The 51,115-nt window shown below is 68.1% G+C and carries 33 protein-coding genes and 1 pseudogene; 9 read left to right on the forward strand and 25 right to left on the reverse strand.

The genetic code is table 11. The annotated features are described in order from the left end of the window. From DM816_RS09600 to DM816_RS42355, 6 genes are all read right to left on the reverse strand, one after another. Positions 1-1,265 (reverse strand): AfsR/SARP family transcriptional regulator (locus DM816_RS09600; RefSeq protein ID WP_162907281.1); only part of this gene is annotated, 1,265 nt, incomplete at its 3' end. A 65-nt stretch (positions 1,266-1,330) separates the two neighbouring features. Beyond that, entirely contained in the window at positions 1,331-1,798 is a 468-nt protein-coding gene (locus DM816_RS09605; protein ID WP_162907282.1) for a hypothetical protein, read from the reverse strand. A gap of 8 nt (positions 1,799-1,806) precedes the next feature. Beyond that, positions 1,807-7,353: an RHS repeat-associated core domain-containing protein gene (locus DM816_RS09610; protein ID WP_117209807.1), complete on the reverse strand. Its 5,547-nt coding sequence runs from the start codon at positions 7,351-7,353 to the stop codon at positions 1,807-1,809. Further along, entirely contained in the window at positions 7,353-13,994 is a 6,642-nt protein-coding gene (locus DM816_RS09615; protein WP_162907283.1) for a LamG domain-containing protein, read from the reverse strand. The genes DM816_RS09610 and DM816_RS09615 overlap by 1 nt, the downstream gene beginning before the upstream one ends. Positions 13,995-14,505: 511 nt before the next feature. After that, positions 14,506-16,053, reverse strand: coding sequence for an RICIN domain-containing protein (locus DM816_RS09620; protein ID WP_211588614.1), 1,548 nt, complete (start codon positions 16,051-16,053; stop codon positions 14,506-14,508). Between the two features lie 85 nt (positions 16,054-16,138). Beyond that, on the reverse strand, positions 16,139-16,303 hold the full coding sequence (locus DM816_RS42355; protein WP_162907284.1) for a hypothetical protein: 165 nt from the start codon (positions 16,301-16,303) through the stop codon (positions 16,139-16,141). Positions 16,304-16,884: 581 nt separating this feature from the next. Between DM816_RS42355 and DM816_RS09625 the strand changes: the two genes are divergently transcribed. Then, positions 16,885-18,750, forward strand: coding sequence for a sialidase family protein (locus tag DM816_RS09625; RefSeq protein ID WP_117209809.1), 1,866 nt, complete (start codon positions 16,885-16,887; stop codon positions 18,748-18,750). A 350-nt stretch (positions 18,751-19,100) separates the two neighbouring features. Here DM816_RS09625 and DM816_RS09630 read toward each other — a convergent pair whose 3' ends face one another. Then, positions 19,101-19,424: a TcmI family type II polyketide cyclase gene (locus DM816_RS09630; RefSeq protein ID WP_117209810.1), complete on the reverse strand. Its 324-nt coding sequence runs from the start codon at positions 19,422-19,424 to the stop codon at positions 19,101-19,103. A gap of 124 nt (positions 19,425-19,548) precedes the next feature. Here DM816_RS09630 and DM816_RS09635 point away from each other — a divergent pair, with 124 nt between their 5' ends. Next, the gene (locus DM816_RS09635) at positions 19,549-20,970 is read left to right on the forward strand and encodes an NAD(P)/FAD-dependent oxidoreductase (protein WP_211588615.1); all 1,422 of its coding nucleotides are present in this window, start codon (positions 19,549-19,551) and stop codon (positions 20,968-20,970) included. Here the strand turns inward: DM816_RS09635 and DM816_RS09640 are convergent. Genes DM816_RS09640 through accA form a run of 9 tightly spaced genes read right to left on the reverse strand, consistent with a single transcriptional unit; the run spans position 20,963 to position 30,580 of the window. After that, positions 20,963-23,308 carry an FAD-dependent oxidoreductase gene (locus DM816_RS09640; protein ID WP_246001775.1) on the reverse strand — a complete coding sequence of 782 codons (2,346 nt, stop codon included), beginning with the start codon at positions 23,306-23,308 and terminating at the stop codon, positions 20,963-20,965. The two genes, DM816_RS09635 and DM816_RS09640, sit on opposite strands and share 8 nt — an antisense overlap. 1 nt (position 23,309) lies before the next feature. After that, on the reverse strand, positions 23,310-24,542 hold the full coding sequence (locus DM816_RS09645) for a beta-ketoacyl synthase N-terminal-like domain-containing protein (protein ID WP_117209812.1): 1,233 nt from the start codon (positions 24,540-24,542) through the stop codon (positions 23,310-23,312). Further along, the gene (locus DM816_RS09650) at positions 24,539-25,822 is read right to left on the reverse strand and encodes a beta-ketoacyl-[acyl-carrier-protein] synthase family protein (RefSeq protein WP_117209813.1); all 1,284 of its coding nucleotides are present in this window, start codon (positions 25,820-25,822) and stop codon (positions 24,539-24,541) included. The genes DM816_RS09645 and DM816_RS09650 overlap by 4 nt, the downstream gene beginning before the upstream one ends. Next, complete coding sequence (locus tag DM816_RS09655) at positions 25,819-26,232, reverse strand: cupin domain-containing protein (RefSeq protein ID WP_117209814.1); 414 nt, start codon at positions 26,230-26,232, stop codon at positions 25,819-25,821. The genes DM816_RS09650 and DM816_RS09655 overlap by 4 nt, the downstream gene beginning before the upstream one ends. Then, positions 26,229-26,699, reverse strand: coding sequence for an SRPBCC family protein (locus DM816_RS09660; protein WP_117209815.1), 471 nt, complete (start codon positions 26,697-26,699; stop codon positions 26,229-26,231). Before DM816_RS09660 ends, DM816_RS09655 begins: the two co-directional genes overlap by 4 nt. Next, positions 26,696-26,959 (reverse strand): acyl carrier protein, encoded by a 264-nt coding sequence (locus tag DM816_RS09665; RefSeq protein WP_117209816.1) that lies wholly within the window; start codon positions 26,957-26,959, stop codon positions 26,696-26,698. The genes DM816_RS09660 and DM816_RS09665 overlap by 4 nt, the downstream gene beginning before the upstream one ends. Before the next feature lie 12 nt (positions 26,960-26,971). Further along, positions 26,972-28,327, reverse strand: coding sequence for an acetyl-CoA carboxylase biotin carboxylase subunit (locus DM816_RS09670; protein WP_117209817.1), 1,356 nt, complete (start codon positions 28,325-28,327; stop codon positions 26,972-26,974). Positions 28,328-28,337: 10 nt separating this feature from the next. Beyond that, complete coding sequence (locus DM816_RS09675) at positions 28,338-28,847, reverse strand: acetyl-CoA carboxylase biotin carboxyl carrier protein (protein WP_117209818.1); 510 nt, start codon at positions 28,845-28,847, stop codon at positions 28,338-28,340. Then, the gene (gene accA, locus DM816_RS09680; RefSeq protein WP_246001777.1) at positions 28,844-30,580 is read right to left on the reverse strand and encodes an acetyl-CoA carboxylase carboxyltransferase subunit alpha/beta; all 1,737 of its coding nucleotides are present in this window, start codon (positions 30,578-30,580) and stop codon (positions 28,844-28,846) included. Before accA ends, DM816_RS09675 begins: the two co-directional genes overlap by 4 nt. A gap of 221 nt (positions 30,581-30,801) precedes the next feature. Here accA and DM816_RS09685 point away from each other — a divergent pair, with 221 nt between their 5' ends. Next, positions 30,802-31,617, forward strand: a complete 816-nt coding sequence (locus DM816_RS09685) for an AfsR/SARP family transcriptional regulator (protein ID WP_117209819.1) — start codon at positions 30,802-30,804, stop codon at positions 31,615-31,617. A gap of 117 nt (positions 31,618-31,734) precedes the next feature. Here the strand turns inward: DM816_RS09685 and DM816_RS09690 are convergent, their stop codons facing one another. From DM816_RS09690 to DM816_RS09720, 7 genes are all read right to left on the reverse strand, one after another. Next, positions 31,735-32,859 carry an HTTM domain-containing protein gene (locus tag DM816_RS09690; RefSeq protein WP_117209820.1) on the reverse strand — a complete coding sequence of 375 codons (1,125 nt, stop codon included), beginning with the start codon at positions 32,857-32,859 and terminating at the stop codon, positions 31,735-31,737. 7 nt (positions 32,860-32,866) lie between these two features. Beyond that, positions 32,867-33,547: a DUF5819 family protein gene (locus tag DM816_RS09695; RefSeq protein WP_211588617.1), complete on the reverse strand. Its 681-nt coding sequence runs from the start codon at positions 33,545-33,547 to the stop codon at positions 32,867-32,869. A gap of 234 nt (positions 33,548-33,781) precedes the next feature. Continuing rightward, positions 33,782-35,122 carry an ice-binding family protein gene (locus tag DM816_RS09700; protein ID WP_117209821.1) on the reverse strand — a complete coding sequence of 447 codons (1,341 nt, stop codon included), beginning with the start codon at positions 35,120-35,122 and terminating at the stop codon, positions 33,782-33,784. A gap of 808 nt (positions 35,123-35,930) precedes the next feature. Further along, the gene (locus DM816_RS09705) at positions 35,931-37,397 is read right to left on the reverse strand and encodes a glutamate synthase subunit beta (RefSeq protein WP_117209822.1); all 1,467 of its coding nucleotides are present in this window, start codon (positions 37,395-37,397) and stop codon (positions 35,931-35,933) included. Beyond that, on the reverse strand, positions 37,390-41,934 hold the full coding sequence (gltB, locus tag DM816_RS09710; protein WP_246001779.1) for a glutamate synthase large subunit: 4,545 nt from the start codon (positions 41,932-41,934) through the stop codon (positions 37,390-37,392). The genes DM816_RS09705 and gltB overlap by 8 nt, the downstream gene beginning before the upstream one ends. 180 nt (positions 41,935-42,114) lie before the next feature. Further along, positions 42,115-43,005 carry a TIGR03619 family F420-dependent LLM class oxidoreductase gene (locus DM816_RS09715; protein ID WP_117209823.1) on the reverse strand — a complete coding sequence of 297 codons (891 nt, stop codon included), beginning with the start codon at positions 43,003-43,005 and terminating at the stop codon, positions 42,115-42,117. Beyond that, positions 43,002-43,478, reverse strand: coding sequence for a nucleoside deaminase (locus tag DM816_RS09720; RefSeq protein WP_117209824.1), 477 nt, complete (start codon positions 43,476-43,478; stop codon positions 43,002-43,004). Before DM816_RS09720 ends, DM816_RS09715 begins: the two co-directional genes overlap by 4 nt. 230 nt (positions 43,479-43,708) lie before the next feature. Here DM816_RS09720 and DM816_RS09725 point away from each other — a divergent pair, with 230 nt between their 5' ends. The 4 genes from DM816_RS09725 (at position 43,709) to DM816_RS09740 (ending at position 48,428) form a co-directional block, all read left to right on the forward strand. Then, positions 43,709-44,896, forward strand: a complete 1,188-nt coding sequence (locus tag DM816_RS09725) for an RtcB family protein (RefSeq protein WP_117209825.1) — start codon at positions 43,709-43,711, stop codon at positions 44,894-44,896. 86 nt (positions 44,897-44,982) lie between these two features. Further along, positions 44,983-46,083 (forward strand): phosphotransferase, encoded by a 1,101-nt coding sequence (locus DM816_RS09730; RefSeq protein WP_117209826.1) that lies wholly within the window; start codon positions 44,983-44,985, stop codon positions 46,081-46,083. An 89-nt stretch (positions 46,084-46,172) separates the two neighbouring features. Then, entirely contained in the window at positions 46,173-47,111 is a 939-nt protein-coding gene (locus DM816_RS09735) for a trypsin-like serine peptidase (RefSeq protein ID WP_117209827.1), read from the forward strand. 489 nt (positions 47,112-47,600) lie between these two features. Continuing rightward, positions 47,601-48,428 carry an oxidoreductase gene (locus tag DM816_RS09740; RefSeq protein ID WP_117209828.1) on the forward strand — a complete coding sequence of 276 codons (828 nt, stop codon included), beginning with the start codon at positions 47,601-47,603 and terminating at the stop codon, positions 48,426-48,428. Between the two features lie 136 nt (positions 48,429-48,564). On the opposite strand, the gene DM816_RS09745 is transcribed toward DM816_RS09740, so the two are convergent. Further along, on the reverse strand, positions 48,565-49,377 hold the full coding sequence (locus DM816_RS09745; RefSeq protein WP_117209829.1) for an alpha/beta fold hydrolase: 813 nt from the start codon (positions 49,375-49,377) through the stop codon (positions 48,565-48,567). Positions 49,378-49,490: 113 nt separating this feature from the next. Here DM816_RS09745 and DM816_RS09750 point away from each other — a divergent pair, with 113 nt between their 5' ends. Next, entirely contained in the window at positions 49,491-50,126 is a 636-nt protein-coding gene (locus tag DM816_RS09750) for a TetR/AcrR family transcriptional regulator (protein WP_117209830.1), read from the forward strand. A 222-nt stretch (positions 50,127-50,348) separates the two neighbouring features. On the opposite strand, the gene DM816_RS09755 is transcribed toward DM816_RS09750, so the two are convergent. Beyond that, on the reverse strand, positions 50,349-50,549 hold the full coding sequence (locus DM816_RS09755) for a hypothetical protein (protein ID WP_117209831.1): 201 nt from the start codon (positions 50,547-50,549) through the stop codon (positions 50,349-50,351). Between the two features lie 136 nt (positions 50,550-50,685). Here DM816_RS09755 and DM816_RS09760 point away from each other — a divergent pair. Beyond that, positions 50,686-51,115, forward strand: a pseudogene (locus DM816_RS09760) (tetratricopeptide repeat protein); the annotation flags it as partial.

Raw genomic sequence — 51,115 nt, forward strand, 5'->3', positions numbered from 1 at the left:
AGCGCCGCGAGCCCGCTGAGCGTCGCCCGGCTGGTGATCAGCACGGCGCAGCCGGGCGTGCCGGGCAGCAGCGGCAGCACCTGCGCGGCGCCCGCGGCGTCGTCGAGCACCAGCAGCAGCCGGCGATCGGCCAGGCGGGCGCGCAGCGCACCCTCGCGTTCGGACGGTTCGGCCGGGATGGTGCCCGGTTCGACTCCCGCCGTCCGGAGCAGCTCGTCGAGGACGTGCGCGGGTTCCCGTGGGCTCGGCCCCGCCCCGCCGAGCCGCACGTACCACTGCCCGTCTGGATAGTCGTCGCGCAGCGCGTGCGCCACGTGCAGCGCGAGCGCGGTCTTTCCCGAGCCGGGCAGGCCCGAGATGGCCACGACGTGCTCGGGCGGCACGCCACCGCGCGGCCGGAGCTGGTCGAGCAGCGCCGAGATGGCCTCGTCACGGCCGACGAAGCCGCGCACCGCGGGCGGAAGGCGGCACTGCCCGAGCCATGACTCCCGCGCGACCGACTCCGGCGATGCCGATTCTCCTTGCAGCACAGCCATGTGCAGTTCGCGCAGCTCCGCGCCGGGGTCCACGCCCAGCTCCTCGGCGAGGTGTGCGCTCACGTCCCGGTAGGCCGCGAGCGCCTCGGCCCGCCGCCCGTCGCGATGCAGGGCCGAAATCAGCAGCCACCACAAGCGTTCCCGCAGGGGGTATCGCTCCACGAGCTCGCGCAGCTCGGTGACCACCTGCGCGTGCCGGCCCAGCCGCAGGTCCAGCTCCAGCCGCCGCTGCAGGATTTCGAGCCGCCATCCGGCCAGGCGCGACACCGCGTCACGCAGGAGCGCCTCGGAGTCGATGCCCGCCAACGGTTCGCCGCGCCACAGTGACAGCGCCTCACGCAAGGCGTCCGCCTCGCCTGCCGTGTCACCGCGCTCGGCGGCGGTCTCGGCGGCGCGCACCAGGATGCCGAACAGGCCCAGGTCGACATCAGTCGGGTCAAGGATTATCCGGTACCCGGTGTCGCTGCCCACGATGCGGGCCTTCGATCCCGCGTCGTGCAGCAGCTGCCGCAGCCGCGTGGCACAGGTCTGCAACGCAGCGCGGGGATTGCGCGGCCTGGCGCCGGCCCAGATGAATTCGATCAGCTCGCCGGTCGGCACGAGCTCGTTGGCCTGCACCAGCAAGGCAGCCAACAGGATCCGCGGCTTGCGGGCGGCAACCGGCGACCAGTGGCGTGCGTCAACGCCACCGGTCGCCATCTCAAGCTGACCGAGTACGCGAAACTCCACCCATCCCCCCAGGCGCACATGCGTCGGGGAGATCGTAACCGTCCGATACGGGTTGAGCCAGGTCTTCAGGCGGCTCCGAAGTCGCGACCGACATCGCGGATGCCGTGATCCTTGGAGTGGTTGGCCTTTTCCACGAGCTCCGACAGCAGCTCCGTCTGCCCGAGCAGGTCCAGCAGCTCGGCGGCGCGCCGGTACTGCCAGGAGTCACGCTGCTCATCGGCGAGGAACCGTCGCACCACCGGCGGTAGGACCCGCGACAGCCGGGCCGGCTCGACCCGCGAGATCACCTGCCGGGCCAGCGCCAGGTCGCGTTCGCTGCTCACCGCGACCTCGAAGACCTCCGGGCACAGGTTCACCGTGTGGTCCGGGAGGAGGTCGGCGAGCACACGCAGGGCCGTTGCCCGGCCCCGCGCGCCGCCCAGCTGCTCCCGCAACACCGCTTCGGGACCGGCGGCCACGAAGGCCATCCGCGCCCGGTAGTAGGCGTCTTCGGCCGACTTCATGGCCTGCCAGGCTTCCTCTGCGGATGTCACGGCTGGATTCACCTCGGTATCACTGTGACGAGCTCCCACTCGACGCCCTTCCTGAACTTCTTATCAAACGCGCTCTTACTCATCCCGTCACTCAGCGGAAGGATGGAGACGTGGTAGTACGGCTGTGGGCCACCGAACTCCTTGCCGTCCGGGTTGAAGTTGAACACTCCCAGCGCCTTGAGGTCCTTCTGTTTGGCTCGCCAGACGTGGCCGGTGAGCGCCCAATGGTCGCCTGCCGGACCCTTGACGGGCTGGAACCGGTAGAACACCGACTTGCCCTTGTCGCTGTGCCCCACCGGGACGATCTTGTTGTTCTCGTCCCAGTCGAAGTCGTCTCTGCGGCTGCCCATCGGCCCGTGCTCGTCGCCGGCGGCGTAGAAGTACTCGTCGTCGTACCTCGGATCGGGCATCTGCCCGGGTTGCGGATCGCCGATCTGCCCGTGCTTGCCATGCTCGATCGCCAGCATCAGCGCGTGCAGGGCCAGCCCGATCCAGCCCCCGCCCTTGCCGCTGGGCTTCGGAGCTTTCGGAGAATGCGGCGAGTGGTGGTGCCCGTGCGGCGCCGGTGGCTTGGCGACCGGCTGCTGCAGGTAGGTGCGGGCGTACTTCTGCGCGGCCTTCTCGTTCTGGAAGGACCGGTAGTGCGGACCCCACGCCTTGCGAGTCGCCGTCTGCCTCTGCTGCGCGGCGACGACCGACGTCTGGCGGTTGGACGCGCAGGCCGAGCAGGTGTTCCGGTTGCAGACGCCGTCGGGGCAGCTGCCCGCCAGCCCGGTCGGGTCGCTCATCACGACCGGTGTGTTCGCGGCGTAGGCGTACCCGTTGAGCTGCTGCGGATCCGCGGCGAGCAGCAACGGGTCGACCGACACGAACCGGCCGAGCTCGGGCGAGTAGTCGCGCGCGCCGAGGTGGGTCAGCCCGGTGGAGCCGTCCCTGGTACCCCCGACAAATCCTTGCTCGCCGGGGAAGGCCGCCTGTGGGCCCCGCGGACCGCCGAACGGGTCGAAGAACCGCTTGCTCGCCTGAAGCGTCTCCGCGTCGATGGCGATCTGCGCGGTGCCCTGGTGGTCGGCGGCGAGCCAGGTGAGCCTGCCGTCGGCGCGAACCGCGACCGTCTGCCCGCCGTGGGTGTAGTAGCGCGTCGCCTTGCGTGCCCCCGATTGCTTCTCCAGCCGAAGCTCTTGTCCCGCAAGGTAAAGCGTCACGCCGTCGGGGTCGTTGCGCACCAGCCGCTCCCCGTCTGCGGCGTAGACGAACGTCGTGACCCTGCCGTCCTTGACCGCCTTGGCCAGGTGCCCCTCGGCGTCCCACTCCAGCGTCATCCCCGCCAGCGCCTTGGTGTTGCCCATGGCGTCGTAGTCGAACGCGGCGGTCTGCACGCCTGCCGTGGACGGCGTGGTCAAAGACGCCAGCCGGTGCCCCGTGCCGGTGTAGTTGTACTGGGTCAGCGTGCCGTTCTTGGTGCCCGTGGTCCGGTTGCCGGCCGCGTCGTAGGTGAACGAGTGCCGGTACGCCGCCGGGCCACCGAGCGCGTCGGACGGCGACGCGCACTGCCCGGCCGGTGTCCACGCCTCGGTCAGCCGGCGCTGCGCGTCGTAGCGGAAGCATTGCCGGTCAACGGACCCGTCCGCCAGCGCGGTCGCGATCGAGGTGATGTTGCCGGCCGGGTCGTAGGCGAACGTCGCGTCGGACTGCTTCGGCGATGGCGCCTCGGCGTCCACGATGATCCGCTCCACCCGCCGCGTGCCGAGCTCCCGATAGGTGGTCAGCCACGAGCGCTTCCCGTTCTCGCCCTCCCTTGGGGGCTCGCCCAGATGCAGGCGGGTGCTTTCGCCGTACCGTGTGAATTCATTGTCAAGCACATAATTGACCGGCTTCCCGGGGAATCCGCCGTATGTCTTGAGTGGACGGCCGAAGTCGTCGTACGTGTGGGTGACGATTTCCTGCTTGATCCCCCACGGCTGGGTCTGGTCGCCGATCGCCGGGTAGCTCTCGGAGGCGAGGCTTCCGTCCGGGTTGAAGGTGAACGTGTTGAGGTAGGTCCCGGCGAGGGTCTGCTCGTTTTCCGGGATGGTGGTCTGCGCCCGGGTGACCTGCTTGAGCAGCGAGTAGCCGAGGATTTCGGTGACGTACGCCTGCCCGCCGTGATAGCGGATGCTCTTGGCCGGCAGGCCGGCGCCGTTGACGGCCGTGTCAAAGGTGAACTCCGCCAGCGTTTCGCTGCCTCGCTTGATGCTGGTCTGCCGGCCCAGGTCGTCGTAGTGGTAGGTGAGCGTGATCCCGCGGGCGTCGGTGGTGCTTGTCAGCTGCCCGGCGGCGTCGAAGGTGGCCGTGGAGTCGCCCTTGTCCAGGTCGTCGCTCTCGACGCGGTTGCCGAGCAGGTCGTAGCCGAACGTCCAGGAGTTGCCGGCCGGGTCGGTGACGGACGCGAGCAACCCGGCCCTGGAGTAGCCGTATTTTGTGCTCTCCCCGGCCTGGATCAGCTCGACGGTCTGGCCCCGCGCGTTGTTGACGGTGGTGGTCGGCGGCGCACCGGCCGGAGGCGTGACGGTGACCCGGTCACCGCCGTAGCTTCGGGTGGTGCGCTGGTTCACCGTGTCGTGGACCCGCAGTTCCGTGGAGGTGATGCGGTTGGCACCGTCGTAGGTGTTGAGCGTCACGCCGGGGACGGCGGTGTCCAACGCCCGCCACAGTTCCCTGTCGACGGGGGCGTCGTTGTAGTACGGGTTGGTGGTCTTGTAGGCGCGCCCGTGCGTGTCGTAGTGGGTGTCGACGATCAGCCTGCCCCCGCCCACCGCGGGCGTCTGGGTCTGCCGCTCCCGCAACAGCCCGTCATAGAGCGTGTGCGACGTGACGTGGTTGCCCCGCGGCCCCACCCTGCTCGTGGTGACGACCGTGGTCTTGTCGTGGTGAATCTCGTAGGTGAACCTGTAGCTGCCCTCCGGGTTGTTAGCCCGCGGCCGGTTGGGCAGCCAGACCTGTGCCGTCCTGCCCAGCGGGTCGTACTGCGTCTCGGTGACCGCCCCGGTCGGTTCGACGCTTCGGATCGGCTGTCCCCAGGCGGGTTCGAGGGTGACGATGGTGTTGTGCCCCAAGGCGTTGGTGGTGGTGGTCCGGGTGACCGGGCCGCCGGTGGCGGGCTCGTAGGCCGTCGTGGTCTCCCGCCCGAGTGCGTCGCCCGACCTGGTGACCCGGCCGTAGGTGTCGTAGGTGGTGGTGGACATGGTCTGGTACACCGGGCCGGATGCCGGCCGCTGCCTGGCCGACTTCACGTGCGTCGCGTCGCCCTTGGACGGTGGCTGGCCGAAGTCCTTGCCGTCGTAGGCCGTTTGCGTGTCTGACAGCGCGTCGCGCGGGAAGACCGGGGTGGTGTCGCAGTTGACCGCGACGGTCACGTTGCGGACCGGGCGGTCGAGGATCCAGTCGCCGGAGTTGCGCACGTAGCCGACCGTGGTGCACCTGTCGTCAGCGGGGGTGCTCACGTCGCCGAAATCGTCGGTCTCGGTCAGGATCCCCCTGTCGTCATAGGACGACACCACCTTGGTCTCGCGCCACCGGTCCGCGCCGAGGTGGGTCTGGGTGCGCACCTCGCCGTCGCGCAGGATGTAGGCGCTTATCCTGCCGCGGCTCGCGGTCGGGCCCTGCCAGTCGGGTTTGGTGAGCGTCTTGCTGACGATGGTGTCGCTCACGCCGAGGTGTGTCGCCTCGTAGTACTCGAAGCCGGACAGCCAGTCGTGGTCGGGCCGGCCGTCGACGGTCACGGTGCGGGTCTGTCCATTCGGGAGGGTGTCGCCGTGCATGCCCCGGTGGTAGCGGTGCTCCTTCATCGTGACCGGACCACTGGCGTCGCCGTCGCGGCCGGTGAGCACCTGCACCCGCCCGAAGCCGCGGTACTCGCTCCAGGTGCGCTTGCTCTCCTCGGTGAACTCGCTGGTGTCGTAGTGCCACGCCGCGCCGTCGTGGTACACGTAGCGGGTGCTGGTCGGCACGGTGTTGCCCAGGCGGTCGAGCTCTTCCACGGAGTCGACCACGTACTTGTGGAACCAGTCCGTGCGCTCGTTGCTGTACTGCGGCTTCCACTTCACCGCATAGCACAGCTTCGTGTTCTCGTGCCTGACAATCGAGCCAACGTTTTCGGGTGTGCAGTCGGGCGCGCGGTATTTGATGTCGACCACGCCACCCGTTTCCGTGACGATTCCTGATATCCGGTACCGATTCAGCGGCGCGAAGGCGTCCGGCGCGTGCACCCGGTTGGCCATCTTGGTGCCCTCGAAGACGACCGGCGGCAACGTGGTCTCGCCGCCCACGTGCCCCGCCCTGGTGATCGAGCGCAGCCACAGCGCGGCCTTCTGGCCGTCGCCCGGGTTGGGGAACTGGTGCTCCAGCGTCCACGAGTCGACCGGCCGGTACTGGCCGTCCTTGAGCACGCTCGTGGTCACCTTCGCCAGCCGCTTGGTGATCCAGAACGTGGGCGCGATGCTCTCCGGGTCCGCCTCGGCGCGGCTGTCCGGCCAGTTCTCCTTGCGCTCCACGGTGCACACGCTGTCGCGCACGCACCGGTCGGCGGTGTCGAAGTCGACCCGCGCGGTCGTGCGCCCGCCCGCGTCGGCCGGACCGTATTCGGCCGTGCGCAGCGTGCCGCCACGGGTGTAGCCCGCACGCGTCTCGCCCTCGTTGCGGCGGTAGGTGTCCGTCTCCGTGAGGTATCCGTACAGGATCTGGTTGCCGTGCGTGTCTACGACCCGGTCCAGGTTCCACCGCCACGGCTGGACGCAGTGCGACGTGGCGAAGGTGCCCGTGTGGCACGGCTCGCCGGGGTCGTCACCGAACACCGGGACCGTCCACTTCGACCCGGCGTCGGCGCGTGAGCCGAAGAAGTATTGCGTCCCGTCGACTGTCGTTATCTTCCAGTGGTCACCGGGCAGATGCTCGATCCGGGCGCCGTTGTCCGACTCAAGCCGCCAGAAGCCGTTGGCGTCCTTGGCCATCTGGCCGCTGCCGCCCGGGAAAGCGGCATACGCGTTCTCGGAGCGCCAGCACAGATCGCCCTTGGTGGAGTGCCCGTCGGTGGAGCAACCGCCGTAGGTCCGCTCGATGAACCCGACGGACAGATCCCAGCCGTCGCCCGCCCATGACGCCTGGTTGTTGGTGGCGCTCGTGCGGCCGTCCACCGCCGACGACGAATAGTTCAGGGCCAGTTCGGGCTCCAGGCCACCCGGCACGGGCGGCACCCGCAACGGGTAGGACCACGTGAAGTTGCCCGTCTGCGGTGACACCTTCCATGACGCGCTTGGCGAAAGCGGGCTGGCCGTCGGCGTCCCGGAGCCCTCCTTGGTCTGGCCTCCCGTCGGCTGGTTGCCGGTCAGGGCCTGCAGGCTGGCCTGATCGGGCGCGCGGCTGCCCATGGTCTGCTTGGTCACCGGTACCGGATCGGTCTTTTCCAGTTCGGTCGACGGTCCGGCGGCGGCCGAGACCGCCGGCCGCAGTATGTCGACCAGGGTCACGGTCATCAGGAAGGCGAGGGCGGCCGCGAGGCGGCGGCGGTGATTGCTCATCAGCTGAACTCCGCTGTCGTCGTGGGCGGGTTGGCGAGGATGTATCCGAGATCGGCGTCGACGGGGTAGCCCTCGCAGCCGACAATCGACGTGAATCGTTGTCCGGCGAAGACGCATCGCTTGAGGAGCCTGCTTGCCACTCCGGCGGGCGGCTGGGCGTGAAGCGCGCCGAGCCGGCCGAGCACGGTCTTTCCTTCGCAGGCGGGGTTGGTGGAGACGAACTGGTCGACCCCGTCCATGCAGCTGTAGAGGACCAGCGCGTCCGCGGGCTGGATCAGGCCCAAGTAGCCTTGGGGCCCCTCGGCCCGATAGGAAACCGGCGCACCGTCGACCGTCGTGTAGTGATCCGGCCCAGACGGCAGGTAGTGGCGCACGAGCGCGGCGTAGGCCACGGTGAAGCCCAAGGTGGTCTGCCGGGTGCCGCCCTCGCAGTCCGCCTGCGCCGTCTCGAACCTGTCGGTCCCGGACAGGCACCGGTAGAGCGGAACCGTTGCCAGGTTCGTCGGCTGCACCGTGTAGACCCGCCCGACCTCACCGACGTTGGTGCCGCCCTCGCAGCCGGGATCGGCCGACGTGTAACCGTCCGATCCGGACACGCATTCGTAGAGCATCGCGGTGTTCGGGCCGGGCGCGGCGGGCAGGCCGAGCGCGGTCTGGAAGTGATAACCCTCGCGTGGCTTGCCGCCGGTGTTCCCGGCGTACCGATCGCCCGCGAGGTTGACGTACCGGCCCAGCTGACCGGCCTGCGGCAGGGGCCAGCCGGTCCGCTCGGCCAGCTTGGCGTCGCTGATCTCCCACTGGTCGATATGGACCTCGTCGATCGCGCCGTGGAAGAACCCGTGCGCATCGCCGCTCTCCTTGGCGCGGCCCAGGGCCAGCCGGCCGCGGGCGCGCCAGGCGTTGACGTTGTCGGTCACCCCGGACAGCTGCCCGTCGATGTAGATGCGCAATTGCCGGGCGGGATAGTCATACACGCCCTGCACGTGCGTCCACCGGTCGAGCACCGGCGGCAGCAGCGAGTGCGCGTACACCATGGGCGCGCCGTCGGAGTCGGACACCGCCTGGCCGAAGACCCAGCGGTTGAGTCCGGGGCGGTACTGCAGCACGAATCCGCTCTGCCGTTCGCCGTCCTGGCTGGCGATGGTGGAAACCTTGTCGTTGCGGGACAGTTTGGCCCAGGCCGAGACGCCGAAGCTGTCCATCTCGGCGTCGACCAGCGTGCCGTTGCCGGTGACGGCCGAGCCGGTGCCATCCAGATGCATGGCGCGGCCGGAGATGCCCGGACCGTAGGTCACGCCGCCGGAGACGGTGGCGTTCTGCTTGCGCCAGTTGTAATCGCGGGCGTCGTTCTCGTCGAACCGGTAGAAGCCGAACTCGGCCATCGGCGAGTCGTCGTGCACCAGGCGCACCTCGCCGCCCGACAACGCCCGCCGGTACACCCGGACGTCGTCGATGGCGCGCGGGAAGTAGCCCGCGTTCGCCCCGTTCCAGCGGCCCCGGCCGATCGACAGCGGTCCGCCCGACGGCTGGATCGTCACCCCCACCTTGGCCGCCGACAGCACCCCGTTGACGTAGAGGCGCAGCTGCCTGAGGCCGAAGTCGTAGGTGACCGCCAGGTGGATCCAGTCGTGCGGGAGCGCGCTTTCGGTGGATACCACGACTGTCCTGATTGGATTGTCCGTATCGGACTGTGGCACGACCACGGCCCACTTCTTCGCGGCGCCGTCGAAACGCACCTCGAACCCGCTGACCCGGTTGCCGTCCTGGCCGAGCACGGTGCGATCGCCCGCGCTGTCGTCGGTCAGGTAGACCCACGCCGACGCCGAGAAGCTGCGCGCGGTGTCCAGCACCGGGCCGGCCGTCTCGGCAAAGCCCGAGGTGCCGTCGAACAGGGGTGCGCCACCGGAGCGGCCGCCGGTCCAGGTCATGCCGCCCTTGATGGTCGCGGTCAGGTTGCGGCCGCTGGAATCCGCGGCGGTCGTGCCGGTACCCTCATCGAATTTCCAATGGCCCGCATCGGCCACCGGAAGCTCGGCCGGGCCGTTCTCGGCCGGATAGGAGTTGTACAGGTCGGCGAGCCGCGCGTTGTCCAGGGCGCCGGTGTAGAGGCGCACGTCGTCGACGTCGCCCGACCACGTGCGGCCCATGACCACACCCGCGGCCGAGTGCCACGCCGTGTTGAGCGTGCCCTCGTCGTGGCGCACCGCGTCGACGTAAAGCACGACCGCCTTCGTGGCCGGGTCGTACACGCCGGACAGGTGGACCCAGGCGCCGACCTCCTCCAACCGGGTGGCAAGCGAGGCCTTGGTCACCCTGCCATCCGGCTCCGGCATCTCGAAATACCAGGCGCCCCACTGGAATTGGTCGTTGTCCTTGACATGGCCCAGGCTCAGCTTGCCCGGGATGCCGACCGCCTCCGTCCTGCACACGCACCGGTCCGAGGCGAGCTTGACCCATGCCGTGAGCGTGAACGCCTTGTCGGTGCGCACGTCCACGCCGGGTGTGGTGACCGCGTCGCCCGATCCGTCGAACCGCACCGCGTTGCCCACCCGGCCCACGGCGAACGTGGCGTCGCCCGACAGCGCGCCGCCGCGGGCGCCGACCGCGTCGGCGGCGTTGCGCCCGCTCGGCTCGTCCAGCTTCCATTGGTGCGCAAGGGAAAGGTCGCGCCCGGCCATCACCTTCACCTCCTCGGCGAACAGCGGCCGCGACCACACCGACGCGTCGTCGATCGCACCGTGGAAGAAGTCGCCGCGCGTCCGTGCCCACATCGCCGACCCGATCTGCAGTTCGCCGGGCGCGTGGTTGAAGATGCTCACGTCGTCCATCGAGCCCGCCAGCACACCGTTGACGTAGAGTTCGGTGCGGCGGCTCACCGCGTTGTAGCTGCCCACCAGATGGGTCCACGCCCCTTCCTGGACCTTGGGGCCGACCAGCCGTTTGGTGCCGGAGCTGGACTCCGAGTCGCTGCCGTAGACGCTGAACGCCCAGTTGCCCTCGGGCAGGGCGTGCAGCTGAAACGAGCTGATGTTCTGACCGTCCTGGGACATCACGGCCGGGTAGTTGCCGATCCTGTCCAGGCGGGCCCAGGCCGCCACGGAGAAGCTGCGGCTGCTGTCGACGGCGTGGTCGGCCGAGACGTAGCCGTTCGGTCCGTATCCGTTGAGCTGCAACGCCAGATCGTTGGTCGCCGGCAGCGTGGACTGCCCGCCGGTGTAGTCCACCGGGTGACCGGCGTCGCGCCCGTTGAGCCGGCTCGGCACGGCGCTCAGATTGCCGTCGAAGGCCCACCGTCCCACCGCGACGGCGTCGCGGCTCACCAGGCCCTGCAGCTCCTCGGCCGACAGCACCCGGCCGTAGGCGCGAAGCTCGTCGACCGTGCCGCTCCACGGGTTGGCCGGGCCCGCGTTCCAGCGGCCGCCGCCGACGCGCAGCGGGCCTGTGGCGTGGAACCCGTTGGTGCGCTGCGCCGTGCCCATCAGCCTTCCGTCGACGTAGAGGCGGATCTGTTGTGCCGCTGCGTCGTAGACCGCGGCCACGTGTGCCGTCTGGCCCACCCGGGCCGAGCTCGCTCCGCTGTGGACCAGCGTGTCCGGCGGCCGGGTGATCGCGTCCGCCGAGGGGACGTAGAGCTCCCATCGGCCCCCGTCCTGGTTGCGATAGCCGAGGAAGAATCCACTGTGGACGGTGCCGTCCTGCGACACCGCGGTCCGCGCCTGATTGGCCGGGGCATCGGCGTCCACCGTGAGCCACGCGGCCACCGTGAAGCTCTGATCCGTGCGGATCACGGGCGCGCCCATGGACACGTGGCCCGCCTCGCCCAGCTTCACCGCCCCGTTGACCTGGCCGGTGACGAACCTGGCGTCGCCGCCCAGGACACCGGCGGCCCCGCCGGGCACGGCGTTGACCGCCGTCGTGCTTCCCGGATCGTCATCGAAGTTCCAGTAGCCGAGCTGGACGTTGTCGTGGCTGACCTGGGCACGCACCTCGGCCGGCGAGATGGGCCGATCGTAGATCTTGACTTCGTCGATGGTGCCCGGGAAGTAGGCGTGGCTGACGCCGGCCGTCCGGGCGTGGCCGATGCGTACCGGCCCCACCCCGTGCCAGCGCGGGACACGATTCGCCTCGCCCATGAGCACACCGTTGACGTACAGGCGCATCTTGCCCTCGTACCTGTCGTAGACGCCTGCGAGGTGGGTCCACTCGCCCGGCACGGGTGGTGCCGTCGAGCGCACGAAGTCGTAGCCGGACGACGGGTGCGCGTCGTTGTGCGGTGCCACGAAAACCCAGCGCTGGTTCGACTTCTCGTACTGCAGGCAGAAGCTGCAGTTCCCCTCGCCGCCCTGGCTCACGACCGTGCCCCCGTCCGAGTTCAGATGGTCGATCCTCGCCCAGGCGGTGACCGAGAAACTCGCGTCCGCGCGCACGGCGGCGTCAGCGGTCAGGTGGCCGTTCTCGCCGTTGAGGTTCATGCCCTGGCCGACCGCGCCCGGCGCGTAGGTGGCCCCGCCGTGCAGCGTGGCGTCGCGCCACCCCAGGAACGCGGTGTCCTTGGTGCCGCCCTCGAACGACCACTGCGCCAGCGGGCCGTTGCCGCCGCGCACGTAGATTCGGTGCCGGGTGATCGGGCCGTGGTGGCCGGCCTTGTCCACGCTCTGCACATACAAATCGCGCGGCCCGTCGCCGGGCGGCGTCAGCTTCACGGTCGTCTCGCCGCCGAGCCGGTTGGCAACAGCCTTGGTGCTGGGCGGATAGGTCCAGCCCCACAGGAAGTGGTTGACGTCGTCGACGCCGTTCGAGGTGAACGTGAAGTCGCCCGGCACCGCGGCGCCGCCGTGCCAACGGTTGTCGTCCGGATAGGTGGGGCTGGAGACCAGCGGCGCGTTCGCCACGCCGACCCGGTCGACAAACCACTGGCCGGGGCCGCGCACCCATGGTCCGTCGCCACCGGTGTGGCCGTCGCGGGCCCGCACCCACCAGCTCATCTCCTGACCGTGCCGCTCCGTCTGGTCGAGCGTCTGGCTGTGCCAGTTGCCGGACCCCAGCGCGATGTTCGGGCGCAGCTCGGTCTTCCGGGAGGGGCCGCCGTCGGCGGGCGTGCCATACACATCCCAATCGGCGTAGAGCTGATCCCCGTCGGGGTCGTCCAGATACGCCTGCATGGTCAGGGAGTTCGCGCTCGAATACGCCTTGCCGGCGCAGTTGTCGCACGGCTGGGGCACTCCCTCAAGGATGCGGGGATGGTGCGGTTCGTTCGGGGTGGCGTTCCACCTCACCCACAGCGAGGCCGAATCGGCGCTGTACCGGCGCCACGCGTACTTGTCGGTCTCGTTGTTGGCGATCAGGAAGTAGGTCGTGACGCTGTCCAGGTTGACGTGGTTGTAGGGCAGGAACGTCACCTCGTGCGACCCGCAGCCGGGCACCGAGGCCCCGCCGAGCCGCAGGCCGTTCGGACTGCCCACCGTGCCGCCGGCGGGCTGGTTGTGCCAGTCCGTGTCCGACGCGATGTGCCAGGTGTTGGATTTGTAGAGGACGTGGTCGCGGGGCTGGTTGCAGTCCGGCCCGGCGTTGGTGCGCGCCTTGAACCGCGTGTCGAGGACCGTGCGGTGCAACAGGAAGCTGGTGTCGAACATCCAGTAGTTGCGCACGGTCCCGATACCGTTGCAACCGCTCCAGCCGCAATAGCCGACCTTGGCCTCGCCACCGTCAAGCCCTGTGCCGTCCCAGTTCTTGGCGGTCGGCTTGCCCGAGAATACCTTCGTCCAGTGGTGCCGGCCCGCCGTGTGCTCGCTGGGATCGATGACCAGCGGGAAGCGGGTTTCAGAACCTTTCAAGAGCTTCTCATCCGGTACCAGGATGAGGCTCGCTTCTTCGACAAGCACCTTGACCGGCGCCACGGTCGTTTCCTCGCCGGGAGAGTCCACGTTGGACGCCGCGTTGTCCCACATCACCGCGGCGGGACCGGTCATGACGACGGTGCCCACCGGGTCGCGGATCTCTGTGCCGCCCGACTCGGTCACCGCGACGGTGAGCCCGCGTGTCGCCAGCCCCAGCCGGATCCTTTGCAGCGCGGGGTTTTCCGCCGCCTCGGCGGAGCGGACGACGAGATGCTTCACATAGCCGGTGCCGTCGGCGCGCAGCCTCAGGTCGACGCCGGGCAGCACGTCACGATAGGTCGCCACCGATCCGGCAAGCTCGGGCGCGGGCAGCTCGCCCGGCCACGTCAGAGCCACCGAGCCGCCCGCGACGCCCAGCCGCACCAGCGGCTGCCTGCCCCCGCCGGAGAACGCCAGGTCGATCGTTGCCACGCGCGGCCCAACCGAACCGTCGCCGCGGCGCACCAGCGCCGGGTCGATATCCACCCACCGGCCGCCCCGCGCCACGCGCACCGGCTTGACCGCCAGCTCGGCGCTCATCGTGCCGTCCGGGTGCGCCTTCACCAAACGCATCTCGTCGGTCAGCCCGGTGACGACGACGTCGGTCCGCTGCCGCCGCGCCGCGGCCAGCGCCTCGCCCCCGCCGCGCGCCTCGGTGATCACGGGCCGCGGCCCGCCCTCCACTGTGGACGGTGCGATTCCCGGCAGGGCCGGTGTCACCAGAAGCGACACCACCAACCCTGCTGTCCGCCATAACCTGCTCACCGAGGGGTCCTCCCGCCTGTCGCCTATGCCGCCCCACACGGCACGGCGACAGCGTCCAGCACCCCCCTTACCGATCGCTTTCAGCCGGCAGACAAACCCACTCCCACCAGGTGTTCCATAGGGGACGAGCGAACGCCGCGGCGGCGCCGGCTGCCGCGCTCGTTGGCGGGTCGCCGAACACGTTGAAGCCGTGCTCATGGTGGGTTGGAAGTTGGGCGCAAATGTCGTGGAAAAGGGAAAACCCTAGCCGCCGAGCAGGGCGCCTGGTTGTGCTTCGAAGACTAAGCGGGCCACACCCTGCGCCCGGGGTCGGGCACGCACCTGGTCACGCAAGGGGGTCATACCGGTGGCCACGGTGTCCGGCGAAGGATCGGGCCGCATCTCCGTAGCCGGACTGGTCTGCGTCACGCCGCACCATCCTCACCGTCCTCGAAATGCCTGGTGACGCATACCTGCCCGAGCTGTCAGCGCTGCCGGCACCTCGCAGCCAGACCCGCCTTAACCCCACCGGCTACCAGTTCAGTGACAGGGTGCCGATGAATGTGCTGAGCCGGTCAGAGATGAGTTGGTGGTCGCGGCTGGAGTAATGCCAATGGCACCCGAGGAGGTCCAGGCCGTTGCCGTCGAGGAACCAGTAGCGGACGCGGCTGTCCCCGGCACTGGTGCGCTCCTGTACCACCTGCTGGACGTGGCCGGCGAACGGGTTGGCGCCAACGGCCACGATCGTTGTGCCGGCGCCGTAGCGGGTCCGCAGTTTCTGCAGGAAGTCGCCATAGGCGGTGCGATAGGCGGCGGCGAGGCTGTCCGGTGTCCACGGCTCGCCGGGGTTGATGGCGGTCGAGAAGTCGTTGGTGCCGAGGTAGACCACGACGAGGTGGGGCCGCCAGGTGCCCGGGTTCCAGACATCGCCGGCCACGTTCAGCAGCGCCCGGTCGTAGTAGGCACGGTAGTGGTTGCCCGGATCGCCGCCGTTGTAGTTGCGCACCATGCCTTTGCCGGAGAAGGCGTTGACCTGATAGTCGGCCGACAGCCGCCGGGCGGTGAGCGCGCCGTAGCCGATGTCGGTGTTGGTGGTGCGGTTCACCTGATCGCCGGTGCAGTCCCGGCTGGTGGACGTGTTGCCGTAGCCGGCCGTGAGTGAGTCGCCGATGAACTCGATCTGCCGACTGCGTGCGGTCGGCTTGGTGAGGATGGCACCGCCGGCGGCAGCGACGAATCCGCCGAATTCGCTGGTGCTCCACGCGCTCTCGTTGCGCTTCACCAGGCGTACGGTGTGGTCGGCGTTGCTCAGGCCGTTGACCCAATGGGTGGTCTGGCCGGGGGTGACGAGGGTGGATACGGTCACGCCGTCGACCTGGACCAGGTAGTCGGCGGCCGGGTCGTTGAGCACGATTCCCACCCCGGTGCCCCGGATCCGGCCTTCGAAGTAGATTCCGGGCCAGCTGTATTGCACGGTACTGCCATTGGCCTTGACGCGGCCGGCGGTGTGCACCTGGGACAGGACGTCGCTGGGGCCTCCGCCGAGCTTGATGAGTTGCCATTGCTGGTTGTCGCCGCCGGTGTCGGTGTATTGGGAGATACGAGCACCGTCTGCAGTGGACCATCCCCACACGTCTAAAGCCTTGCCGCTGTTACGGTTGATGAGCTTCACGTAGCCGCTGGTGGTGTCCATGACGCGGAATTGCTGGCTGGTGGCACCGGTGTCGGTCCGCTGGATCACGTTGGCGCCGTTGGCCACGGACGCGCCGTTGATGTCGATGACTTTGCCGCTGTGCCGGGCGCGCAGGCGATAGTAGCCGCTGCCGGAGTCGACGAACTGCCATTGCTGGTTGTTGCCGTCGGTGCGGGTCCATTGCAGGATGCCTGCGCCGTCCGATGTGGACGCGCCGTTGACATCGATCGCTTTGCCGCTGTGCCGGGAGACGAGCACGTAGTAAGCGGCCTTATCGATGGTCGCGGCTTGAGCCTGGTTGGCGACGAGGATCGTGGCAGCAGCGGCGGCGACGGTGACCATCATCGCGCCGAAGACGCGCCACCTGTGCACGGGTCGTGCTCTCATTCTTCGGCTCCTGCGCCTCGGGGAATGGTTGGGGAGTATCGACATCACCGGTATCGCGAACAATAAGTTTAAACTCTAAACTTTGTCAACCCTTGAGGGACCGCCTCACGCGCACCACCACCAGAACTGCTGCCTCGTGGATCACCAGACGCTGCAACGGAAACGAGTACAACCTGTCTGGCAAGGACAGCCGGGCGTCGGCCGGGTGCAGATTCGGCGCGCCGGGCGCGTGGTAGGCGATCCAGGTCACCTCGACCCGCCCGGCCGTGGCGACGTTGCACCTGAGCCCGTGACGGCAACAGGCTGACTATCTTGCGGCGCTTGGTGTCGCGATTGCAGCATCTCCAGATATAGGACATGGGATCTCCTCTTGCGGAAGCGAGGAGGTTCGTCCTCGATCCAGGCTGCCGTCAATAGTTGCCCAAATCCTGTCCGATGCGACACGGCCCGCACCTTGATCATCCTAGGAGTGGCGGCAATCTCGGTGAGCAGGCCGAAGTCGACCTCCACGGCGGCCTGATGTGGCAGCCCAGCAGTGCTCGGTATCAGCGACATTCGATCTCAAACGAGAGGCTTGTGATGGCTCGGACGTGGGACGTAGGATGTCCACGTTTCGTTCATGTTTCGAAGGTCCGCCCTGGCGCCGGACCGCCAGAGCCGCGAAGAGGCCGCCGGACGACAGCCGGATGGCGGACGGTCCGAGCGCAACAGCGACGACAGCCTGAAGCTCCAGCCCCACCCGGCGCCCGACACGACCGGCACCAGCGATGACCAGTGGAGGTATCGCACTTCATGACAAGACAGAGCCACAGCCAACGACATCGTCGCCTGTTGTCCGCAGTCGCTGTCGCCGCGATGGCTGCTGCCGCCTTGCTCTCAGGCGGCACGGCGTACGCCGCCGAGCCGTACCACGAGGAACGCGCGGTTTACACGGCGAAAGCTGACGGCTATTTCTGCTACCGGATTCCGGCGATCGTCAAAGCCACCAACGGGGACCTGCTGGCGTTCGCCGAAGGCCGGATCAACAACTGCGACGACAGGGGCGACATCGACCTGGTCCTGAAGCGGTCCCACGACGGCGGTCGCACGTGGGGGGCCCTGCAGGTCGTGTCACGTGGCAACGGTGACACGCACGGTAACCCGATGCCCATAGTGGACGAACGGACCGGTCGGGTCGTGCTGTTCACCACGCATAACCCGGGCGCCGGAAGCGGTGGCCGCGTTCCGTTCCTGCAGGTCAGCGATGACCACGGAGCGACCTGGAGCGCACCGCGGGAGATGACCGAGCTGATGTTGCCTGAGTGGACCGCTTGGTACGCCACCGGTCCGGTGCACGCCATCCAGCTCACACGCGGGCCGCACGCCGGGCGGCTGGTGATGAGCGCCAACCATGAGTCGATCGGACCCGACGGGCGGCGTATCGCCGGCATCCACCTCGGGTACAGCGATGACGGCGGCGACACATGGCACCTTGGCGCCAGCGCGGGTGGCGCCGCCGACGACATCTTCGTCAACGAGTCGACCCTCGTGGAGCTGACCGACGGACGCATCTACGTCAACGTGCGCGAAGCCGGGACGTCTGACGGCACGCGGGCATACGCGATCTCCAGCGACGGCGGCGACACCTACGACGCGCCGTTCCAGATGGTCCCCGAGCTGACGATGCCGGTTGTGCAGGGAGCATTGCTGCGCCTCACCGCCACCGACGAAGGCGACGCGCGGAACCGCATCCTGTTCTCCGGACCCGCCAATCCCGGTAAGCGCCAGGCCCTGACGATCCGGTCCTCGTACGACGAGGCCCGGACCTGGGAGACCTGGGAGGAAGGCAAGGTCATCAGCTGGGGTCCGGGCGGATACTCCGATCTGGTCAAGATCGAGACCGATCCTGTCCTGGGACCCGTGGCAGGCGTGCTGTACGAAGGCGGCGTGGCCGCGCTGTACGAGGTGATCCAGTTCGTCCGGTTCAACGAGGCCTACCTCGACACCCCGAACGGTTCGCCGCCGAGCCTGCCGCCGCCACCGGCACCGGGTCCGACCACCCCGGACGCGGCACCGCGCTACGACAACACCGCATACGTGCGCGGCGATGCGACGTTGGGCGAGGGTCGTTACGGAGAAGGACTCGCGCTCGACGGCATGAACGACTACGTGGAGATGCCATACAACCCAGGCGTCGACCTCGAAGACGACCAGTTCACGATCATGACATGGTTCCGGTACAGCGAAACCTCCGGCAGCATCGTGATCTGGTGGTTCTACCAGGTGGGTACGGGAGCCGCGCAGATCTGGCTGCGGGCCGAACCGGCGAGCAATCGCATCCGTGGTGTCGTCGGCACCGGCCAGGGCGATGCGAATATCACCATCGCGGGCGCATACAACGACGGGCTGTGGCACCACGTCGCCATGCAGCGAACGGCGACCCGGGTCACGGTCGTCATCGACGGCATTACCGTCGCCGACGTGGCCGCTCCCCGCGGCTCGGTGACGACCGGCAGAGAATTCGGCATCCACAGCGTCTACCTCGGTCGGCGTGTCGACGGCCTCAACAACACGTTCCGCGGCGCCCTCGACGAATTCCGTATCTACGGCCGTGCCCTCACCGCCGAGGAGCTGCGGGAAATCCGGGAACACAATGTACCCATCGCCGGGCAGCTCCGGCTCCGACTCCCCTTCACGACTATCAATCCGCAGAAATAGCCCTAGCGTCGGGTGCCCCGCCGGCGGTCTGCTGGCGGGGCACCCGCAACCTGTGCTGCCGGGCCATGTGGGCTGGGCTGACCGCAATCCCTAAGCCGGCCTCGCCACCCTCGTCCCTGTCGCTTTGGCAGCGCCGAATTGAGGCGCTTTAGGCCAGGTCGCCGCGGCGGTTCGTCGTTGGGTTCGAGGCGCAGGACGGGACCGCCGATCGGGGCACTGCGCGCGATGTCGTCGGAATGTGGTGCCGTAGCTTTGCGTCCTTCAGCGGGCTCGAGACGAGGTGTGTGTGCCCGTGACCGGTATCTCCTGGCGGCGGGCAGTAGGCGGCCATTCCTCGGAGCCGTTCACCGCTACGTCGCGCTCCACCGGTAGAACTGCTTGGCCACCGCGTCCTGTGGCGTGCGCCAGCGTTGCTCGTCGTATGGCCGGATGTAGGGCTTCAGGTCCGCGCTGATCTGCCGGAAGCCGGGCAGGTCTTGCGCCCGCCGCAGCGCCTCGGCCGGGTCGCTCTGGAAGTCGATCACGTGCAGGTAGATGTCCTGAAGCGAGTAGAGCGCCCGTTGCCGCACACCCAGGTCGTGCGGCAGCGAGGTCGCATCCGAGGCGGCGAAGACATCGGCCACCGCGCTCTCGGCGTCGGGCTGGATGCGGGCGACGATGATGGTTCGGTTCATTGTTGTCCTTCCCCCATGGTGATTCAGGCCTCTCCTCAACCTAACGGGCGACTCCCCGGCGTGTCTGTTGACCTCGCAAATCACGATCACCATGCTGGGGTGACATTCTCAAACCATGGGGGCGATGGGGTTGGCGAAACTCGTAATCATCGGTGGCGGCATCGGCGGGCTGGCCACCGCGCTCTTCCTCGGCCGTCGAGGCCATTCGGTGACGGTGTTCGAGGCCGAGAACCGTTGGCCCACGGGCAATCTGGACGGTGATTTCTTCGACTGGCAGCGTCCGCGTGTCCCGCAGGCGACCCAGCCGCACGCCTTCATGGCCCCGGTGCGAACCATCCTTCGCACCGAAGCCCCCGACGTCTACGCCTCGATGCTTCGCCTGGGCGCCCGCGAGTACCACGAATTCGACTGGTTCGACGGGCATCCCCCGGCTCGGCCCGGCGACGAGGATCTGGTCACCACCCGCACCCGGCGCATCCTGCTGGAGACCACGCTCTATGAGGCTGTCTCGCGAGAGTCCTCGGTCGAGCTTCGCAGCGGCGCGACCGTCGACGGACTCGTATTCGGCACGCCGGGCGACGTGCCACTGGTGACCGGGGTGCGCTGCGGCGCCGAAGTGCACCACGCCGACCTGGTGCTCGACATCGCCGGGCGCCGCTCCCCCGTGAGCGGCTGGCTAGCCCAGGCCGGCTGCCGCCCCGCGGTGGTGGAGAACCACAGGATCGGCATCGCCTACTTCTCCCGCTGGTATCGCCTGAGCCCCGGCGCCGAGCCCGAGCCGAAGCGGATCAGCGAGGTGTCGGTCACCCCGTTCGCCATCGGCCTGGTGTTCCCGTCCGACAACGACATCTTCGGTGTCACGCTGGCGATCTCCGCCTCGGACCCCACCCGGGCCGCGCTGCGCGACCCGGAGGTCTTCGACTCGCTCGCCGCCATCTTCCCCGGGCCCGGCGCGTGGCTCGCCCGCAGCGCCAAGGGCATCGGCGACATGCAGATCATGGCTGGGCTCGACAATCGATGGACGGCGCTGGTGGACGACGCCGGACCCGTGGTGACCGGGCTGCTGGGCGTGGGCGACTCGATCACGCACACCAACCCGACGCTCGGGCAGGGGGTGGCGCTGACCCTGCTTGCCGCGCAGCGGGTGGCGTCCACTGTGGACGGACTGGACGACCATGTGCGGTTCGCTTCCGAGTATCACGAGTGGGCGGTGCGTACCCTCAAACCCTGGTTCGACCACCAGGTGACCGTCGACCGCGGCGACGAGGCCTTCCTTTCCGGCACCGCCGGCATGCCCGCCCTCGATGCCGCCGCACGAGCGCAGTTCGCGTTGAACCCCTGCGCGCTCGAGGACCCGATCGTCATGCGCGCCAAGGCACAGGTGCGGCATCTGGTGCTGGCCCCGCAAATCGCTTTCGGTTCCGATGAGGTACGCGAGCACGTCGCCCGCTGGCTCGACGAGCACCCGGAGTTTCCCTCGATGCCACCCGGCCCGTCGCGCGACGACTGGCTCGCCATCACGGGACAGCCCGCGCAGCTCATATAGCGAAAACCTTGAACAGGTGTTCATCGATCGCCGTGGCGGACACCGGCGCGCACCTGAAGCCCACGTGCCCGTCCGGGCGGATGAGATATGCGCCGCTGCCCCGCACGCCGTAGGCGGAACGGAACCCGTCGGCGGCGTCGCGCAGCACCGGCAGTTCGAGCAGCGCGGGCACGGTGGCGCCCGGATGCGCGATGACGTACACGTTGACCAGACCCGGACCCTGCGCGCGCACCTTGGCGGCCAGCTTCTCGTATTCGACGATCTCGGGCTCGGGCATCCCGACGTCCGCGTAGACGAGCAGGGTGTGCGCGGTGCCCCGGGTGAGGTCGAAGAGCCGGAGCGGGTGGCTCACGCCGAAGCGGCGCAGCTGCTCGACATCGGGTGCGCGGTCGCCCGGCGCGGGCCCTCCTTCGAACGTTCCCCCGTTCTCCACCAGTTCACCCACCAAATGGCTGCCCGCATACGTCAGTGTCATCTGCATGTCGGTGAGGAACTGGAGTTTCTCGTCCTCCATGTCCATCTCGTCGGTGAAGGCCACGCGCACCGCACGGTCCACGATGGACTTCCCGGCCGGGCGTCGCTCGGCCTCATAACTGTCAAGCAGCCCGGCGGAGGCCTGCCCTCGTACCGCATAAGCAAGTTTCCAGCCCAGATTCCAGGAGTCCTGTATGCCGGTGTTCATCCCCTGGCCGCCGGCCGGCGGGTGCAGGTGCGCCGCGTCCCCGGCGAGGAACACCCGCCCCTCGCGGTAACGGTCGACGATGCCGTGCTTGATCCGGAAGATGGACGACCAACGCAGGTTGCTCGCGGTCGCCCCCGCCGGTGCCAGCTCGTCGAGCACGGCCTGGATGTCGGACAGAGCCGGCGGGGCGTACTCCTGCGAGAAGCCGGGCGGGATAGGCCCCGAGCCCACCTCCGCCGCGATGCGCGGCGGCGCCAGCGTCGCTACCCGGTAACGCCCCGGCCCGCGCAGCGGCACACACACCAACATGCCCTTCATCTCGTCGTCTTCGACGTGGATGAAGCGCAGCAGGTGGCCCTCGGGCATCGTCCAATTCAGCTCGACGTCACCGATCATGAACAGCTGCGGGAACATACCCATCCCGCCTTCGAAGGTCGCGCCCACGCACTGCCGCACGGTGCTGTGGGCGCCATCGCAGCCGACGACGTAGCGCGCCCGTATCTGCGACCTCCCCCCATCGGCGGCTTTGATGTGCGCGGTCACGCCCGATGCGTCCTGGGTAAGGCCGACAAGCTCCATGCCCCGCTCGACCCGCCCGCCGTGGCGCGACAGGCAGCCGGCGAGGATGCGCTCGGTCTCGTACTGCGGCAGGGCCAAGTGCGCGTAGGGAACCTCGGGCAGGTCCCAGTCGACCTGATGGGTCTGGCGGCCGTTGACGAACACGGTCTGGCCGTGCAGCCAGGCACCGACATCCATCGCTTCCTGGACCACGCCGATGTCCTCCCAGATCTCCATGGTGCGGCACTGGATGCCGATGGCCTTGTCGGCCTGGCTTGACGGCTCGGTGCGCTTCTCGATGAGCCTGCAGTCGACGCCGCGCCGCGCGAGTTCGATGGCGAGCGTGAGCCCGGCCGGGCCCGCGCCGACGACGAGCACGTCGGTGTCGACCCGCTCCCCCGGCGCTTCACGCTCGACGGCGACGACCGGCGTCGGCGGTAGTTCAGGCACTTTGACCTCCGAAGCGATGTCGGGCAGCTGTTCCTCAGGGCGGGCAACGATCTCGAAGGTGGTCCGTTCAAAGCTTTCCAGCAGGTACGGAAGCAGCGGCGCGGTCTGGTCCATGTGCGCGGGGTCATCGGCCCAGGCATTGAAGGCGGTCTCGTTTTCCCATTCTGCGAACAACACATAGTTATTGGTGCCCACCTCGCGAAGGAGTTCCTCGCGGGTATGCCCGGGCGTGCCGCGCATCCGCTCGGCCACCTTGAGGTAGGCCCGCTCGTACGCCTCCTCCTTGCCCTCCGGGACGGTTACCTTGACCGCGACCCGGATCCTGAGCGGCTGCCCCTCGACCACGTGCACCACCTCGAGCGTGCTGCGGTCGGCGGACTCTCGCATCTCGCGCAGCGCGGCGGTGAGACGGTCGCGGGCGGCGCTGCGGCCGAAAAGTTCGAGCGTCTCCTGGTCGGTCCACTCGCTCGTGATGACGTAGGTCTGCGTGTCGGTGGTGTCGCGGCTCAGTTCCTGGCGCAGGTTGCCCCGCACGCGGCTGATCTCCGCCGCCGCTTCGCGCCAGACCCTCTCGAACTCGGCCTCGCGGCCCTGCCGCACCCGCATCCGCAGGATCATCCGCACAGGCTTGCCGCCGTCGCCGGTCACGTCACCGCTCCTGATGGCGCTTGAGGACCATGCAGCTGTTGAACCCGCCGTGGCCGCGGGCATTGACCAGCACCACGTCCACGGGCAGCTCGCGTGGGCGGTCGACGAGGTCCAGCCCGTAGGACGGCACCGGCTCGCACAGGTTGCCCACCGCCGGTGCGACGCCGTCACGCATCGCCAGCAGCGCGGTCGCGACGTTGACCGCCGCGCCGCCGGAACACAACCGGCCGATGAACCCTTGCGGCGCGCTGACCGGCACCCCACCGGCGCCGAAGACGGTGCGGATCGCGTCGGCTTCGAGCGCGTCGAGGGCGGCGGTTCCGGCGCCGTCGGCGACGACCAGACTGACCTGTTCCTGCCGCACTTGCGCCTCGGCCAGGGCACGCCGCATGGCCCGTACAAGCTGACGGCAGTCCGGCGCCGGATCCTCATGGTGGTACGCGTCGTGGGTGGCCGCGTAGCCGGCGATCTCACCGTAGATCTGCTGCGCCCCCCGCTCGAGCGCAGCCGATTCGTCCTCTAGCACCAGCACCGCTCCGCCCTCGCCCGGCGCGTATCCATTGGCGTTGACGTCGAACGGCCGGTAGCCCTCGCGCGGGTCCCGGCTGCGGGTGGTGCGCCCATTGGCTATCTGGCACACGAGTGCATATGGCGACAGTGGCGCCTCGGTGCCACCGGCGAGCACGGTCGGTGTGCCACGGCGGATGACCCGCCGCGCCCCCTGCAGGCAGTCCAGCCCGCCGGCCGCCTCGGAGACGAGCACCGAGGCGGGACCCTTGGTGCCGTGCAAAATCGAGGTCTGCCCGGCGCTGGCCGCGTAGAACCACGCGATCGACTGATACGCGCTCACCGCGCCGGGACCCTTGCTCCACAACGCTTGGATCTCACGCTGCCCGAACTCGTTGCCGCCCGAACCGCTGGCGAGCACGACCGAGGTCTGGTATGGATCGTGCGCGGCGGGGTCGTATTTGGCGTCGTCGAGCGCGAGCTGCGCCGCGGCCAGCGACATCCACGTCCACCGGTCGGTCTGGACCGCCAGCCGGGCGTCGACGTGCTCCTCGACGGTGAAGCCTTCCACCTGTCCGGCGAGCGTTGTGGCGTACCCGCTGGTGTCGAAACGGTTGATAGGGCGCACCTTGAGCTCACCGGCGAGCGTGGAACGCCAATGCTCCTCGGCACCGATGCCACTCGGTGCGACGACTCCGATACCGGTGACCACGGTTCTAGCGGTCATGATGTCCCTCCCGGTTTGGTAAGCACGACGGCGGACTGGAACCCGCCGAACCCGCTGCCGACCGAGAGCGCGACGTCGACGCGGTGCTCACGCGCCTGACGCGGCACGTAGTCCAGGTCGCACTCGGGATCGGGGTTTTCGTAGTTGGCCGTTGGCGGCACCACGCCGTGCCGTATCGCCAGTACGCAGGCCGCCAGCTCGATGGCGCCGATGGCGCCCAGCGAGTGGCCGACCATCGACTTGATTGAGCTGACCGGAACGCGGTAGGCGTGCTCGCCCAGGCTGCGCTTGAACGCGGCGGTCTCGTGCCGGTCGTTTTGGATCGTGCCCGAGCCGTGCGCGTTGACGTAGCCGACCGCCGTGGGATCGAGGCGTGCCTCGGCCAGCGCGGCGTCGATCGCCTCGGCCATCTCCACGCCGTCGGGCCGCAACCCGGTCATGTGATAGGCGTTGCAGCGGTTGGCGAAGCCGCGGATCTCGCACAGCACCTCGGCACCGCGCCGCCGGGCGTGCTCGGCCTCCTCCAGCACGAGCACCGCGGCGCCCTCGCCCATGACGAACCCGTCTCGGGTGGCGTCGAAGGGCCGTGACGCGCCGCCGGGGTCGTCGTTGCGTGCCGACGTGGCCCGGATCGCGTCGAAACAGGCCATGGAGATGGGCGAGATGGGCGCGTCGGTGGCGCCGGCGATGACGATGTCGGCCTCGCCGTCGGCGATGAGCTGGTGGCCGTTGCCGACCGCGTCCAGCCCCGACGTGCATCCGGTGGAGACGACCATCGCCGGGCCGTGCGCGCGGAAGCGGCACGCCACCTCCGTGGCCAGTGCGCTGGGCACGAGCGCGTGGTAGAGGAAAGGGCTGGCGTAGCGCTGGTCCACCAGCCATTTCCGGCCGTGGTCGCTGACCACCGAGTACTCGTTCTCCAGCCGCGTGGTGGCGCCGACCGCACTGCCCAGGCTCACCGCGACCGTGTCGTGGTCGACCCCTGTCCCGGAGGCCAGGTCCAACCCGCTCTGCCGCACCGCTTCGTCCGCCGCGGCGAGCGCGAACTGGACGAAGCGGTCGTTGCGGTGGATCTCCTGGAGCGTGAGCCCCGCCGCCAACGGATCGAAGTCGCACTCGGCGGCGAGCTGCGAGCGCAGGGCCGACGGGTCGAAGAAGGTGATCCGGCGGGTCGCGGTCCGCCCGTCGGTCAGCAGCCGCCAGAACGACTCGCGGTCAGTTCCGCCGGGAGCGACCACGCCGACGCCGGTGACGACGGTGCGGCGGTCGGGGCCACTCATCGGGGGACCTCTTGCGGCAGCGGCTCGGTGTCGACGTGGCCCAGGTGCGGCGCGGGTGCCAACGGCGCCAGCTGGAACACCAGAAAGGCGCTCTGCGGGCCCTCGTTGATCAGCCGGTGGCGCACGCCGATCGGGATGAGCACCCCCTCGTTGGCGCGCAGCGGACGCTGCACACCGTTGAGCCGCAAGGTGATCGCGCCCTGCACACAGAACAGGAACTCCTCGGAGTACGGATGCCAGTGCTCGGTCACCACCTCGCCCGGCTCAAGCCGAAGCGTGCCAAGGAAACCTGACGTCGCACCGACCGTCGCCGGCGACAGGATGGTCCGGATGTCCCCGCCCCGGCGCCGGTTGGCCGGCACGTCGTCGATGGACACGGTCTTGATGAGATCAGTCTCTGTGATAGTCATGCTCGTTCGCCTGCCAGCTGCTCGATCTTCTTGCGGATGATGTCCATCTGGATCGCCGTGTTGGCGTTGATCCGGTCGGTCATGGCGGCCGTGTCGATGGGCGCATCCGGGCGCATCCGGAAATCCTGAATCCAGCGCATCCGGGTGCCGCCCGCCTCGGTCGTGTAGATCCATTCGATGTTCATGAACTCGAATGGGCCGGGCTCGACCCGGCGGGCCACCACGCGCCGCGTGACGGGGTCGGGGGTGCGCTCCGACACCCAGCTCCACACCTTGCCGTTCTCATCGGGGTGCATCGCCAGGCGGAACCGCACCGTGGCGCCCTGCCGGTCGATGATCTCGGCGGAGGCGTACTCGGTGAACAGGTTGGGCCAGTTCTCCACGTCGTTGGTCACTTCCCAGACCAGGTCCAGATCGGAGTTGATGAGCACGGAGTTGTCGACGTGCCCGATGGTCGGCGCGGTCATGCGGCACTTCCCTGCTTGGCGGCGAGGCCCTCGTTGACGTGACTGACGATCTGGCCGAATGTGCAGGACTGCGGCTCGGTGGGCAGCTGTACCCCGTACATGCCCTGCAGTTCCGCCTGTAGTTGCAGGAACGCCAGGGAGTCCAGCCCCACGTCGGCGAATGTCCACTGTGGATTGTCGGTGCGCGCCGGTTCGGGCAGGCCGACCTTGGCGACGAGCAGTGTCATGAGATCGTCGATGGAGAACGTCTCGTTCGGCATGGTTCCTCTCCTTCATTGCTGAGCCGGTGCCAGTTCGGCCACCAGCGAGGTGTTGTGGGTTCCCGCGGCGAATGACGGATGGCGCATCGCCGTGCGCAGGAAGTCGCGGTTGGTGCATACACCCGGGCCTTCGGCGTGAAACTCGTCAAGCGCGCGAAGCATTCTGGTCACCGCCTGCGGCCGGTCCGGTCCCCACACGGAGATCTTGGCCAGCAGCGGGTCGTAGGACGGCGAGATGCGGTGTCCGGCACGGGCATCGCTGTCCACGCGCACGAACTGCCCGGCGGGCAGGCGCAGCTCGCTGAGCCGGCCCGGGGTGGGCAGGAAGTCACGCGCGGGGTCCTCGGCGTTGACCCGGCATTCGATCGCGGCGCCGCGCGGCGCCAGCTCGCTTTGCCTGAGGCTCAACGGTTCCCCGGCGGCCACGAGGAGTTGTTCGCGTACCAGATCGACGCCGTAGACCAGCTCGGTCACGGGGTGCTCGACCTGGATGCGGCAGTTGACCTCCATGAAGTACCACCGGTCCGGGCCGTCGAGGAGAAACTCGACAGTGCCCGCGCCGACGTAGCCCGTGGCGAGCAATGCCTGCACGGCCGCCCGGCAGATGTCGTCGGCCACCGCGGCCGGCAGGTTCGGTGCCGGGGTCTCCTCGATGATCTTCTGGCGGCGGCGCTGCACGGAGCAGTCGCGCAGTCCAAGGTGGACGCCGTTGCCGTACCGGTCGCAGACCACCTGCACCTCGACGTGGCGCGCCGCGGGCAGGTAGCGCTCGATGTAGACGCGGTCGTCGCCGAACAGTGCCTGCGCCGTGGCCCGGATTTCGCGGTACCGCTGGGGCAGCTCACCGGCCTCGGCGACCACCCGCATACCGCGACCGCCTCCGCCGGCGACCGCCTTGACGATGACGGGATAGCCCACGTCGGCGGCGACCTTCGCCGCCATGTCCGCGTCCACGATCGGTTCGATGCTGCCCGGCAGCATGGGCAGGCCGACCTCCGCCATGGTCCGCCGCGCCGAGGACTTGTCTCCGAGCCGTTCCATGACCGCCGCGGGCGGGCCGACGAAGGTCAGCCCGGAGGTCTCGCACGCCTCGGCAAAGTGCGGCACCTCAGACAGGAAACCGTAACCGGGATGCACGGCATCGGCACCGGTCGACATCGCAGCCTCCAAAATGGCTGCCATGTTGAGGTAGCTGAGCTTGGCCGGGCCGGGGCCGATGCACACGGCGCGGTCGGCAAGTCCGGCCACCGCGCTGTCACGGTCCTCGGTGGAGTACACCGCGACCACCTGCAGCCCCATTTCCCGGCAGGTACGGGCGACGCGCAGCGCGATCTCGCCCCGGTTGGCGATCAGTACGGTCTTGAACATTCGGTCACCCCTATTCCGCGCAGGGGGTGGCGAAGGTGAACAGGCGCTGGCCGTATTCGACGCTGCTCCCGTTCGCGGCGAGCACCGCGACCACCTGCCCGTCGCGCTCGGCCTCGATCGGGATCATCAGCTTCATCGCCTCGACGATGCCGACCTGCTGGCCCGCGCGAACCAGATCCCCCTCGGCGACAAAGGGCGGCGCCCCGGGTTCGGGCGCGACGTAGAAGGTGCCCACCGTCGGAGCGCATAGCTCGAACAGCCCGGCAGCCGCGGTTTCAGGTTCAGGATTATTTTGCGGTACGGCGTGCGCCTGCACCGGGCTGGTAAGAGTGACCCATTCCTGCGCGGGCCATTCCAGCTCCACCTGCACCTCGCCGGCCCGGATGCGCAGGATCCGCGGCGGGCTGTTGACGTCCGCGAGGAGCTTCTGCGCGCTACGGCTCACGTCGTTGAGCGCCTCCGCGAGTGAGCCGGCGCCGAGGCTCGGCACGCGCTGGTCGGGGTTGATCACCTCAGTCACGAGTTCCTCCTGAAGGAAGCGGTCACCAGATCCGCGGCACGCCCAGCGCGGCGGTCGGTGGAGCCGTCAAAATGGCGGTACCGGTCGCGCCTCGCGGCGATCAGCCCGGCCGGGTCCAATGTGGTGAGCTCGGCGAGCTCGTAGCGGATGGCCTCGCGCAGCAACGAGGCGGCATGGACGGGGTCGGCTCCGGCTCCGCCCGGCGGTTCCGGGATCACCCCGTCGGCCACACCCATCTCCAGCAGGGACCGCGCATCGATGCGCAGCGCCTGCGCCGCCTCAGGCGCCGCGGAACGCTCGCGCCACAGGATCGCGGCGCACCCCTCGGGGCTGATGACGGTATAAAAACCGTTCTCCAGCACCAGAAGCCGGTCGGCCACGGCTATGGCCAGAGCGCCGCCGCTGCACCCCTCGCCGGTGACCACCGTGACGACGGGCACCGGCAGAGTCGACATCAGGCGCAGGTTCTCCGCGATTGCGCTGGCCTGCCCCTGCTGCTCGGCCTCCAGGCCTGGGTGTGCGCCCGGGGTGTCCACGAGGGTCACCACCGGCAGACCCCACTTGGCGGCCAAGCGCATCAGCCGCCCCGCCTTGCGGTAGCCGGCCGGGGCGGGCATGCCGTACCGGTGGGCGGTCAGCTCGGTCGGCGTGTGCCCCTTCTCGTGCCCGATGATGATGATCGGGTCGCCGCCCAGCCGGCCGAGGCCACCGATGATGGCCGGACAATCGCCGCCGACGCGATCCCCACACAGCTCCTCGAAGTCGTCGAGGATCATCCGCAGGTAGTCCGACGTGGTGGGCCGGGCGATGTCGCGCGCCGCGCGTACCGCGTCCCAGGCCGGTCGCTGCTCCAGCGTGGCCGGTTCACGGACTGCCACCTGCTTCACCGGCTCGGTATAGGCGTCGGAGCGGCTGCGGGTCGCCAGCGACAGCAGTCTTCCCAGCCGGTCGCGCAGCGCCGAGCGGGGCCAAACCTGGTCGATGAAACCGCGCTCCAGCAGGAACTCGGCGGTCTGGAATCCGTCGGGAAGCCTCTCGCGGATGGTCTCCTGGATCACGCGCGGCCCCGCGAAACCCAGCCGTGCCCCGGGTTCGGCCACGATGACGTCGCCGAGAAGGGCGAAGGATGCGGCGACGCCGCCGTAGGTGGGGTCGGTGACCAGACAGACGGTGGCCACTGCGGCCTCGTTGAGCTGCTGCAGTGCTTGTGCGGTCTTCACCATCTGCAGCAGGCCGACCACGCCCTCCTGCATCCGCACCCCACCGGAGGCGGTCACGATCACCAGCGGCGCGCGCTCGGCGAGGGCGGTCTCCGCGGCCAGCGTGATCATTTCTCCGACCGCCAGGCTGAGGCTGCCGCCCATGAACCGGAAGTCCATCGCGGCGACGATCGCCGGGGTGCCGCCGATGCGCATCCGTGCACACAGGACCGCCTCGCGCAGCGCGGTCGCGTCACGTGCCGCGGCGATGCGCTCCAGGTAAGGCCGTTGGTCTACGAAGCTGAGCGGATCGCTGTCGGGCAGCTCGAAGTCGAGCGGCTCCAACGTGTCCGGGTCGGCGAGCAGGGCGAGGCGCTCGGGCGCGCTCAACGCGCTGTATCGGCCGCACTGCGGGCAGACGCCGTCGGCGCCGGCCATGCGGCGCCGGTACACCACCGCCTGGCAGCCGGGACACAGCACCCAGTGCGGCCGGTGGGCCTCCGGTGTGCCCCGCGTCAGCATCGTTTCCGCCATCTCCGACGCCCCTTTCGCCAGGAATACCAGGTCAAATCTGATTGGTCACTTTCGCCGTAATTGACTCTTCCAGGGCATCCCTTGACGCTCGCTGGAGTTTCACTTTGCTCCGATTAGAGCCGTTGACCTGCAGGAACCACATACGCCCAGTATTTTTAGTCCTGAAACAGCCAAGAGTTCGGATAGGAGTCCTTCGGGCTACCGCGACACTCGGAGGCAGCATGGACTGTCGCGTTCTCGGCCAGCTGGCTGTGCGTTCCGGCACCGTGATCGGTTGCTTGACCGCCCCAAAACCACGTAAGGTCTTGGCGCTGCTCCTGGTACGCGCCAACCTGGTTGTGCCGATCGAGACGTTAAGCCGCGAGCTGTGGAGCGATGATCCTCCCGCCAGCGCGCACACCACACTGCAGACCTACGTCCTGCAGGTGCGCCGGATGCTCGCGAAGACCCTCGGCATGGCCTCCGAAGCGGTTGCCCGTGACATCCTCGTCACCACGGCCGACGGCTACGTGCTGCGCGTCAAACCCGGCGAGCTGGACCTGCACGAGTACGAGCGGCTCGCCGCCGAAGGCCGCGCGGCGCTGGCCGAGCATGACGACGTGCGGGGCTCCCGCCTGCTGGGCGAGGCGCTCAAGCAATGGCACGACGCCGCGCTGGTCGATGTGCGCCTGGGCCCGGTGCTGAGCGTGGAGGTCGGCCACCTCGAGGAGAGCCGCCTTGCCACGTGCCAGCTGCGCATCGATGCCGAGTTGCGTCTCAACCGGCACCACACGGTGCTGTGCGAGCTGAGCAGCCTTGCGGCGCAGCATCCGCTGCACGAAGACCTGCAGGCGCAGTACATGGTGGCCCTCTATCGGGCGGGCCGGCGAACCGACGCGCTCAACGCCTTCCATCGCCTGCGCACCACGCTGCTCGAGGACGTCGGTCTGGAACCGTCGCGGCGCATCCACAGCATTCAGCGTGCGATCCTCACCGCCGACCCGGACCTTGACAACTTCGCGCTCTCCATGCGGTACTCGCCGAACACGACAGCGTGAACCCGCGGCCGGGTCATTGACGATTCAGATCGAGCCCGACCGGATTGGCCGTCGAACTCGACGAGGTTGCGCCACAACGCCTTGCGACCCCGGCCGAGGGATAGCACCGGCGCCGGGTCACTTACCCGCGATCGCGGAATCGTCGCTTGGTTGTGTTGCCGGAGTCTCAACGCTCTCGCGTGGCGGGCGCATCAGCTGTCGAGGCACCTTGTGCCACCTGATCTGCGAGCGCCGCCGAACCAACCAGTTGGCTGTACGGCTCTGCTGCCATGTGTCTGCAACGAAACGGTAGAAGCGGTCCGGCAAAAACACGGCGTCAGCGATGATCATCGCGGCGGAGAAGAGCGGGAGTCCCATGAGGACGGCGATGCCGAGATGCATGCCGAGCATCATCGCCAGGACTGGGTACTTGATTCTGCTGAACAGGACGAACGGGAATGCGACCTGCAACAGGACGGTCATGTAGCAGACGACGGCGACCAGCAGCGGGAGGCTATCGACAAAGGACGACAGGGTTGGCCATGGCCGGAACAGCTCCTGGTTCAGGACATAGTGCAGTGCGGTGCCGTTGCCCCAGGTTTCGCCGTGCACCTTGTAGAAGCCGGCAGCCCCATAGAGGATGCAGATCTGGGCGGCGATGATGAACATCGCGCAGTTGTGCAGGACCGTGGTCAACGTCTGGCGAGCCAAAACCCATCCAGAGGCTGCGTCAGGCCTCGCGCGAAGCCGGTTTCTCCGTGCGTCCAGGGACCACCGCCGCCCACAGGCGGTGAACACGAGGTAGATGGCCATGAGGATGACGAGATTGTCTCCACCGTCGGTCATGTAGACGGCTCTGGCGTGAAACGAACCCACCACAATCGCGAACAGGATTGACGTCACCCTCGTTCGCCAGCCAAACATGAACAGTGCCGACGTGAGAATCGCCCCTACGTAGCAGGCTTCGAAATACACACGGTTGTCGGACAGGGTCAAAATGCTCGCCCAGCCGGTCTGCTCGAACAACTGGTTGGCCAGGCTTGGCGTCCACGGTGAACCCGGACCCCAGATTTCGTCGCGGTGTGAAAACTCCGTCAGCAGAAAAACCAGGTAGAACAACCCATATCCGATGCGCAGCGCCGCCGCGGCATACAGGGAGACCGGCTGTTCGGTCAGAGCAGTGCCGAGCGCGCTGAGACGGTCGAATGCTCGCCGCTTGTTCGCCTCTGTCGTGTGCGCACCGGTTGGCTCCAGCCCCGGCATTGCGGGCCTAGCTGTCATTGGACACCGCCCACCACGGGAGCAACCTGACATCGGCAACGGGACGCGGCGCCGGGCGGGAATTTCCCACTTCGGCCGGCCTCGCGATCGGCTTGGTGATCACGCGCAATTGGATGGCCTCGAAGGGCGCCCGGCGGTGAGCGGTGAGCCGCTGCACGGCTATGTTGCGCAAGTATTGCTGGATCATCATTGCACGTTCCGAGTGTGGCTGATCGTCGTTGCCATGAGTTTCGAGGTAGGCGACCCAGGCGCGGCGTAGCATGTTGTGGTTGGTATGACTGGGGAAGGGATTGTTCTCGATGGCGGCGTAGTCCACGGCGCTCAGGTCGAACCAGTCGCTGACCTTAGCGACACCGTCTTTGGTGGTCCGCGTCCGCACTGATATTTGCCGGGTGGCTGTTTCCGGATCCGGGGCGAACAATCGCCAGTTCTGTTCAAAGAACGGGTTGACCCATGCATCGATCTGCGCGCCATACCGCTTCGTGATCTCGTTCGGCGGGGCGACATGCAGAAACACCAATGCGATGTGCACAAGGGACACGACCACGCACACAGCCACGGCGATTCCCATCACTGCGTTCAAAAACTGCGGCGGTTCCGCCTGCTGCACGCCGCCGGTGCTCGCAAGGTCGGCCGTCCGCGGGGCGGTTTCTTCGCGTTGTGTACTCATGTCACCCGTCGCACGTCTGCAATCCAACCCTTTGTCATGCGCGACAGCGCCTTTCGTTCTCTCGCAGGTGTCAGTGGTTGAGACCGGCTCGCGGCCAATCTCGGCGGGATGTGGGCAGCTCCAGGGATTTCGGCTGCACGTTTCCCACGTCCCGCCTCGCTCAGGTCACGGCCGCGCGCGGCGGCGTCCGCAAGCACCGCCGCGCGCTCAGTTTGCGCCAACCGTCGAGGACGGCTAGCTGCGCTTCACCTTCTTGCCGTGGCCGCCGTGACCTCCACGGTGACCGCCGTTGCCATCGTCGTCACCGCCGTGACCACCATGACCGCCGTGGTGACCGCCGTGGTGACCGCCGTTGCCATCGTCGTCACCGCCGTGGTGACCGCCGTTGCCGTCATCGTCACCGCCGTGGTGACCGCCGTAGCCGCCGTGACCGCCATGACCGCCGTAGCCGCCATGACCGCCGTAGCCGCCGTAGCCGCCGTGACCGCCGTAGCCGCCATGACCGCCGTAGCCGCCGTGCATTCCGCCATGACCGCCGTGAGCGCCACCGTGCATTCCGCCGTGAGCGCCACCGTGCACGCCACCGACCACTCCGCCTTGCACCCCGCCGTTGTTGTTGCCGCCTGTCGTGCCCCCCAGCACGCCACCCAGAACGCCGCCCAGAACGCCTCCGAGCACACCGCCCAGTATCCCGCCGACGATCCCGCCGTTCGTGGTGCCGCCGACGACCCCGCCGTTCGTGGTACCGCCGACCACCCCGCCGTTCGTGGTACCGCCGTTCGTGGTACCGCCGACGACCCCGCCGTTCGTCGTGCCGCCGGTGGTCCCGCCTGGCGCGCAAATAGACCGCGTGATGACGTTGGTATCCAACGTCACGGAACCGTTGCGTGCCAACGCCCGGCCCTCGATGTCGGTACCCGTCTGGACGGCGATTGAGGTCAGAGCCATGATATTGCCCACGAAGTCGGAGTTCGTGCCGATGGTTGCCGAGCTTCCGACCTGCCAGAAGACGTTGCAGGGCGCCGCACCGTTGATCAGGCTTACCGTACTGTTGGAAGCGGTGATCAGAGTCGATGCGATCTGGAATATCCACACCGCATTGGGGTCGCCTTGGGCATTCAGCGTCAGCGTGCCGGTGAGTTGCGCGGTGCCGGGCAAACGGTAGACACCTGGGATCAGAGTGAGCCCCCCGAGCTCCGGGGAGGGGAGGAAAAAGTCAGGGGCTTGGCCCGCGGCGTTGAGGTATCCCGCGGTCAGATCGGACTGTGCCTGAGCAGCCACCGCGTCCGCAACATGAATTTCTCCGTTCACGATTCCGGGCGGGAAGCCGGTTACCGACGTCCCGGGACTGACGCCAAGGTCGCCGTTGATCACCGACGGGCCGGTGTTGGTCACGGACTCGCCGCCCAACACGGCGAAGCTGGTCGCGGCGCCGAGAGGTACGAACGTGGCAATGGCATCTGCGCGTGTCGGTACCAAGACCAGCGCAGCTGCTGCCGTCACCGTCGTGACGGCAGCAGCCAACCACATGGAGCGTGAGCGCCGACGAGGCGCTGTCGAGACTTCAAGTGTCATATGAGAAACTCCTACGGCAATGTGCGCTTTCTGAATATCGCTCAGGAAGCGTGTCGTGAACCCGCTAAAAGGTGCCCGCATCTTCGATCTCCCACATGACGCACCGCAGGTAGGCGCACACGGAGCCGATCCAAGAGTAGGCAAAGCGGATATTACTGGACAAATGGCTGCTCACAATGACAATGAGGGGCGAGTTGAACCGACCAGTTCTTGGCGGTTCCTAGCCGCATCCGGAACCGATATCCGCGCACCCATGACCCCTACCGCGTGCGGAAACGCTTCACTTCACGCCCGACCTGGCCCATCACTTGGCAATGACCGTGGCCTGGGCGTCCGGTGGCAGAACCGCAACGACGCGATGCCGGTCCTGCTGCGCCGGTTCAACCCCGGTACTACTGGGCTGGTGCACCTACTTGCGGTCCGGAGTGTCCAGTGGGCTGAATCCGACACAAACACCACGGCATCACCTGGAAGGAAATGTGACGCCGCTTCTGCGGCGGAGGCTGGTGGCCGACGCTGTGGTCGAACACGAGGTCCAAATTGGACACGATCGAACAGGTGACGGCGATGGAGAAGATCGGCCACGACGCCCAGGCCCAAGGCAGGCCCGGTTCCGGCCGGAGATGAGAGCGTTCTGCCGAGTGTTGACCGTGCGGTTCAGCGTTATGGCGTCCGGTCGTGAGGGCTCAGGGCTGGAAACCGTCGGCGAGTCGCAGCGAGATGGCCGCTGGTAGGTAAACCAAGCAGCACGTCGGCGTCACCGCCGGAGAGTCCCTCACCCGTGACGAGTCCGTCGGCTCGGGTGGGTTCAGCGTGCGGCGAGGGCGACCGTGTCCGGACGGATCGGGGCCGGCAGAGCCGACGACCCGGACAGGTAGGCGTCGACCGCCGCCGCGGCAGCCCGTCCTTCGGCGATGGCCCACACGATCAACGACTGTCCGCGCCCGGCGTCACCGGCGATGAACACACCGTCGGTTGTGGACCTCCAACCGGCGTCACGGATCGCCCGACCGCGCGAATCCACCTCGACACCGAGGGCTTCCAGGAAGCCGCCCTTGGCCGCGTCACCGATGGACACAAAGCCCATCGCCAGCAGCACCAGGTCTGCTGGGATCTCGCGTTCGGTTCCCTCGACCTTGTAGAACCTGCCGTCGAACATCTCGACCTCGTGCAGCGCGAGCGCCCGCACATTGCCGTGCTCGTCGCCCACGAACCTCTCGGTATTGACAGCGAACAGTCGCTCGCCGCCCTCCTCGTGGGCGCTGGAGGTGCGGTAGATCAACGGCCAGGTGGGCCACGGGGTGGAGTCGGGGCGCAGGTCGACCGGCCGCGGCATGATTTCCAGCTGCGTCACGCTCCTGGCGCCTTGGCGATGGGCGGTCCCGAGGCAGTCGGCTCCGGTGTCACCACCGCCTATGATCACCACATGCTTTCCTGCCGCGTCGATCGGCGACGAGTCAAAATCGCCGAGTTGTACGCGGTTGGCCGGCACCAGATACTCCATTGCCGAATAGATGCCTGCCAGCTCGCGGCCTGGCACCGGAAGGTCACGCGGAACCGTTGCCCCTGTGGCGATCACGACCGCGTTGAACTCCGCACGTAGTTGCTCGGCGGTGAGGTCGGTGCCGACGTGGACGCCGGTGAGGAACCGGGTGCCTTCGGCCTCCATCTGCGCCAGCCGCCGATCGAGGTGCCGCTTCTCCATCTTGAACTCCGGGATGCCATATCGCAGCAGCCCGCCTATGCGGTCGGCGGATTCGTACACGGTCACCTCGTGGCCGGCGCGGGTCAGCTGCTGAGCGGCGGCCAGCCCGGCCGGGCCGGAGCCGACCACCGCGACCTTCATCCCGGACAGCCACGCCGGAATCTGCGGCGCGACCCAGCCCTCGGCCCAGGCCCGGTCGATGATCTCGACCTCGACCTGCTTGATGGTGACCGCGTCGGAGTTGATGCCGAGCACGCACGCGGCTTCACACGGAGCGGGGCACAGCCGCCCGGTGAACTCAGGGAAATTGTTGGTCGCGTGCAGCCGGTCGCTGGCAGCACGCCAGCTGTCGGTGCGCACCAGGTCGTTCCACTCCGGAATGAGGTTCCCGAGCGGGCAGCCGTTGTGGCAGAAAGGGATCCCGCAGTCCATGCAGCGACCCGCCTGGGTCTGGAGCTTGTCGGGTGCGAACGGCTGGTAAACCTCGCGCCAGTCAGAGATCCGGACCTCCACCGGGCGGCGCTTGGGCAGCTCCCGGCCGTTCTTCATGAATCCAGTGGGATCAGCCACGAGCCGCCTCCATGATCGCCTCGTCCACGTTACGACCGGACAGTTCGGCCAACCGCCTTGCCTGCATCACCCGTCTGTAGTCCCGGGGCATGATCGTCGAGAACGCTGCCGAGTGTCGCGGCCAGTCGGCGAGGATGGATTCGGCCACCACCGAACCGGTCTCGGCATAGTGGCGTTCCACGATGGACCGCAGCTCGACGGCATCCTCCACCGACAGTGGCTCGATGTCGACCATCTCGGTGTTGACCAGCGAATGGTCCAGATTCAGCACGTGGGCCACACCGCCGGACATGCCGGCGGCGAAGTTTCGCCCGGTCGGGCCGAGCACGGCGACGCGCCCGCCGGTCATGTACTCGCACCCGTGGTCACCGACGCCTTCGACAACCGCGACCGCACCGGAGTTGCGGACACCGAACCGCTCGCCCACCCGGCCACGCAGGTACAGCTCACCCGACGTGGCGCCATAGAGGATGGTGTTGCCGGCGATGATGTTTTCCTCGGCGACGAACGCCGCGCTCTCATGTGGACGGACGATGATTCGACCGCCGGACAGCCCTTTACCGACATAGTCGTTGGCGTCGCCGTACAACCTCAGGGTTATCCCCGGTGGAAGAAACGCGCCGAAGGACTGGCCCGCGGTGCCGGTGAGCACGATCTCGATGGTGTCGTCGGGCAGGCCCTTGCCGCCGAACGCGCGAGTCACCCGCGAGCCAAGCATGGTGCCCACGGTCCGGTGGACGTTGCGCACCGGCAACTCGATCCGGACCGGCTGCCCGTCGGTGAGCGCACCCTCGGCTAGTTGGATCAGCGTGTTGTCCAGCGCCTTGTCCAGGCCGTGGTCCTGACCGATGACCTGGCGCCGCGGCGTCCTGTCGGGAAGTTCGGGCATCGCGAGGATCGGCGACAGGTCCAGGCCGGCGGCCTTCCAATGGTCGATGGCCGGGCGGGTGTCCAGCATCTCGGCGTGTCCGATCGCCTCGTCGAGACTGCGGAACCCGAGGTCGGCCAGATAATGCCGCACCTGTTCGGCAATGTACTCGAAGAACGTGACCACGAACTCCGGCTTGCCGTTGAACTTCTTGCGCAGCTCTGGATTCTGCGTGGCCACACCGACCGGGCAGGTGTCCAGGTGACACACGCGCATCATGATGCAGCCCGACACCACCAGCGGTGCGGTCGCGAAGCCGAACTCCTCCGCGCCCAGCAGCGCGGCGATGACGACGTCACGACCGGTCTTGAGCTGGCCGTCGACCTGCACGACGATCCGGTCGCGCAATCCGTTGAGCAGCAAGGTCTGCTGCGTCTCGGCCAGGCCCAGCTCCCATGGCGCTCCGGCGTGCTTGAGCGAGGTCAACGGCGAGGCACCTGTCCCGCCGTCGTGCCCGGAGATGAGGACCACATCGGCGTGCGCCTTGCTGACCCCCGCCGCGACCGTGCCCACACCCACCTCGGCGACGAGCTTGACGTGGATCCGAGCCCGATCGTTGGCGTTCTTCAGATCGTGGATCAGCTGAGCCAGGTCTTCGATGGAGTAGATGTCGTGGTGCGGCGGCGGGGAGATCAGGCCGACGCCGGGTGTGGAGTGCCGGGTGCGGGCCACCCACGGATACACCTTGTGTCCGGGCAACTGGCCGCCCTCACCAGGCTTGGCACCTTGCGCCATCTTGATCTGGAGGTCGTCGGCGTTGACCAGGTATTCACTGGTGACCCCGAACCGTCCACTGGCGACCTGTTTGACGGCGCTGCGTCGAGCAGGGTCGTAGAGCCGATCGACGTCCTCTCCACCCTCGCCGGTGTTGGACCTGGCGCCGATCGAGTTCATCGCGATCGCGAGCGTCTCGTGCGCCTCGGCGGAGATGGAGCCGTACGACATCGCGCCGGTGGAGAACCGCGTGACGATGCTTTCCACGGATTCAACCTCATCGATCGGTACCGGTGGGCGGGCGCCGACCTTCAGTTCGAACAAGCCGCGCAGGGTCGCCGCCTTGCGCGACATGGAGTCCACCGCGGCGGTGTACTTTTCAAACACCTCAAACTGTCTGCTACGGGTCGAGTGCTGCAGCAGGAACACCGTCTCAGGGTTGAACAGATGCAGTTCGCCCTCGCGTCGCCACTGATATTCCCCGCCCGTTTCCAGCCGGCGGTGTGCGGTGCGCGTGGCATTGGCCTGCCAGGCGCGCGCATGCCGGGCGGCAACCTCCGCATGGATCTCGTCGAGCCCGATCCCACCGAGCTTGCTCGATGTGCCGGTGAAGTACCGCTCGACGAGTTCGTCGGACAGGCCGACCGCTTCGAAGACCTGCGCGCCGATGTAGGAGGCGACCGTGGAGATGCCCATCTTGGACATCACCTTCAGCACACCCTTGCCCATGGCCTTGACGTAGTTTCGCACGGCCTTGTGTCGGTCGATGCCGGCGAGCGCGCCAGTGGCGATCATGTCCTCAATGGACTCGAAGGCCAGGTACGGGTTCACGGCACCGGCGCCGTAGCCCAGCAGCAGCGCCATATGGTGCACTTCGCGAGCGTCGCCGGCCTCGGTGACCAACCCCACCATGGTGCGGGTCTGCTCGCGGATGAGGTGATGGTGCACGCAGGCGGTGAGCAGCAGCGACGGGATCGGCGCCAGGTCTGCGGTCGAGTCGCGATCGGATAGCACGATCAGCCGTACACCATCTTCAATGGCTTCGGAGATGTGCCGGCAGATCTCGATCAACCGGTTCTTGAGACCTTCACCACCATCGTGTACCCGGTACAGGCCCGAGACGGTGATCGCCTTGAACCCGGGCATGTCGCCGTCATCGTCGATGTGGATCAGCTTGGCGAGCTCGTCGTTGTCCAGCACGGGAAACGGCAGGACGATCTGACGGCAGGACGCCGCCGACGGTGCGAGCAGGTTCTGCTCCGGCCCGATCGTGCTGCCGACCGAGGTGATGATCTCTTCCCGGATCGCGTCCAGCGGCGGGTTCGTCACCTGCGCGAACAACTGGCTGAAGTAGTCGAACAGCAGCCGCGGGCGCTCGGACAGCACCGCGATGGGGGTGTCCGTGCCCATCGATCCGATCGGCTCGACGCCGTCGCGGGCCGCCGGTGTGATCAGGACCCGCAGCTCCTCCTCGGTGTAGCCGAACGTCAGCTGGCGCCGCAGCACCGCCTCGTGGCCGTAGGTGATGTGCTCCCGGTCAGGCAGCTCGGACAGCCGCATCAGGCCATCGCGCAACCAGTCGGCATACGGATGCTCGGCGGCCAGCTCGGACTTGATCTCCTCGTCGTCGACGATGCGCCCGGCGGCGGTGTCCACGAGGAACATCCGGCCGGGTTGCAACCGTCCTTTCGCGACGACCTCGGCCGGGTCGAAGTCGAGGACACCGGCCTCGCTGGCGAACACCACGATATCCCCGCTGGTACGCCACCACCTGGCCGGACGCAGACCGTTGCGGTCGAGGACGGCACCGATGCGGGTCCCATCGGTGAACGCGATGCAGGCCGGACCGTCCCAAGGCTCCATCACCGAGGCGTGGAACTCGTAGAAGGCGCGCCGCGCCGGGTCCATCGTGGAGTTGTTTTCCCAGGCCTCGGGAATCATCATGAGCACAGCGTGTGCCAGCGAACGGCCGCCCAGGTGCAGCAGTTCGAGGACTTCGTCGAAGCTCGCGGAGTCGCTCGCCCCCGGTGTGCAGATCGGGAACAGGCGCCTGAGATCACCGGGAATCAGGTCGCTTTCCAGCAGCGCCTCGCGCGCACGCATCCAGTTTCGGTTGCCGTTGAGGGTGTTGATCTCGCCGTTGTGTGCGATATAGCGGTACGGATGCGCCAGCGGCCAGCTCGGGAACGTGTTGGTGGAGAACCGGCTGTGCACCAAGGCGATCGCGCTCACCAGCCGCGGGTCGGACAGATCGGGGAAGAACACCGGGAGCTGACCGGTCGTCAGCATCCCCTTGTAGACCACCGTGCGGGCGGACAACGAGGAGAAATACACGTCGACACCGCGCTCGCGGGTCTCCCGCTCGACCCGGCGCCGCACCACAAACGCCAGCCGTTCCAGGGGAAGGCCGGACTCACCCGAGATGAACAACTGGGCGAAATGCGGCTGCACAGAACGAGCGGACGGGCCGAGGTCCGCGCCTTGCGCGTCGATGGGCAGGTCACGCCAACCCACGAGCTTAGCGCCCTCCTCGATGATGATCCGCTCGATCACCTCGATGGCACGCGTCCGTTGGCTGGTGTCCGCGGGAAGGAAGGCATTGCCCACGGCATAGGTCGGCTCCCCGGACGCGGTGGGCTCCGGCAAGGGGAAGTCGGTGACCGCGCAAAGGAATTCGTGCGGCACCTGCACCATAATTCCCGCGCCGTCACCGGAGTTGACCTCGCAGCCTGCGGCGCCACGATGCTCCAGATTGCGCAGCGCGGTCAAGCCCGCCTCGACGATCGCGTGCGAGCGTCGGCCGCGTGCGTCCACGACGAAGGCGACGCCACAGGCGTCGTGTTCGTTGGCGGGGTCGTAGAGACCCTGGGCAAACGGGACAGCGGAAAATGTCACGTGTCGGCTCCTGACAAACGTCATGGCCAGCGTGGCTGTGATCATGAGTTCGGCGGGACGACATCGGCCCAGTAAATTCCCTGGAGCGTACACAATGACCCGCGAATTCGTAAGGCAGCAACTATGCCTACGATGGGTAAGACACCCTCAAGGCGTAACCGGGAACCGCAGTGACGCCGCCTACCGGAGGCGCTCGGCGATCGCGGCCAGTGCTCGCCAGTCGTCGGCGAGCGGCTTCTCGTCCCGCGGGTGGTCGGGGTTTGGGTCGAGCACCACGTAGGTGCTGCCGAGGTCGATGAGCTCGCGCACGTCGGCGCACACCTGGGCCAGGCTGCCCTCGCCCGCCCGCCGTTCACGGAGGTCGCCGGCGGTGAGCCGGGCCCGGATGCGGGGTGCGAGTGCGGGCATCGGCCTTCCGGCTTCGGCGGACGCGACCCGTAACGACGGCACGCCCACCTCGCGTAGCCACGCAGGCTCCCGATTGATTGGGTGCCAGGCCTCCCCGAACCGGGCCGCCCGCCGGATCGCGGCAGGGCTGGACCCGCCGACCCAGACCGGCGGGTGTGGCGTCTGCGCGGGCCGCGGTCCGGTGCGGACGTCGCGGTAATCGGCGAATTGGCCGTCGAGTGACACCACGTCTTCGGTCCAGGCCGCGATGATGGCGGCCAGATATTCGTCGGTCACCGCTCCCCGCTTCGCGAACGGGATGCCCAGGGCATGGTACTCAGGCTCGGACCATCCGATCCCGACGCCGAGCACGAAACGCCCGTCGGCGAACCTGTCGATGTTAGCCGCCATCCGGGCCACCAGCAGCGGGTGCCGGTACGGCAGCACAGCGACGCTGGTTCCCAACTGGAGCGTGGAGGTGAGGCCGGCAAGCCACGAGAGCGTGGCGAACGGGTCGTAGAACGGCGCCGGGTAGATCTCGTTGACGTCCGGGGTCGGCGCTACATGGTCGGACAGCATCGCGATCCCGAACCCGTGCTCCTCTGCGAAGCGGGCCCAGCCGACCAGGTGCTCCGGCGTAGCGGTCGGCCCGAAGTTGCGGATGTTGAGGCCGAGGACCGTCACGCTGCGGCCCTGCCCTGCCGGTACCGCCGGAACGGCTCGGCGGCACCGTCGGTGGGCAAGTGCACTATCTGCTCCGGTGCCAGTCCCCGCGCGGCTGCCTGCATGCGCCCGAGCAGATCAGTGGGATCGAGCGTGGCCGGGTAGCCCAGGTCGGGCACATCCTCCTTGGCTGCGGCGTAGACGATGCGGCCCACCCGGGCCACGGCGGCCGCGCTGTGGCACAGCACGCACGGCTCGCAACTGGACATCACCGTGGCTCCACCCAAATCCAGCGTGCCCAGCGTGCGGCAGGCGGCGCGGATCGCGGCCACCTCGGCGTGTGCGGTCGGGTCCTGATCGCGCAATGCCGTGTTCACACCGGTCGCCACCACGTTCCCTCCGTGGACGACAAGCGCCCCGAATGGCAGCTGGCCGGCGTCGGCGTTGGCAACGGCCAGCCGGACCGCCTCCCGCAAAAGATCCCGCTCATCCATGAGGGGTGAGCCTAGCGCGATCCATGCCGGGTCAGGCCGCTGAAATCCGTGAAGCGGAGGCACAAGTCGGCCACCGGCATTCGAACAAATCCCCGCGCCGCTGCAACGACTATCGCCGCCAGTCGTGCCCACTCGCAACAATGCGGCAGGTGATATTGGATAGCCAGTCTGGTGTGGACCCGGCAGACTCTTGCGTTGGCGCTCACCCGCGAAGAGGAAGGAGAGGTGTGATGTCATTCGAAATTATTGGTGGTACCGCGGCACCGCTCCGGCTATGGGCCGACCCCTCCACCGTCGAGGAGCGGGCGCTGCAGCAGTTGCGCAATGTCGCTGACTTGCCGTGGGTGCACGCGGTGGCGGTCATGCCCGATGTGCACACGGGGATCGGGGCCACCGTCGGCTCGGTCGTCGCCATGCACGGCGCGGTTTCGCCGGCGGCGGTGGGGGTCGACATCGGGTGCGGCATGACCGCGCAGCTGACCTCCCTGCGTGCGGAGGATCTGCCCGATGACCTATCCCGGCTGCGCAGCGCCATCGAGAAGGCGATCCCCGTGGGGTTCGGGATGCACAAGCATTCCGTCGACGTCGACCATCTGAAGACGGGTCTGCGTGGCTGGCACCGTTTCTGGAGCGACTTCGACGACCTGGCCGCGCCGCATGTCCTGCGGCGCAAGGGTCGCGCGATGCAGCAGCTGGGCACGCTCGGCGGTGGCAACCACTTCATCGAGGTCTGCCTGGACACGCAGGGCCGGGTCTGGCTGATGCTGCACTCCGGCTCGCGCGGTGTCGGCAACGAGCTGGCCCAGTTCCACATCGAACGGGCCAAAGAGCTGCCGCACAACGCCGACCTGCCCGATCCCGACCTCGCGGTCTTCGTCGCCGGCTCGCCGACGATGGAGGCGTACCGCCGGGATCTGTTCTGGGCGCAGGATTACGCCCGGCGCAACCGAGCGGTCATGATGGCGCTGCTGCGCGATGTCGTGCGGGCCCAGTTCCGCAAGGCCACGTTCGGTGAGGAGATCTCCTGCCACCACAACTACGTGGCCGATGAGGTCCACGATGGGCACGAGGTGCTCGTCACGCGCAAGGGCGCGATCCGGGCGGGCGCCGGCGACCTCGGCATCATCCCGGGCTCGATGGGCGCTTCGTCGTTTATCGTGCGCGGGCTGGGCTCGCCCGCGGCGCTGGAGTCGGCCTCGCACGGTGCGGGGCGGCGAATGAGCCGCACGCAGGCCCGCAAGCAGTTCAGCGCGGTCGACCTCGAAGAGCAGACCCGGGGAGTGGAGTGCCGCAAGGACAGCGGGGTGGTCGACGAGATCCCCGCTGCATATAAGGACATCGATGAGGTCATGGCGCGCCAGTCGGACCTGGTCGAGATCCTGGCACGGCTCAAGCAGGTGGTCTGCGTCAAGGGCTGATCCTGTGCCGTAGCCGGGAGGGATTTCCCCTCCCGGCTGATCGGAGGTGCCGCCTTCGGTCCGAGCCTCGTGGAAGGAACAGACATATGTCGGTCGACCTGCCCCACGCCCTGGTCGCTGCTGCCCAGCGGCTGGGTGTGGCACAGTTACGCGTGTTCGGCCAGCCGCTGGCCGGCAGTCCGCGAGCGGTGGTCGTGCGAGCCGGCTCAACTGCCGGCGATGAGCATCGCCATGTGGTCGTGAAGGCCTTCGACATAGAACAGACCGATGAAGGCTGGCCCCGCGAGTCGACGGCGCTTTCTGTCCTCAATGGCCGGAGGTTGCCGGCACCGACCCTGCTGGCGGCGGTGGCCGACCCGCCGTTGATCGTCACGGCCGACCTCGGTACCGGGCTCAGCCTCGCCGATCGGCTGCGTGGCGACGACGCGGGTGCGGCGGCGCTGACGCTGCAGTCGTGGGCGAGATCGTTGGGCCGGCTGCACGCCGCGACGGTCGAGGCCGGGCGGGCGTTCGCCGCCGGGTTGACTCCCGGGATCGCGGCGGATTCCACCGAGGCCATGGTGACCGACGGCATCGAATCGCTGAGCCGAAACGTTGCCCGGGTCGGGTTGACCGCGTCAGACGAGGCGATCGCTCCGCTTCGGGCCCTCGCCGGCAGCGTCGGTGGGCCGGTGGCCCTCAGCCCGGCCGATGCCTGCCCCGACAACAACGTCGAAACACCGGACGGCCTCGTGCTCGTCGACTTCGAAAACGCGACCGTCCGCCCGGTGGCCTGGGACTTGGCCTACCTGGTCGTGCCATGGCCGACATGCTGGTGCGCATGGCGGTTGCCGGATGGCTTGGCCGCGGACGCTTTGGCCGAGTGGCGCTCCGCTTCGGCGCTGCCGCTATCCACTTTGGACATCGCTCGGGCCGCCATCGTCTGGGTCGCCATCGCGACCGGCTGGCTTCTGGGCGGAGCCCTCGACGGTGTGTCGGGCATTGGCCGCGACGACCGGACCGGGCCGCCGCGCCGCGCGCTGCTTCTGCACCGGTTGGGGCTGCTCACCGGTGCAACCGAGACCCGGCTGGCGCCGGTGGCTGACCTGGTCGACCCTGCGTTGCGCACGCTGGCAACCCAACTGCGAACGGCGCTTGTTCACCAGTGGGGAGAGCAAGAACTGCCGCTGCCACCGGCCCTGGACTGAACACCGGCGCGGTTCAAGGCTAGTTATATATGTCGATGTTCGGCTATCGTGGGCGAATCCCTCTCACCACGATGGAGTGTGATGCCCGAATGAAGCTGAAGCTATGGCGCGTCAGCACAGTCGCCCTCGCTACGGTTGGCATGGCCCTCACGATGGGCGCCACCGCTACCGCCAAGCCCGCCCTCGGAAACGGCGTCTACATCAGCGCCGCCGCACAGGCTCGCGCGCAGGCGTTCTGGACACCGGAGCGCATGCGCGCCGCACAACCGCTGGAGCTGCCCGCGGTGGCGGTACAGCCCGACGCGGTCGCCAAGGCCGGAACACCCACGACGATCGAGCCGATGGCCTTCCCCAACGGCGGCAGCGCCTGGACCGGCGGCGGTGCCGTGGTGCGTACCACCGGCCGGGTCTTCTTCACCTACCAGGGCCGCACCGCGTCCTGCTCCGGAAGCGCCGTCACCAGCGCCAACAAGAGCACCGTCATGACCGCCGGCCACTGCGTGAAGCTCGACGGCGCGTTCCACACCAACTGGACCTTCGTCCCGGCCTACAACAACGGCAACGCCCCCTACGGCACGTGGACCGCACGGTCGCTGCGGGCCACCCCGCAATGGGTCGCCAGCGAGAACATCACGTACGACATCGGCGCCGCCGTGGTCAACACGCTCAATGGGGCGCTGCTCACCGACGTCGTCGGCGGGCAAGGCGTCGCCTTCAACCAGCCCCGTGGGCAGAATATGTACGCCTTCGGCTACCCGGCCGCCTCGCCCTACAACGGCAGCACCCTGATCTACTGCAGCGGCACGGTCTTCAACGAGTTCCTCGGCACCGGTGCGATCGGCATGACCTGCAATATGACCGGTGGCGCGAGCGGCGGGCCATGGTTCCTGTCCTTCAGCGAAGCGACCGGCACCGGCCTGCTGAACTCCGTCAACAGCTTCAAGTACAACTTCTTCCCCAACTGGATGTTCGGGCCGTACTTCGGTCCGGATGCACAGAACCTTTACAACAGCGCGCAGAGCGCCTGAACCACAAGGGGCACCGGCGGCTTCGATCCGGCGGTGCCCCGCCTCTGTGGGTCGGCATCGCGTAGGCCGGCTCAGGCCGCGCAGACCGTCGGCGGGCTGCCCGCCGACCGCTTCAGGTCATCGATGGCCCTGGGTGTCCTACATCAACGTCCCGATCGCGCGGCGATCCCGTCCCTGATGCCTTCGCCAGCGGCTGGGATTTACCGCCTTCCCCAGCGGTGCGGCGTTGCTGCCGATGACCCTGCTCATCATCGCGAAACAGCCACGAATCGGAAGCCAGCTACGAAAAAGCCGTGTCCAACCGACGGCGCGGCTAAGTCGACGCTGGTGGCTTCCGAACGCGTTGCGGGAGCCACCTGCGGAAGACCTCTCGGGGGTGGCCTCTCCATGGCGATTCGCGTCACACAGCCATTGATTTAGAGCGGACTCTAACTCCTAGGGTCGATTCATCGCCGCAGTCGGCCGCGGAAGAAAGTACTAGGAGAGATCATGAGCGTTTGGTTTGTCACCGGTGCGTCGCGAGGGTTGGGTGCCGAGATCGTCCGTGCGGCGCTCGGCCGTGGGCACAACGTCATTGCCGCGGCCCGGGATACGTCGGCTGTGCTCAAGGCATACCCGGAGGAGCCGGCCGGGCTGCTGGCGGTGACCGCAGACGTGACCAGACCGGAGCAGCTGACGGCCGCGGTCGAGGCGGGCCTGGCGCAGTTCGGCCGGATCGATGTGGTGGTCAACAACGCCGGTTTCGGCGTGGTGGGCGCGGTTGAGGAGATCTCCGACAGTGCGGCCCGGGATCAGTTCGACGTCAACATCTTCGGCGTTCTCAACACATTGCGGGCGACCCTGCCGACCCTGCGAGCGCAGCGATCCGGGCACGTGCTCAACATCGGCTCGATGACCGGCTTCGCGACTGTGCCCGCGATGGGGCTATATGGCGCGACGAAGTTCGCTCTGGAGGGCATCTCCGAGGCGCTGCGCGGCGAGCTGGCCCCGTTGGGCGTTCGGGTCACGATTATCGAGCCGGGCAGCTTCCGCACCGACTTCCTCAACGACTCCAGCCTGCAGGTCGAGCCAACGTCCATTTCGGACTATGCGGCGGGTGCGGGGCCGGTGCGCCAGGCCCTGGTCGCCAACAACGGCCGCCAGCCGGGCGATCCTGTGAAGGCGGCCAAGGCCATCGTCGACATCACCGAGGTCGCCGAGCCACCGCTGCGCCTGACACTCGGCACGGACGCTGTCGCCCGCATCGAGGCCAAGCTGGATCTGGTGCGGCGGGAGCTCGACCAGTGGCGGCACGTGGCCCTCTCCACCGACATCTGAGCATTACGGTCGCGTCGACGGTCCGGTCCCAGTCGGCATAATGCGCCATTTGATGCCGGGTGCCTGGCGTGCGCGACGACCTCGCCGACTGCCCGTGGCGATCCGCACCATCGGGCATGTCAACGTCAAGCTCAGGTCACCTCGTATTGAGGAACTGAGCGACCGCGGGTGCCAGGAGCGGCGAGAGCAGCACGTCATAGTGCGTGGTGCCCGGCAGGATCGCCAGATGCGTTGCCGCACGGCCGGATCCGTCCACACCGGCGTCGCGTTGCCCGCCCCCGAGCAGGCCATAGAAGTCTACGACGTGTGCGGGCCGCACGCTGTCGGCATCGGCGAAGACCAGCATGGTCGTGGCGCTGATCGCGGGCAGGTCGGCGGACCAGTCGTAGTCCTGCGCGAGGTGTTCGCTCGTCTTGGCGACGAGCTTGGCCCAGTCATCGGGCCGCGGCGCGACCCGGGCATAGTGCTGGTAATTCGGGGAAGGCTTCAGCATTTCCGCCAGCCCCGGGTGCTGGTGGTCCATCGCCGCGATCACTTCGGAGTGATTGCCAGACCGGGCGAAGGGCACGGAGACCAGGACCAGCCGGCGCACCAGCGCGGGGTGCTGGATGGCGGTGCGCAGCGCCACCTCGCCGCCGAGCGAATAGCCCATCAGATCGGCCTGTTCCAACCCGAGGTACCGGATCAGCGCGGCGATGTCCTCGGCGAGCAGCGCGGGGTCCAGTGGACGGTCGATGTCGGCCGTGCGGCCATGGCCCCGCATGTCGACGGCGATGACCCGGCGCTCGGCTGCCAGGGCGGGGACGATCGGGCCGAGCAGGGCGGCGGCGCCGAAGCCACCGTGAAGCAGGATCAGCGGCTCGCCTGCGCCGTGCTCCTCATAGTGCAGGGACAAGCCGTTGACCTCGGCGTAGCTTGCGGGGTTTACCTCGGTGGTGAGCTGGTTCATTCGGTTCCATTCGTTGTGCCCTCTGCGGCCGGGGCCCTGAGCGGCTCGGCGCAACTGAACTGAACCGTACAGATAAGTTTTGCTGAACGCAACAGTTAAGTTAGGCTCGGATCATGCCGCAGGCCAACGCAACGTCAGCTCCATCGGGCAAGCGCGCAGAGCGCAGCAGGCAGGCCATCATCGCCGCCGCGCGCGAAGTGTTCGTCCGCGACGGGTTCGACGTCAACCTGGAGATCGTCGCCGCCGCCGCGGGCGTGTCAAAGGTGACCGTCTACAACCACTTCCGGAGCAAGGAAGACCTGTTTACGGCGGTCATCGGGCAGGCGTTGGACGAGGCTCTCGGCTCCACGCTCGGCGAGGCTCGGGCGTCGCTGACCAACACCAGGGACGTGCGTAAAGCGCTCACCCGCACCGCCCGTGCCTTGTTAGCGGGCGTCACCAGTCCGTCGGTGCTCGCGCTTCGCAACCTCGTGACCGGTGAGCTGCGCCGCTTTCCCCACCTCGGCCGGGCCTGGCAGGAGCGGGGCCCCGCGCAGTTCACCACCATCCTGGGCGAGGTATTCGAGGGCCTGTCCGACCGTGGCCACCTGACCATCGCCGATGTCCAGGTGGCCACCATTCAATTCGTTGCACTGACGCTCTATCCGCACCTGGTTGCCAACGCGTTCGGGTCCAGTGTCGACAGCGAACTCGCCGATCGCCTTGTCACCGAGGGTGTCGACATGTTCCTGAACCAGTACGAAGCGTAGTTCCGGTCAGCGGACCTCAAATTCCGCGAGTTGCAGACTTCCGCGGCTGTGCCAGCGCCGTGCGAATGTGTCCAACGCATTGCCGTACATCCACCTCGCATCGTCCAATTTCAGCGACGTATGTCGCTAGACGGGGGAGGAGACCATGCGTTGGACACTCAAAGGACGCCGTTCCCGGCCGTGAACCGCTTGGCGCGGAAAGCCGGGAACGGCGACGGCCGGTCAGCACCAGCCGCACGTCCCGCACTTTCCGTTGACGTACTGGCCGTCGCAGTACTGCGACCAGCACGACTTCAGGCTGCTTCCGCACGCCTGACACCAGAAATAGTTGGTGCAGCCCATGGTCGAGGCCGCGGCCGCCGTGGCACGCGGCACAAAGATCGACAACATCCGGTCGGCGAGCCGTCCAACGGTGCTCTTCATAACAGGCCTCCTTGGAACGATGGACGAAGATGCCATGGCACAGCGAGTCTCACGCTCGCCCGTGCGCGGGGCAGCCTCCTCGGACCATCTCGGACGCCGGCCGGGAGGCGGCGCGTGGGCCGTCCGGTGATGTGCCATGGGTGAGCCGGAACTGCCGGAGCCGGAGACCGCGAGCAGCCTGGACGAGTTGGTCGTCCGGCTGCGGCTGCTCAAGGTGCTCTGTGGTGACCGCCCGTACTCGGCGATAGCCAAGGCGGTCAACGACGCGTGGCGCAGGGACGGCAAGCCGCCCTGCGAGTGGACCACGAGAAGCACGGTCGCGGGCTACTTCGCCCTGGGGCGGCGGCGCCTCGATGAGGAATTGCTTGTCAGCATCGTGCGGGCCCTGCACCCGGACGCCGACTACGTGCGCCGGTGGCGCCGGGTGCTGCGCGGCATCCGGGGAAGCAGCGCGCTGGCGGCGCCGGTGGCCGCCCGCCTCGGGCTGCCCGACCCGCCGCCGGAGACGTTCGAGCGGGACGCGCCGCTGCGACGCCTGATGGCCCTGGTCCGCGAGCGGGACGCCT

The sequence above is a fragment of the Allorhizocola rhizosphaerae genome, from assembly GCF_003426775.1.
GTDB lineage: Bacteria > Actinomycetota > Actinomycetes > Mycobacteriales > Micromonosporaceae > Allorhizocola > Allorhizocola rhizosphaerae.

Coding starts and splice junctions, on each gene's coding strand:
- DM816_RS09755 (WP_117209831.1), bottom strand. CDS start 50,549: ATGAAGAGCACCGTTGGACGGCTCGCCGACCGGATGTTGTCGATCTTT.
- DM816_RS09695 (WP_211588617.1), bottom strand. CDS start 33,547: ATGAGTACACAACGCGAAGAAACCGCCCCGCGGACGGCCGACCTTGCG.
- DM816_RS09745 (WP_117209829.1), bottom strand. CDS start 49,377: ATGAACCAGCTCACCACCGAGGTAAACCCCGCAAGCTACGCCGAGGTC.
- DM816_RS09620 (WP_211588614.1), bottom strand. CDS start 16,053: ATGAGAGCACGACCCGTGCACAGGTGGCGCGTCTTCGGCGCGATGATG.
- DM816_RS09750 (WP_117209830.1), top strand. CDS start 49,491: ATGCCGCAGGCCAACGCAACGTCAGCTCCATCGGGCAAGCGCGCAGAG.
- DM816_RS09665 (WP_117209816.1), bottom strand. CDS start 26,959: ATGCCGAACGAGACGTTCTCCATCGACGATCTCATGACACTGCTCGTC.
- DM816_RS09725 (WP_117209825.1), top strand. CDS start 43,709: ATGTCATTCGAAATTATTGGTGGTACCGCGGCACCGCTCCGGCTATGG.
- DM816_RS09645 (WP_117209812.1), bottom strand. CDS start 24,542: ATGACCGCTAGAACCGTGGTCACCGGTATCGGAGTCGTCGCACCGAGT.
- DM816_RS09650 (WP_117209813.1), bottom strand. CDS start 25,822: ATGAGTGGCCCCGACCGCCGCACCGTCGTCACCGGCGTCGGCGTGGTC.
- DM816_RS09685 (WP_117209819.1), top strand. CDS start 30,802: ATGGACTGTCGCGTTCTCGGCCAGCTGGCTGTGCGTTCCGGCACCGTG.
- DM816_RS09610 (WP_117209807.1), bottom strand. CDS start 7,353: ATGAGCAATCACCGCCGCCGCCTCGCGGCCGCCCTCGCCTTCCTGATG.
- DM816_RS09720 (WP_117209824.1), bottom strand. CDS start 43,478: ATGGATGAGCGGGATCTTTTGCGGGAGGCGGTCCGGCTGGCCGTTGCC.
- DM816_RS09670 (WP_117209817.1), bottom strand. CDS start 28,327: ATGTTCAAGACCGTACTGATCGCCAACCGGGGCGAGATCGCGCTGCGC.
- DM816_RS09730 (WP_117209826.1), top strand. CDS start 44,983: ATGTCGGTCGACCTGCCCCACGCCCTGGTCGCTGCTGCCCAGCGGCTG.
- DM816_RS09690 (WP_117209820.1), bottom strand. CDS start 32,859: ATGCCGGGGCTGGAGCCAACCGGTGCGCACACGACAGAGGCGAACAAG.
- DM816_RS09740 (WP_117209828.1), top strand. CDS start 47,601: ATGAGCGTTTGGTTTGTCACCGGTGCGTCGCGAGGGTTGGGTGCCGAG.
- DM816_RS09655 (WP_117209814.1), bottom strand. CDS start 26,232: ATGACTATCACAGAGACTGATCTCATCAAGACCGTGTCCATCGACGAC.
- DM816_RS09735 (WP_117209827.1), top strand. CDS start 46,173: ATGAAGCTGAAGCTATGGCGCGTCAGCACAGTCGCCCTCGCTACGGTT.
- DM816_RS09635 (WP_211588615.1), top strand. CDS start 19,549: ATGGGGTTGGCGAAACTCGTAATCATCGGTGGCGGCATCGGCGGGCTG.
- DM816_RS09630 (WP_117209810.1), bottom strand. CDS start 19,424: ATGAACCGAACCATCATCGTCGCCCGCATCCAGCCCGACGCCGAGAGC.
- DM816_RS09660 (WP_117209815.1), bottom strand. CDS start 26,699: ATGACCGCGCCGACCATCGGGCACGTCGACAACTCCGTGCTCATCAAC.
- DM816_RS09700 (WP_117209821.1), bottom strand. CDS start 35,122: ATGACACTTGAAGTCTCGACAGCGCCTCGTCGGCGCTCACGCTCCATG.
- accA (WP_246001777.1), bottom strand. CDS start 30,580: ATGGCGGAAACGATGCTGACGCGGGGCACACCGGAGGCCCACCGGCCG.